Origin of the sequence: Colwellia sp. BRX8-9, assembly GCF_014077245.1 — a bacterium.
In the GTDB taxonomy this organism is placed as follows: domain Bacteria; phylum Pseudomonadota; class Gammaproteobacteria; order Enterobacterales; family Alteromonadaceae; genus Colwellia_A.
Window position 1 is genome coordinate 173,015 of record NZ_JACGVN010000007.1, and the last position, 57,671, is coordinate 230,685.

The window sequence follows — 57,671 nt, forward strand, 5'->3', positions numbered from 1 at the left end:
CGTTTTTAAGACTGAATGCTGTACTTTAGCTTCTGGTGTTAAGACATGACGTTGACTGAATGCTGACTTAAAACTCAGTGCAGAATAAACAAGAAGAAACAAAGCACCGCCATAACGGGCATACGTTTCAATAAAAGGATACTCATTTACAATAGCGCCAAACCCTGCAACACCCAATGAAATTAAAATAGCGTCAGAAATAGCACAAATAGTACAAATTAATAAAACATGTTGTTTTTTAATTCCCTGCTTCAAAACAAAAGCATTCTGAGAACCTATTGCAAGGATAAGAGAGAGGCTAAGAAAAAATCCTGCGAAAAAAGTTGTCATATAAATTATCTTTTCTAGTTGAATAAAAATCAAATACTACGATTAACCCTTTATACAGGGGGCAATAAAATAGCTTTTGTTAGCAGCTAAGTAAACTTTAAAGTTTACGAATGCCGCTGTGCGGCTATTAGGCACATAGCGTGTTGAGATACTTGCTTTAACCCGAAGGCTTTGTTCTTGTATAGATTAAATATTTTTTCAGATAGCACTCATTGTAAAATCATTTTCATGATGTGAGTTTATTTTCATGTAAAACTTGCTGAATATACGGCCACTTTTTCTTAGTGTATTCATCCCTATCGTCTTTATAAGTAATGGCTAATTCTTGTTTTAAATTTGCGTATCCGTTAGCGATAACTGAGTTTGAACGTAATAAATTTCTGAACCTTAAACGTTCATTCCAGAGTGGGCTTTCAAACGGCACCAAATGTAAGTGATGTGTGCGAAATTCATCTGAAGGTTTGCAAAACCAATGCATAACTTCAGGCTTATAAGGCCAATATTTATAACCGTTTTGGACAAGCGCTAAAATAGCAGGTTGAGCGAGTTCCAAAGACTTAACGCCAAACATTATATCTATTATCGGTTTCGCAATCATGCCCGGAACAGCAGTACTACCTACATGTTCAACAGAACCATAAAGCCAATCACCTGCAACAGCTATTAGGCGTTTTTTTTCTGCTGCAAATTTATCATCCCAAGATGAATTATACGCTTCAAGAACGATTGCGGCTTGACTGATATTTTGTAGTTCCTTTGTCATTAAACCTCACCAAGTGCGAAATCACAGTCGATTATTATATTAAGTGCAGTGAAAAAATTGGGGTTAAATTTTATCAATTATGCGATTGGTTATCTTCCATTACAAACCATTTTCTACCATGGTTTTAATTTTAATAGCCTTAACGAAATGATCTAATCTGTGAGTCTGTATCCACCATGTTGCAACTTCCATAAGTAGTTCAGGTGTTTCATTTTTATTAGCAAAAAAGGCATAAAATGATAGTCCAACGTTGTCACCATTACTCGCTATTTTTTTATTACAAACGTCGATAATTTTTAATCGTAACTCTGCTTTCATTGTTTACTCATCGCCTTTAAATTTACCATTAACCCACAGATCTATAAGGTATATTAACGGCTTTATCTTTTATAAACATCAATCTATGCAAATACCTGATGAGTCAGTTAACGTTTCTATTTTAGATTCAATTAACAGAAACTATGCAAAGCACTTAACATTAATTTGAGTGATTTTAGTGACTTGACCACGGCATTGTTAAGTCTTTATCTCTTGAAGATGGTTATATAAATGCATGACATGTGCTATTTCATACTCCGCTTTCGATAGCTCACCGTAGGCAAAATGCGGCGCAAGAATCCCCTGATAACGGCTAAAGTTGAGCAGAGATTGTTTTAAACGAATGAGTGCGTGTGTTGAGTCTAGATGTTTAATAATAATTGGAGCACTTGGAATAGGCTCTCCTAAGTCATGTGTCATCTTACCCTTAGATGCAAAAATCGAGAATGCGAGTTGACCAACCGTACTCTTAAATAAATTCGATTTATGTTCTGGAAATTCAGACATTGAAAACTCTACACTTTGTGCGCAATGGGTAAATATTTGATATGGGTTCCATTCGCCTTGGTGGATAAGACTTTCATCAGATAAATCATCTAGCTTTTTTAAAGCCATCTCTACGGTAAGGCTATTTTTATTGCCCTCTTTAATCAGGGTAAATGCGCCTGCACCTACTCCTAAAATAACTCCGCCACCTACCAGTGAAGCTTTAACAAACTGTCTACGTTTCATTTCAAATCCTTAAAAACTATTCTCCCAATAGGAGGCTAAGTTTAGTGAACTAAAGGTTATTGACCGTCCTAGACAAAAAAGCACAGCTAAAATTTTCCCGACTTGAATGACTTATGTTGGCACTGTTATAAGAGTTATTATTTAAATCGACCTTAAAGTAAAAACATTAAGTATCGTTCGACTTTCTCTCTTGTTCCATTTTAGCCATTCTAATATTTAATTCTATAAGAGACTTTTGAATATCCATTAATACAGGATTAGATTTAGAATGGTTCCTTATTTCTTCTTCACGAAAGCCGAGTCTGGAATCAAGGTAACCAATAATCAACGACAACAAAACGAAAGTGAACAATATAATAGGCACTGCAATCATTGGACTTGTAAAGACAAATTCAGTGACAAAATTATCACCTAGTGATTTAATAAAAACGAAAATTATCAGGAGAAATTGTACATATCCAATATACATTTTCGACCTATCTATGTAGACCTTCCATCGAATCAAAGTTTTTTTGTTAAGTCGTGAAATCAAGTAAACTCCTAGGGGTATGACGCCACATTAAGCGTCAGAATATCAGGTAAAGTATTAGGTAAAGTATTAGGTAAAGTATTAGGACGAAGTAAACGATATTTCTTTGCAAGGATATGTGAATACCCCTTACTGAGAAATTATTGATACCGCATCACCCTAGCATTTTGGGCTGCCCAGCAATTATTAATAAGATCTACAGGTGAAGTCCAGCAAACATAATCCCATTTTACTGCGCTAAAGTTACCACAAAAAAGAACTCAAACAAGCAGGAAATCATTTAATTAGCACCGTGAGTAAATATAACCTCCGCTAAGCGACTAAGCGCAGTTTACTAGCGCTAGCAAAAGGCTACTTTAGCTTTAATTAGCTAGTGTGATTTTCTTGTGAGATAAAGTTTTTTTCCATAATTTCTATAATAACAGCCTCTGACAGTTCATTTAGTGCGTATTCAGCCGACGAATAAATATCACCTTCTTTGCTACCCAATGCTATTTCTATAGTATCAGGCTTCTCATCATGGATGAGTACAACGATCTTCTTGTTCTGGGCTATGCAATCAATGGTAATCGCATCAGCTTTCATGCCTTGGTTACGTAGGTTTTTATCCATTATGCCCATCAATGTATCAACATTATCAAATTGGTTGTAGAACGAGTCATTCGCCTTAGCGACAATCTCTGATACCTTTTTTAGTGTACTTTTCATTTTATTAACCTCAATAAAGATAATATAAATACCCTACCCAAGGATAAGTAATTATTAGCTATATTTATAAGAAATGGCGCGAATCAAATGTGAACGCTCATTGTAAACGTGTTGAATACCGATTAACCCTCTAATTTAATAAGATATTTATGCCTATTAAAATCAAAGTGACACCACCCAAGAATTCAGCCTTACTTTCTAACCAAGTACCCGTTTTAGCGCCAATTAACACACCCAACCAACTGAAGAAAAAAGTCATGCTACCAATAATAAAGCAAGCGACGAATGGATTTACAGCTAAAATGGTAAAAGTAAAGCCAGCTGCCATGGCATCAATACTGGTAGCGATGGCAAGTATTAGCATAACGCGATGAGTTACTTTTACAATATCATCTTCTATGCCTTCAGAAAAAGATTCATAAATCATTTTAACACCTATGAGCAAAAGCAATAAAAAGGCTAGCCATGTAGCATAAGACTCCATCCAACCTAGTATTCCTCGTCCTCCAAGATACCCCAATAAAGGCATCACCCCTTGAAATAGCCCAAAATATACTGCTGACATTAATGCCAAAGGTGTAACCTTGCTATTGTGTTTTGCCCCTAAGCCAATTGATACTGCAAAAGCGTCCATACTCAATGCCACAGCTAAAATTAATACTTCATTCATTAAGCAATTCAACCGTTAAATAAAAAAACATAAAAAAACCAACACCAAATTAAAAGTAAATTACAGATAAAGGAATATTGACTAGAATAAAAGATACACTGTTTTGTTGGTTGTTATAGAGTTCAAGGTCCGAGCCTTAAAACGATAGTTGTAAAAAAGCCACCTAATCGACTAATTAGACCAATGAAACCTGCTAGGTATCTTACTAAGCACTCATTTCACCATCTAGCGTAGAGAGAATAAATGCTAAGGTTATTATAGATCTGATGGCTGCCCTAAGTCACATTTTTTACACTTTAATAGGTGGCCTAACAACGAATCGCGTCCCTTTTCTGTTATTACCCAAGGGCGACTTATAAAAGGAGGGTTATGTCTGACATGCTGAAAGTGACCACATTTTAATTCAGCGACCCAATCATCTTCTTCATCTTTATGATAACCGACAATAGATTGATTCATTAATACCTATCACAATTTGTTTAGAGGTGAAAAATAATCGTTAAATAACAGAGTAAAAAACAACGACCAAGGACTCATCCAAGTTTTAAAAATAATATCAAATAAATTTTATTTGCTTAGTATATCTAAAGCTAAAATTCCCCACATAAATAATACCGCTAAAAAATTTATATTAAATACACTGCCTCTCAGGCGAATGTTTGTTGAAACTATCTGAACAATACTATGCACCACACGTCCGATAACAAACATCCAAGCAGCCCATAAATATGCGCTTTGATATAAATCGGGCCGCGCAATTAAAATGATACAGATAACATAAAATAATACCGGCCATTCAAATTGATTTGAGAGATTAGCGCTAGTGCTTTTCTCTAAGTTAAAAAAGGGATGACAATCATCTGGATTTTCAACAGTACCCCAAATATTTGGAGCACGTATTATTGTTAGTAATACATACAGTATGACTACCCATAAAACATAAGATAATAATGGTGCAAATAAAGCGTATTCATTGATAACTTTCATATTTTAAAATTCACCTAGCGCCTTCTAAAAGACTAATAATGCTTAGCTAAAATATCGAGGAATAAAAAAGCCAATGGTTTGTTATATATAAAAAATAAAATTTTACGTTATTTGTTTGCGGCTACCGGCTTAGAAAAGAAAACAAAAGGGATCGCTAATGTACCAACAAGCAGTGCTGCTAGCACCCATAATGTTTTATTAGCATTACGGTATTTAGCTACATAAAAACACAAAACCATACTGATTAAACTTATAATAAATAAGATCACCATTATTATTTACTCCAATCTATAAATAAAGACACTAAAATTAAACAGACGATTATAGAGACAAATAATGTTCCATTAAAAAGCAAGTTATTGATGGTAAAATAGTCGATGAAGAAGTAAATAGCTAACGGTTATTTTTATACTTGGTATTTTATTATATTTTAATTGTTTAGATAAGCCACTAACACAATGGATAGCACATAAAAGGATATTCCTAACAGACAGATTAAATTGATTTTTTTAGACTTTATCTTCTTAAAAGAAGCAAAATCATGAAATTCTATTTTAAACTGACCCAAGGTCAGTATTTTTAGAATCAAGCCGCCAGTCGTATAAAAAATAAATCCAAATATAGTCTCAATTAATAACCAAACAAATATATCTATAACGAAACTCATACAACTTACTCCTAAAACAAATATTCTATTAGTTACTGATTTTTCATGGTATGTCTGGCAAAAAACAAAAAAACAACGTTTATCTGTCAATAATGTAGCTTACTTATTGATGACATATTCTTTAACATCAAATGATTCAACTAACGAAAACATCTTACTATTTAAGCCTAAGTCACAAAAATCATCTAATGCTATTTGGTCTTGCCATTTTTCAAATATGTTAACTTGGTTAGATTCAATGGGAACATGCTCTTTTTAGCATAACTTGTTAGGCCGTCACCTGACAAAAATATACTTTTGTTCGAAATTAATAAGCGTTTAAACATGTCTAGTAATTATCAAAACACACCAAGAGTAACAAATGAATACCAAAAATTTCATCAATATATTTTTAATTGGCATTTTTTCTAGTATTGCCTTTATTGTAATCCAACCTTTATTTGGAATGCTTACGTTAACATCAAGACACGCATCAGCATATATAAACGTAGGTAATTATAATGAAACTACCGCCATTGCATTATCATGGCTTGTACATAGTAGCGTATCCGTGTTCTATACGTTTATTGCTAGCATTATTTATAACTTTAACGCTTCATATTTAGTAAGTGTTGCGCAAGTAATAATTTTAGGATGGCTAACAACACTTACAGCAACCCCTGCCAATGAATGGGTTGTAAAACTGATAACTACAGGACAATTTACATCAATTACGTCTTTATCTGAGTTGAACACTGAAATTGGCCCTAAATTGTGGCTTCATATTTTATTTTTTGCATTCGTATTAACCGGACTGGGACTTACTAGATTAATCAGTTCACCCAAAATATCCGTTTAAACAATTTATAAGCTCACTGCATATGAAGCTTGAATTAATTTTTCAGCTTCTTTAATAGTCAAATTTGATGATTTACAAATGACATAACCATTAACTTGAGAGATGATATATTTAGGGGGAAGGTCTCTGGGAATATGTTCAAACTCTCTTTCTACAAGCTCAATTGCGGTAAAACCAGCGATACCACATAACTGCGTAGCTCTACGATTAAAGATTTTATGAGCAGCCTTATGGTCACTCCATGGGGCAAAATTTGTTTTTGCTACAATAGAATAAAGCCCTTTCTGAAGCTTATTGTCAGAAAATCCACCACCTAAGGCATTTGGCCCATTATTTAAATTATGATTGGACACAGTACAACCACTTAACAAAAAGACTAATACAACACACTTTGAAATTTCCAATATCATTCCTTTAATATATAACGCCCTATAACAAGCAAAAATTAATTAGCTAAAATGCTCAGCGACCTCAGAAAAGCGAGCTATGTTGCATTTATACCAATGCTAGAATAATTAATAACCCAACCTTCACTCAAAAAAACATTACAATTAAACTGCTTTTAAGGGTAACTTAAATAAGGTGTACAAATTATTTTTTAGATCCACAGGCAATAAAGGCGATATAATATTAAGTATGGAACCGCTTAAGTGATCCGATAAAATAGAGTCGAAGATTATTTTTAGTCTTAAAAATTTGAGCACGTTTAGCGTTTTTATACTGCCATGTTTTATCATTACTTTGCGTGAAAGCGCTTTCCATAGTTATTAAGTCACCTGAGTGAGCTAAAAAATAGTTAATCCCCCATTTGAAAGACTTATTATATGCCCCTCTAAATCACACCACCGGCTTTCAAAATAATAGCCGTTACTGCGAGCAAAAACGCCCCTGAATAAACCATTTTCCCAGAATATGCGGCTTTGTCCCAATTCATAGCACAATAAACTAATGAAAGAGGAAAGCACAAAAATACAGACCAACCAAATAAGTGCTGTTTATTTCCCAGAGCTACAATAGCAGCAAAAATCGAACCTATAACCAATAGCATTAACCCTATGGACCCAGTTAATAACGCCATTACTATAATGTTTTGAACCATACTTAACTCATACCTGTATTTACGATAAAAATGGAGAAATAATACCACGTTAAGAGCTAAATCTGTTAGGCACAAACAACAGCCAACTGTTATTTAGTGGTGCATTAATGCCTTGTAATGTAACTATGCTAGATTGGTAAAAAATAACTAATAGCTAATAGCTAACTCTATTGCCTTCTTGGTAATTACCGATTAGGAGGAGGCATCCACAAAGCTAATCCTGTGTATACAATAACAATGATCCCTCCAGTCAATAGTGCGGTGAGTAAAAAAGCGATTCTAACTTTATAGGGATTAATCCCCTGATATGCAGCTATTCCACCAGCAACTCCTGCTAGTATGTTTTTTTCTGATTTAGGAAGCTTACCAAAATCCATTTTTATACTCCTAGTTATATAACGCCAAGCTAAGTGGCGATAAATTGTTGGCCAAAATAAGCGGGGCACGAGAACGGCCAACTGTTTGTTATCTGTGTTTAATAGCTTATGTTGTTACAAGCCGAAAAATATCCAGTGACTTTTAAACCTTTCCTTAAGGTTTGAATCCGTTTGTATTACCGAAGAAATTTGAGAACACTCAAATATTAATTCAGATTGCCCTTTAATAGCTGCAATTATATTAGGGTAAATCACCAGTACATTTTCTATTACAACCGAATTTAATAATTTAATATTAACAATTGAAGCATCCTGCTTGACCTCTTTGAAGGGACCATCCCTTTCGATTATTTGTATGGGTATTTCAAATTTAGCCAACGCCTAACCTTCCTTTACAACATAACGCCCCATTAAGAGCCAACTGTTATTAATCCTGCTTGAATGCCTTATATGGACCATTTTTGATCGACTTTATCTGCTTTCTTTCGGCCTCAGTTAATACATTATACCAGCGAGGATAGGACCAACCATAACCCCATCTAAATGACGTAGGAAAATATGGGCTTCCTCCCACTCGCACACCTGCTAACATTAGCTTGGCAATTTGTGGCTCGCCAGTTTTTGAAACACACTGATGAAGTTCTTTATCTGCAACCAACCTCTCTTCATAAGTTCCACCTTGCCAATAAGCATAATCGTGAGCAGTGCAGCAAGATAACCATAGCTCTTTATGATCAAATGTACCGTCAGGGAAAGAACTGCACCCATCTGATGTGAAAGGTTTAATATTTTCAGCTTTAACTGTCACTGAAAAAAGTAGGAGGATGAAAACAAAAACTATACGCATACACTTTCCATGATTAACACAAACGCCTAATTAACAGGCAAAAAATTGGTTGGCTAAAATAGCGATGATGGAACAAATAGCCAAGTGTTTTTTGTCCGACTTGAGTGGCTTAGGTATTTAGAACACCCAACCTGCAACTATTGATAAATCTTTTACATCATGGCTAAAAGAACCACTTACATCATTGACAGCATAGCTTTCATTTACAGATAATAGTGAGTACTCAATGCCAAGATATAAATCTTCTGAAAACTTATATTCTGCGCCTAATGAATAATATAAATCATTTCCACTTCCATCACTAACTGGTGGAGGGCTAAAATTTGTAAGTTTTTTTGGCGTATAGTTTTTATATGACCAGTGAGCAAGTCCAACCCGAGCATTAACAGTAAAGTTAGTGACTAACTCTACTTCACCTTTTATTCCAAACCTAATAGATTCAATTTCGACAGGTATAATTGCTTCTGCGGTATAGTCATGCTCAGAACCTAAACAGCAATCTCCGCCAGAAGGTGTACCTGTGATCGAAGTAGGATAATAAACTGTAAATTCATTAACCACACTTCCATGATCATGTTTAGCAAGTTCAATTGAAACATTATCGAAAAATTTAACACCGAATCTAAACCCAAATGAACTATCATTCAAAGTTGCAGAATAGCTCTCATTTGAAAATTTTGGATTTAAGAACGATTTAATTTCATGTTGGGATTTACCGATAAGTATTTCTGATACGAAAACTGTTTCCCCTAAAGCAAATAACGGGAATAAAGTTAAAATCATCCCAATAATATTTTTTTTCATTTACATCCTTTAAAATAAATACAAACTCTGAACTAGAGAAATATTTAACGCCCTACTAACAGGCAAAAATTGTTTGCTAAAATGTTGAGGAACGAACAACAGCCAGCTGTTATTTGAACGTCTTATTATGCTACTGGTTCTGAAACCTCTACAGTTTGATTTTTAAGCTTATGATAACTAAATGTTCCTCTTACCCCACCAATGAGGATCACAATAAATAAAATCGCTAAGAAAGGTACTGACGGGTTAGTTATAAACATATTAACTTGTTCGATAATATAAAAAATTAAACCAAACGTTGCTGCGAATCGGCTTAGTTTCCAAATACCAAATGCAATAAGTATAAAAATAAATGAATCGACAAATGCCCAAGCATCAATTCCTAAAATGGGATCGTTATACATACCATATAAGGCAAATGCGGCTGTAACTGTAGCAACAAATAATGCTACGAACATAGAACCTTTGGTAGCAGCTTTGGCAGACTCTATTGTTGATACATCAGGCCAGTAGAAATTGTCTTTTTTAGTATCACTCATGCTTAAATACTCCTTGCAGCATAACGCCTCGATAACAGGCAAAAAATTGGTTGGCTAAAATGTTGAACACAGTGAAAATAGTCAACTGTATTTTTTCGTTTGAACCGCTTGTTATGTTTTGACTAAACAGATGTTTCGTACGCTTTCGATAACCATTCGATAACTTCACTGTCAACGTCAGAGATATTATTTAGTTGTATTCTATGGGTACACATAGTGCCAAATGGTCCTGATGCTTCTAACCGCCCTTGCACCTCGACGTCTTTAAGTTTTAAACCCAAGTCTATTCTTGTTTTAGTTGCCGGCTTAATTAAAGCAAACTGTTTTTTTCTGATGAAACTTACACTTCCTTTTTTCGGTGTAACTACAACATCTTCACCAAAGTTTTTGATTACTAAGAAAAGCATTTCATAAATAGGCTTAAGCGATTCTTTACCACTATATTGATTTAAAACTAAATCTTCAGGGGGATTAGTTCTTTCTTTAGATAAAGTGACAATTGTATTTGCAAACCCATGTGTTACACCATGCTCTGTTTTTAAAAATTTCACAGCCATTAAATGCTTTTCAAAATTCTCTTTGTCCAAGATTTGAAACCATTCTTCTAATTTTTTACCTGTTTTTTCAGGCATATTTTCAATCATTTTTTGCAGCGATTTATCCATATACTCCACCTTTTTATTCAAAAATAACGCCCCATTAAGAGACAAATAATAGTTAGTTAAAATAAGCAACGAAGCAGCAAATAGCCAGCTGTTATTTATCCTGCTAGAATAGCTTGTTAGCGCTATACCTTATAATTCCATCCGCATTTATTTTTAGCTTCCTTGGCATTCTTTGCGCCACTAACCATAAAATCCAATTGTATGGATGTCAATACAGGTGTTTTATCAACATTTACTTCTGTTGCTGACCATCTCCAGCTTTTGAGAGACGCAGCAGCATGGTAATCAAATACACCTTTAGGATAAGATTCCTTTACTTTGTAGCCACTGGTTTTACCATCTTTGTTTATACCGACAATAAGATCAACACAACCAGATAAACCTTTCCTTGCTGCTTCTATTGGGTATTTAGGGTCTAGCCTCTTTTCAACTATCCAATACTCTTTAACTAATTCTCTTTGTTCTTTTAAAGATAAATCCTTATATTCAATTAGGGATTCATCGACAACTTGAACAGTATCATTAGACGCACATGCACCTAAAAATAAACTTATTATTGTAATTGAAACGGCATTTCTCATTGCTAACTCCTTATAGCTCTATCGCCCTAACTACAGGCAAAAAATTGTTTGTTAAAATACTGAAGAACGAAAACAGCAAACTGCTTTTTGTCGTTTAAAAGTCTTGTTAGTTTTTGTTACCACATTTTATTTGTTTTTCACCAAAGTGATAAACATTATTTACCGCTACGTATACACTTGAGACAACTGCTGATGTCGGCATAGTTATTATAGATAAAAACTCATCATTCCATTCATAAAAGCTAGTGTCGCCCTTCATTAGATTAACAACTTTAAGAGTCTTTTTATCTGTAGACAAACCACATTGATATTTTTGAGAATGATCCACTTCAGGAACAACAACACATCCTGTGAAGATCAGTGTACAGATAATAATTATTACTTTGTTTAACATCAAATTATCCTTTTTGACAAATGGAGATAATACACGCTCTACGAAAACTAACGCTTTGCTAAGCGGCTAAAAAATGGCTAGCTATAATAGCGAGTAACGAGCACAGCCCACTGTTTTATCGGTCTTGAGTTGCTCGTTAGCTGTATGCTAGTTCATTAAAAAGGTATAATAAATGGTTCTCTTACAAATTGAACCAAAAAGTAAATAACAATACCAATTGCTGGAAATAATCTTCTTATTAATAAAGAAGTTTGGGGAACCACATTTGAGAACATATGTACGATCCCTGAAAGTACAGAAAATAGCAAAGTAAGACAAAGTAGAATTATAACTAAGAAACTTTGCTCAACATTGAAGATTAGAACCGAAAAAAATAGAATAAGAAAAAACCATCCCAATAATTCAAGAGTTGATGTAAGTTTAAAAAATTTGATAATAGGCTCCTTACCTAAAAGCTTCATAGTACAGCTGGTGCCCCATTAAGAGGCAAATAATAGTTGGCTACAATGTTGAACGAAGCGGAACCTAGCCAACTGTTAAAATTCCTGCTTGAATGGCTGTTGTTAGAGATCATTTTTCAACGACATTGCGACTTTTCGAATACCATGAGCTGGTGTCCACTGTTTAAACTCAACAAAGCCATATTTCTTGTATAAATTAATTGCTGGATTATTGGCAACGGCAGTTTCTACAATTGCTTCTGTAAATTCAAATAAGTCGAGAATATAACTAATCAATTGACCTGCGATCCCTTTTTTAAAATACTTTGGATCAACGGTTAAACTATCTATTTCTAATTGATTACCCTTTACAACAACCTCTATGACTCCTGCGATGCATCCATTTTCATAAAAACCATAAAACAGTGTTTCTGAATTCTTTATATCTTTAATGCTTCGCGATAGTGGTGGAAAATTAGAAGCATTAATAAGCTGAGCTTCAACTTTATAAGAGTTTTGAAAAACTTTAAAAATTTTATTACCAACGTCTTCATTAGAATTATCAAGTTTGTTTATCATAGTATGCCTAGGCTCAAAATCTGCATTGCTCTCTAACGCCACGTTAAGCGGCAAATAATAGTGGGCTAAAATAAGCGACGAAGCAGCAAAAGCCAACTGTTTTTTTCCTTTTGAGTGACTTGTTAACTTCCGTATTCATGACTGTAGTAACATCGTATGAAAAATTATACCGTCTGTATTTTGTTGAGCCGAATCAAGGCGGAAACCGAAACGCTCATAAACAGGAATAGCCATAGTTGAAGACTTTACCCAGTAATTCCCATTACCTCCTTGAGCTATACAGATTTCATTTGCTGCTGACCACAATTGTTTAGCGATATTTAACTTTCTAGAGGTAGGGTCAACAAAAAGCTGACTTAACTTTTCTTTTTTGAAAATTGCTATTATTCCGACAATTTTGTATTCCTTGACAAAACATAACATCAAATATTTTTTATTTTGGATGCGTTCTTTTATAGCTTTCAATTCAAGGCTTTCTTTAAAGTGTACAATACCTTCTTTATTAAAGTCAGAGTTGGTTTGTGGTTCTGCGGCTCTCAGAATTAGAGATCGAATTCCTACGGCATCATTGATTGTAGCTTTTCGTATACTCATTCTATCCCTAGGAAGTTAACGCAACGTTAGCTGAAAAAAATTGTTGCCTAAAATTGTAACGGAGTGAAACAGCCAACTGTCTTTTGTCCGTTTGTACGCCTTATAGCTATAAGTTTGTATCAAGCTTGAGTAACTCACCTGATAATACATTAAAAGTATAATAGAACGTATCATTATCAGTCGCCGTATAAAGTAAAACCACATCATTACTAATCACCTGATAACCATCGATATTATCGATGACAGATTTTAACTTAGTACCGTCATATTCAGAAACCAATAACTCTTTATTGTCATCTTGGTTTAGAAATCCATCTTTATTCGTATCTTGTCTTACGACAGAATAGATGTTTTTACTTAAGATGTTTCGGTATTCTGTTTCCCTTGATTGGGTGGGTGAAAAATCTACGATTAGTGCGTTATTCTCGAATAACAAATTATTCTTTTCACCAGCTTTAGTAAACATCAAATTAACTGCATTACTGCTTAAACTCAAAGACGATGAAACAATCATCATGTCAGCATTTGCACTATAAGATTGTTCTTCCACTATCTGGTCCGAGGTTATTTCTAGAATATGCACATCTTTAATTTGACCTACATATCTTTTTTCTAATTTAGGTTTTTGATCTTTTTGTAGTGCATCATTATGATCAATAACTTGTACTTTTGGTTCGGAATAATCCTTTCTTAAAAGATCACTAATTATGTTTTTACCAATTACAATAATTACAATTATCGCTGCGATAAATAGCAATATCTTATTGGATTTCTCAATAAAATTCATGATGCGAGTTCCCAAGTGTGATTGCTTATAGTTAACGCCACGTTAAGCGGCAAAAAATTGTTGGTTAAAATAAGCGACGCAGGAGCAATAAACCAACTGTTTTTTGTCCGTTTAAATGACTTTTTAGATACCCAATACACCAACTATCCAGTCATAGTAGTTAGATATCCTAACTTGATAAGCTGTAGTGCCATACAAACCACCTTTAAAAGTAGATATATCACCATTCCCCAATTGCCAACTTGATAAACCTACGAGAAATGGAGCGCCTTGTTGAAATATAATAGAAGCCCCTCCGCTATCTCCAGAGCCATGTATACCTTCAAGTGGTAATGCATTTGCAGGTTCGTTGAATTTAAATGCGATCCAATTACCTTCTGAATTTTCAACAATATTTTGAAACTGGTTCATTACACGAAGTGATTTCGTATCAATATCTTCACCGGTTAATCCACTTCCAGTTGCGCCCTTACCATAAACTGTAATTGTTTTACCTTTTTCACTTTTACCCTTGTATATATTGACTGGTTTAACACCGCTAACTTTTGAAGTTAATTTGATTAACGCAATATCACTTCTAGATTTGAACAAACTCATTAAAGGCGCTAAATCACCTTTAAGTAAATTTTTATTAGGTTCAGAGTACTCTGGGTGTATATGAACGCTTTCAATTTCATAAGCTTTTGAACCAACAATTAAATCTTTACCAACATAATCATAAAAAATAGTGTGTGCTACGGTCACAACCCATTGTGTATCTATTAATACACCATGTCCTTCATGAGGCATATCTATTAGGTATTCAGGCATTTTATCAATGACATAATTTTCAGGAGGAACATCATGTCTCTTCACTACAGCATTGCTGGATGTAGAAAAGAAAATAATGGATAAGATAAATAAAACTTTCATATTACGTCCATGTTCATTGATGGGTAGTATAACGCCTAATTAACAGGCAAATGATAGTTGGCTAAAATGTTCAGGAACGAAAACAGCCAACTGTTTTTTTTCCTTTTGAATGACTTGTTATAGGGCAATTAAACGCATGAAATTTAGCGACTTAGCACCTCAATAACATCGTCACTTAATATATGCTCCTTACCTTTGAAAACATCTAATATTCCAGGTGCAGACTTACTATTACCAATTACACTAACATAGCAACGATAAATATATTTACCGTTAGAAAAAGAATAGTGATGATTACCACCACTACCTTCAAAAACCATTTTTCCATTTTCTAAAATTAAATCAGGTTTATCTCTAGTTTTTTTATCGATACTCCATGACGAATAGCGATAATTGTAATCCCCAAGATCATCAATTCGAATATGAAATTTAGATGTTTTCCACTCTAATATTGGTTTTTTATAAACTCTGAGGCTTAGATGCAAAGTTTGTTTTTGTTTTTCAATCAAACTTGCTTTGATCTCTTTTTCTTTTGAAGATTGATATGTTATCGCTCTTATTTTATTTTTGGAATCTAGCCAAAGTTTACCGCTAGAAAACATTACGCCTCTCCAGCCCATCATGCTCCAATCTTTGTCTAGATCAGAGTTAGCTATTAGCTCGATAAATTTTTTATCAAACACTTCATCAAAGCGATTTACTAACTCTGCTTCATTTTTAATGGCAGGTATTGGAAATTCACGCCCTAATGGATAAGAAATAAAAGTTGCAATAGCTTTCTTATCCTGTTGCTTGAAAGCACTTTTAATCAAGGAAATATCCTCGTGGTATTTTTTATCAACAGCAAACGAAGTTGATGTAAATAGAATGGACAACACCAAGATTAAATTATTTATAAACTTCATGGATACTCAACACTCCGATTTGTCCTATAACGCCACGTTAAGTGACAAATAATAGCTGGCTAAAATTAGTGAGGAACGAAAGCAAGCCAACTACTTTACGTCCGTTTAAGCAACTTGTTAGCTGCTGATTGCATCCAACTCTTGAACTGCTCTTTTTAATTTACTAAGGGCTACAGATTCATTTTTATTATATGGTGATTTATAAGTAGCAACCGCTTTAGAAAAAGCTATATCTGCTTTTTGCATTAAACCTGATTTTTCATATAAAAAACCTAAACGAATATAAGAAAATGAAAGACTAGATGGACCAGTTTTTTGTAATAATTTATCCGATTGATCGGATTCTTGAAGCCTCACAATAGATTCCATTGCATAGATTGCAACTTCAGTTGACTCATGAAGATATACTTTATGAGCAATTTCTGCTTCATTATTTAAGAAATCAGCTGAAATATCATTAGCAAAGCTAATATTCGAAGTAATTACAGCAAGTGCAACTAGACTAGATTTAAATATATTTTTCATAATAATTTCCCTATAGATAATAAAATACTGCTTAAGACCAAAAGCAGCTAACGCCCCATTAAAACTCCTGCTTGAATGGCTCCTTATGCCTACAAATTCGGTGTCAGAGATAAAGAGTAATTACCAAAACGTATTTCAGCAGTTTCCCTATGTTTAGTTTTAACACTTGGTGAAGATATTAGTACTTCATTTCCATCAGATAAGTCATACACCTTTGTACTAATTAGCACGGTTCCGTCGTTCTCTTTAGTTGAAGTGAATGTAATCTTTAAAACATCAGAAATTTTCATTTCACTTTCTGTGTTTTCCTCATTCAGTATTTCAATGCTTGCTAACTTTACGTTATTTTCCAATAATTCAAGATCAACCATAATCGATTGGGCTGCAGCAGGAACCATCACCACACCTGATAAAATGAGACCTACAACACCAAATAAGGTAGCTAATCTGGATTTTAAAGAATAGACAGATTTGTTTGACCATTTTTGAATGTTTTTAATGTCCATTTCAAATACTGAGGCAAGTGATTTTACAGATTCTAATGAAGCTACCCCTGTCTTTTCTATTCTCTGAATCGTCCTTAGACTTAACCCTGACACTTCAGCTAACTGAGTTTGGCTCCAAGCTCTATTATTTCTTTGGGTTTTAATTACATTTATATTTACTTGCATTTCCATTGTTTAAATCGTCTTAATTAAAGTTGCCAATAATATGGAGAGAATTTACCTTTTTGTATACGTTAAGAGTGTGACATTCATATGCCAAGCTTATGACATGTAGGCGTAACGCCCCATTAAGAGGCTTTTAATTGTTGGTTAAAATGTGAAGCGAAGCGGAACCTAGCCAACGGTTAAAAGTCCTGCTTGAATGGCTTATTATGTGTCGTACAACGAAACTATATACATATGAATTTAGCTTCGAGATCAAAGCCTTGTGTATAATTTGTATCAACGTCACTAAATTCCCAAGAGCCAATTTTCGTACTAGATTTACTTTTGACAAACTTTTCAACTTCTCCAGTCTGACTATTTTTCGTAGAAATTAATTGAAAAGTTTTTCCACCTTCAACTTCACATCTAGACTTCATGACACCTATCAACATAGAGTGGGCTTTCTCTTTTGTTTCTCCACCCACTACTGTATAGAAAGAACCATCATCGTAAGGAATCGCTCTATCGGATAAGGATATATTCGTACAACCTAAAATTAATGATATGGGAAGTAAACTCAAGTATTTCATATTATTCCTAAAGACACATAACGCCCCATTATGAGGCAAAATAGTTGGTTAAAATAAGCGACGAAGGAGCAAAAAACAACTGTTTTTTGTCCTGCTTGAATGCCTTGTATGTTTACTTTTTAGACTGTCGCTCGCTTAGGTTTTCTTTAATTGCAAAGAATACATTTAAAAGCATACTAAGAACAGTCAAACAAAATACAGCAAACATAGGAAAAAACAATATACCAAAACCTGTGCTGTAACTTGTGTAACAGAATATACCGCTAACAAATGCAACGACAATTTCCCAGCCACAATTATCAAAAGCTGAACTAGCGATCGTTTTTAGTGGTTGAGCATAATGCTTAATCTTCAAATGTGGTGAACTCTCTAGTAAACATAACGCCCCATTAAGGGTCGAAAATGATAATACACTTTAATATACATTAAGTAACATAAGAAGATATTATTCACATTATATAACTTAAAAACAATAAGATAGGGCAATACAAAAAGTTTTGTTTTTGTGACATTTGAAGCTATTAACATGGTCACATGTTGAAAACAAAATAACTTTTTGTCACAAAAATATAATTATTTGTTAGTGTAAATTGAGCTGTCCCCTTTGTGAATAATGCTATTTCAAAATTCAAATCAGCTACATGTTTGCCAATGATTTACGATAACCTACAAATATTATTTACTGTCTTAGATTTACAAGTATCAACAGGGGACGTTTCTAGATATTATAATTAAAGCTGTTATCTTTTTACCACTTCTTAGCTCTTTCTTGGCTATTTGAGTGACTTCTCCTTCACCTTCAAAGAACCACAAAAACCCCCTGATTACCCCCTCTAGAATCAGTTTAGTTGGAACAGGGATTTCACAAAATTGGAACAGCATTGTAGATTCCGCGATGCCTGAACTTCATGTCTGTCAATAGTTCAGTTGACCTCGAAAAACGCTCTCATTTTCAAAATATTACTTCTTGTTTTCCCAACTTGTCATTAAGATATATTTGGGTATATAAAATTTTTAAAACAAAACTAAAAATTCATACAACGGACTACTCTAAGGTCATTAGCCATAAACCTGACCTAATTCATCGGTCAAAGCAATCCAATTTTATGTTCACTAAGATACGAATATAGTCCTTTTGGTCTGAATAAACCTATAATTAGGGTCTTCAGATCATGTGCCTATTTCATACGAATATTGATACGATATCATTTTGATAGTCAACAAAGCCACCACCATAGAAGTCATACAACATTGAACTGATAACGCTAGTGGTAGTTAGTTCCATTTTAGAAAATACTCATGCCACTTGATTAGTTCACTACTAGCGCACTATATTTATCACTGTTCGTCTCCAAAGCCACCAAGGAATTATTAATGAAAGTTTATGCAGAAAAACTCGTTTAAACTCTAGTAGATAAGATTTGTGATGTTTGCGAACAGAGCGTTATGATTGAAATAAATGAACATAAATATGAAGAATGCGGTGAATTAAAAGCAAGTTTTGGCAATGGATCAAAAGAGGATGGCAAGGCCTATCAGCTCGACTTGTGTGAGAGTTGCTTTAAAACAGCGCTGTATGCACTGAGAGATCAACGCAGAACAGAATTCATGTTTGATGATGTAAAAGATTTGTCAGATGAAAAATTCGGATTAGTTTCAGATAGTCTAATGATAGAGCGAGAAGAAGTTATTGAAAAAGAAAAAGGATCGGCAAAAAGCATTCTGTCAGATGTTAAGATTAACGAAAATGTTAGTGATGATGAATCTTTACAAGATAGTATTGATGAAGATGTGAGCACTAAGTAAATTTCATTAGTTAACATGCATTAGTTCAAACCTGAATTGACACTTTCTGTAAATAGGTTTTGATCAAGCCTGACAGTCGTAAAGCCACCACAGGACCCTGTAACAAAATCTGTGTAACTGCCTATCATTAGTACCCATATAGGGTTTAGGATAGGCAGACTATGAATAAGAAAGAACTCGAAGTATTTGCTAAACAAGCAGCTAAAGGAATTAAGTCAGAGCAAGACTTAACCGACTTTCGTAGAATATTAACAAAGATAACCGTTGAAGCCGCTTTAAATGCTGAGCTTGAAGAGCATCTTGGTTATGCACTTCATGAGCAATCCACCACGAACAATAGCCGAAATAGCTACTCCTCTAAATCTATTCGCACTGAAGATGGTCAAGTTGACCTTGAAACACCACGCGATAGAGAAGGAAGCTTTGAACCTAAATTAGTCAAAAAGAACCAAACGCGGTTTACCTCAATGGACGACAAAATCTTGTACCTGTATGCCAAAGGCATAACAACGAGAGAAATCGTTGATACGTTCAAGGAAATGTATGATGCAGATATCTCACCCACATTGATATCTCGTGTCACCAATGCTGTTATTGAGCAAGTCATTGAATGGCAAGCTAGGCCTTTAGATTCAGTCTACCCTATTGTTTACCTTGACTGTTTAGTCGTAAAAATTAGACAAGACAAACACGTTATTCAAATACCCTCAAGACATTCGAAAAGCTATCTACACAACGAATGCGATAGAATCACTTAACAGTGTTATCCGAAAGGCGATTAAAAAACGTAAGCTATTTCCGTCTGATGATTCAGCGAGGAAAGTCGTTTATCTTGCGATAGATGCAGCATCCAAGAAATGGACGATGCCGATAAGAAACAGGAAAACGGCCTTGAATCGATTTATGATTGAATTCGAAGACCGCTTAAAGGACTTTATTTAAAACTGGCAGTTACACAAAATCTGTTACAGGGTCCACCACAGCGATCATTCATCATCAAACAGTTAATGCTAACTTTGATACTAACAATGTCATTAACTTAAGGATTTAACACATACGTTTATAATTCATTGGGTACTTATTTGTCTTTTTTCTACGGTCTTGTCTAAAAAATTTACGATTGGGTCGAATAATACGTAAATTCTTTGATATTTTACTTATCAGTAGTTCGTATAACTTAAACTTAGCTAACTTCATTGTGAACCGAACAATATTATCTTTCAGTTGACTTATCGCAAAGGTGAAATTGATTTTATATTCATAGAGCCTATTTTTTTTTGGCTTCTTTATTTTTCGTTTTGCATCATGGATTGCAGAAGCAGCAAGGTTTTTAGTCAATAACTTAGCGTGTAAGTCTTGTAAAACACCTTCAACAGAAACACTAAAATAATTCTCAATATTGAGGCGACTTTTCAATACTTTGTAATCTTCTTCAACCCCCCAACGTTGGAAATATAAATCAGCGAAAAGAGCAGTAGGATAAGCTTGTATATCTGTTAATGATGAAACCAAAATTTCTGGCTCACCTGATGGCAGGTCAACTCGCACTAATCTTAACTGTAGTGACTCTGTCGATATTTTATCTTTTCGGCATCATTGAAGAGACTTCTCAAGACAAGGGAAATCAACTATATCAATATATTTCCCACTTTCTAAGAAGGCTTTAACAACATTAGAGCCTTTAACAATGCGCATGCAGAAATCAACATTTTTTAGCCTATGGTATTTATAAAACCAAACGGCAGGGTAACCTCTGTCATAAACGACTAAGTCGCCTGCTTGGGTTTTAGTTAAGTGCCTCAGTGCCATTTCACGCTCTCCAATTGAATGGCTTTCTACCTGTAAATCTAAGGTGATATTATTCTTAACATCATAAAGTTGAGAAAGATGGACAATTACATCAGCTTTGCCACCCAATTACATCAGAACTGCCAGTCATTATCATCTGATACTGTCACCTAATAACATTTACTGCGACCACTGAATAACATTAGGTTTGCCACTAATAACTTAAGTTAACTTTCCACTTAGCTGACCTTAGCTTTTGTTTCACTAACGACAAGTTCTCCGACACAGCGGTCATTAGCGAAAAACAGGTTGGAGGTAAATTAATTGTACTAACCCAAGATCTGAGCTAGTACCATTAATTTACTGTAAAATTGCTATACAAGCACTCATCATATTTTTATTATTAATCATAAAGCAATAACCATTATCACGGTTGGTATTGGCTATACAGCTATTTTGTAGGTCTTTATTGTTAATCATAAAGCAGTAGCCATCATCATGCTTAACTTGTCCTATACAGCTATTTTGCAGGTCTTTATTGTTAATCATAAAGCAGTAGCCATCATCACGGTTGGTATTGGCTATACAGCTGTTTTGCAGGTCTTTATTGTTAATCATAAAGCAGTAGCCATCATCATGATTGGTATTGGCTATACAATCATTTTTCATGTCTTCATTGGTAATTGCAAAACAATCACCAGCCCCACTAGTATTGACGTTTTGACGATCAGGTGGCACATACTCGTGTTTGTAATAATAATCTGTTTTGACTTGTTCAGTCTCTTTTTCAGAGTCTTCTTTGAACTTAGTCACATCAATTGAATTAGCTGGTTTTTTGGCAGTTGGTTTGTTCTTAAACATACTGTCAAAGTCATATTCCTTGCTATTAGTTTTCTGTTTTATCTTCGTTTTAGTGGCGTTGTTTTTGTCAGTAGCTGTTGCGGTATTTTCTTCCGTAGCAACTACTGTAAAACAAACAACTATTAGAACGATAGTTATTAAACTAAAACGCATTATATTTTCTCAATACTCATTAAAGCGAAACTAGGCTTAATACTCTGTAGATTGCTTGACATTTTAAAAACAAATACTGCGCTTTCGCTACCCTGTACAATGGAACCAAAGTCAATGGTTCCGTCAGTTTTCCACTTGTTATCAGGCGTAACCGTTACGTAAAACTCTCTTTCTTTTACTCTAGTATCAAAAGTAGAGAAGTCTAAGCCAAATAAAGCTTTTTTCATTGTTTGAACATAGTTTAATTCCAACTTAACTTTAACTTTAATTCTATAACTACCATGTTTTAAAGGTACTGTACTATTAATGTTTGGCATCACATTATATTGCATCTCTGCATTACCAGAAGATGCAATCATAGTTAATAATAAACTTGCATCTATTTCGTCTCGGTTAGCCTCAGAGCCATCCTTAGTGACTAAACTTCCTTTTAGGGAAAATACGTCATTCAAGCCAAAATATTTAATCAGTGCCATTTCAATTTTAACTTTATCATCACTCGTTTGAGCTAATGAAAATGCTTTTCTGATGTATTCATCATTTCCTGCTGCTGAAAATGCATTGATGTAACCATCAAGCGTATTTTGACTAATATAATTTTGTTCTTGTTCTTTGGCATTTATGTTGTATTTATAGCTACTTAATACACACCTAAGTGAATTATCTGAACGGATCTTACTAGCTTCACTTATCGTGGGATGGGCAGTTACAACACAATCTCCTTTTGATACAGCAAATAAACCGCCTCTTGAGCAATTTTCATCTCTAGTAAAATATGGAGTAACATATCCAGGGTTATTAGCAACGTAAGTAAAGTTATTAAAATCTTTTCCTAAACTAAGATAGTCGCTTTTACTCGGCAGTCGCCACCCTTTAATACCAAGATGATTTAACTCTTTACAGTATTGTTTAGCGCGAGAGAATTTATAATTAAATTTTGAGTTGACTGATTGGTCTTGCCAAATACGCCCTGCAATAAATTTAGCTCCTTCAATGTTCTTACTACCGACTATTTCACCATCTGCATTGTCTTTTGCTAATTCAATAGCAGCAAGACGTTTTTGCTCTGCAATGTATTGCAAATTTTTGATTTGTTTTCTGGCTTTAGCTACGTATTTAGAATTAGGGTATTTATTAATGAACGCATTTAACTTTCTAATAGAGTGTTTGGCTTTGTTAAATTCATCTCTCTCAACAACTAGCGCAGGGTCTTGTATTTCTTTAATGCCTTGAATAATAAATTCACCATTTTTTATTACAAACTCAACAGTTGGAGAAAATGATTTTGCCGTAATGAGCTTTTTAAATTTGGGCGCGTATTTTACTGACAGGGGAATATTTACGCTTTGTTTGAAGTTGCCATATTGTGAACCAACCACAATATTGAATTGGCTTAAATCGGCATTGTATTGAACGCTGGAGAGCTTAGGTGCGCCATATAAAACATGAAAGGCTTCTTTTAGTGATAATAACTTGTTTTTTTCTTTTTGTTTGAGAAGCTTTGTTTTTTTCTCTGCTAACAGTCTAGTTTCTTTATCTTTCGCAGCACCCCATTCACTGAAAAATTTCTTTTTTAATTTGTTATTATATACTTCTATATCTGCTTGTAATTTAGTGACTCTTTTTTCATAACTCTTTTGAGTTTCAAACTCTCCTTTTTTTTGTCTTTCATAAATTTTAATTTTTGAGTCAATTGATTTAGGGTATCTCACATGAACTTGGTTAGAGCTATTTTCTTTGAGGTTTAAAATCCCTTGGGCAGTTTCAGCTATAGAACTATTAAATGCATCTCCTCGTTGATGAACACAGCGAACACCATATTCATTCGACTGTCTGCTTTTATCTATTTCAAAAGAAGTTTGCTTTTTAAAGTATGAATGAGAAGTGTATAAATATGCAGCAGGATACAGCTCACGATCACCATAACGCTGACGATATGTTGTTGACTCTGAACTCCAAGCACTTCCACTAGATTTATTTTTACTGTATAAATTCCATTTCCATGATAAAAGCTCATTTCTTGTGGGTAAACGCCAATTGGGTAGTCCTGCAATCACAGCATTTTCACAGTTAGCAACTGCATCGTTCCACTGTCTGTTACCTATTCCTCTTTCCCAAAGATAATCCTTATGGATAACAATTTGTTTTTTACCATATCGCTCATAATTATATCTTTTATGAGTAGGGGGAATTCTTGCGCCTTTTTTCCATTCCATAGTGCTATTTATTGATGAAAAAAATGCTTGCGCTTGGTTTATTTTTACTTGCTTCGCTTTATTCGTTGCTATTTCTTTCTGTTTTGCACGCTCTGCTGGTGTCATGCCACAGCTAGTGAGTAAAAACATGAAACAAGTAAAAATTATTATTTGGGCCGTACGGGTGGTGAGAGTCATCAATATCCCTATGATTTTTAGTATTATAAAATTTTGATTTGATTTATTGTAAAGGAAATAATTAGTTACAACTAGTGTGTTTTTTGTTCTTGTTGCTGATTATTTTCGTTTTATGTTTCGGGTAGTGATTATATTGAGATACTAGTTAATCAAACTAGCAAGTTTTAATCGTGTACAAAATGATTTAAATAATTCTACGGCCTGCTCAATTGAAGAATTAAGCCGATGATCGCCATCAATCAAATGTAGTGAACATGTGCTTGTTGAACATATTTAATTGAATACTCTATTGGGGTAATATCAAATTATTAGGTTAAGCCTTGAGTATATAATTCAGCGAAAATCAATTTCATAATGTCTGCAATAGGCCTCTAAAGTGACAATTGTTCTTATTTGCTGTAATAGTCGCTTTCTCCGACAATGTCATTGAAACCTTGATTTATCAAATTATATACTTACTTATTATAAACATATTTAAGCTGTCCATATGATTGTACATATCAAAATTACACAGTAAGTTATGACTTATCAGGAATACGTATTTCAACGTATAGCTTGTTTGTAATGTTATTATATGTCGCATACCAAACAAAACCGTATTCGTATAGGATAAAATTTCGATGGTACTTAAAGCTATTATTCACAACCAATCTACCGACTAATTCATGATGAAGCTTAATCACATCCTTACCACCGCTTAAATCAACAAGCCATATTTCATACAATAGTTGTAGCTCTTTTGCGAATACCGTGCCTCTATTTTTTTGGGTGAGCGTCGATTCAAATACTATTTTTTTATCTTCAAAAATAAAGGCGCTCTTGCCTCTCACAAATTTTTCTACATCTTGATTCTTTTCTTCCCAGATTTTTTCATTATAATCATAGTCTCTGATCCAAGGTCTATTTTTTTCATGGTTAAACATATACTTCAATCGGTAATAAAAGTCATAGCCTGATGTAAAAACCCTCTGTTTTATTGTTGAAACAGCCCAATACTGGCTCCCCATAGACTCTTCAATAAATAACTTTGTCGCAGCTACCCCATTTAACCGTGAATTTGTTAAAGCTTCTAAAGCATTGCTGTCGCCTGTTTTCGCAGCTTTAAGTAGGTGAAACTTATATTTCTTATTGTCGATTGTTTGTTCATAATATAATGCCATATTTGCATTTTCAATCGAACCATATCTATCATCGCCATAGGCCTTTTTCCAATACTTTCCAGCAAGCTCTTTATCTTCATTTATATAGATACCATTAAAAGCATATATACCAAGTAGAGTATAACAATCAGGGTAATGGCCTTTTATAACCGTTTCATAAGCCTGTTTATATTGACCCTGATCGTCATATAACATACCTAGGTAACACCTATTAATTTCATTTCCTGCTTTTATTGAGCGCAGGGTATACTTTATCGCATTATCAAGATCATTTTTTAGACGGTAGAGTGACCCTATAGTCATTGTTAAGTAGATATCTCTTGCTTCCGGTTCATCGATTAGTATATTTTCAATACCGCTTTCATAAGCAGCTAAAAGATATTTTAGCGCTAACGATGTGTTGGATTCTGTCTTCGACAGATAAAAGCCGATATAAAACTTTTTACAGGCATCACCTAGGCCATCACATATAGTAAACTTGGTTTCAGGAACATATTGTATAAACTCCTGATCTAGACTTACCACTTTAATACTCTGATTGTTCTTATCATCGGCAATTGATGAGTTGAAATATGAAATTAAGATGAATAAGCATGGGATAATAGTGAGAATTTTAACTGTTTTAAGAATGGTCATAGTCCGTCATTTTTAGATTTAAATTATCCTTATGAATAAGTATGCTGAGTTGTGGTTAATGAGTCAAATGATACGGTTACTAAGGACTACATTAGGCTCAAAAATAACTGAAATTATTACTTGCCAGAATAGTCACTTTTCCGACAAAGCGGTCATAAATTGTTATTCAAAATGATTCTGACTTAAATTTAGATCATGTTAAATGGTGAGTGTATTGCGTTATTTTTTAATTTATCTCTACCGTCATAATACTTCACCATTTCAATAGAACTGTGTCCGGTAGCGTTACAGATAGATATTAAATCCGCCCCATTATCTAAGGCTAACTCTATGAACGTTTTGCGGAGTGAATGAGGTGTTATATTTTTTTCAGGTGCAACTCTTGCCGCTAGTTTTCTTACAACATTATAAATAGCCCTTGTGGAAAGAGGTTTTTCAATCACTTTCATTCGGTTATTTTTTATTGGTTGAAAAATAAAAGGGCAAGTATTTCCGTAGAGTGTTAAAAATTCTTTTAGCAATAAACAAAGTTCATGAGGGATGGGTAGTGATTTTAAAATACCGCCTTTTTGATTGATGCTAACCTTTTGGTTAGATAGTTCAAGATCTTTCCATTGTAAATTTGCACACTCAGCAACCCGTAAAGCCAAATGAAATAAAAATACTAGTATTAGATAATTTCTAAATTCAGCCTTTGAATTCCTTCTCCTTTCTTTTGCTGCTTTTAATAATCCAAAAACTTCATCACTACTTAAGCTGGCAGTACTGCTAAGGTTTTCGGTTTGTAAATTTTGAAATTGGTTCAAAGGGTTTTGGTCGTAACGATACACATTTATCAAGTAATCAAAAAAGACACGTAGAGCTATTGTTTTACGGTTTATAGTACGAGAATTTTTGACTCTTTGGAGTATTTCAAAATTATCAATTTTTTTTCTGCTTTCAATATACACTCGAATAGCACTAATCAATTGAGAAAAATGCATGTTGCTAAGTTCATCAAGTGTTGTGAGATCAAGCGTATTAAAAAACTGTGTTAAATCTCCTTTATACGCTCTTCTTGTATGATGAGAGCTTTTTAATGATACAAAGTCCTCTATAACCTCAGAGAGATGTTTGTTAGCGGTAAAATATATTTTCTTAACAAGTTCTGACATTAAAAAAAATGAAAAAAGTAAAATGTATTTTCATTATAGAAGCAATTTTAAAGAGTTAACCTTAGTTTAGTTATTCTTTTTATAACATGAACTTAAAGTCATAATAAGCTATCGATAAAATATATTATCGATAGTTTAAATGGGTGGGTTTTTGATGTTGTCGATAGAGGAAAAATAAAAGCTTATTAATTTTCACCAGAGCTAAATGCAAAACAATAAAAAACCGTCGATAATATATTTTATCGACGGTTTTATTCTTTTACTTTTGTTTTTTAACTTCATTACTTCCAAGCATTTTTAGAATAGTATTTGCAGACTTTATTGTTTTATCTTGCTCAGCTATTGTTTTATCTAGCTCAGCTATTGCTTTATCTAGCTCAGCAATGGCGACATCCATTATTGCATCATGTTTTTTTATATATTCTGTTAGTGCGTTTTTAAATTCTTGAGTCGTATCACGACCATATCCCTCAAAGAGCTTCTTTAGCTTGGTCTCTTCAAGGTGTGACAATCTATCTACAATAGCTTGGAAAATATGAAATAAACGTATCGCAAAGCGTTGTTTTTCTTTCCAGTCCTTATGAGTGAATGAACCTTTAGTTAAAGAGAGCATTGAATACATGTCACTTTGAAGCTTTGGAGGAAGGGTGCTTTCGACTTTAGCTACATATTTAGTACCTATTTTTTCACTTCTAAATAATGCTTTGTAATCGTCGATTAAAGAATAGTGCTCAGGAGGTTTATTAGCGAAGGCTGACAGAGTTACGTTAGATAAAAGTAAAACTAAAATGAGTAATGCTACTTTCTTAAATTCCATCTTTACCTCCCTACACTTTTAAATAACTCGAAATATTATTGTTTAGTTCTGATAATTCAGATTATCAGAAGTAAACTAGATATTAAACAGTAAAGGATTAAACCTTAAGCAATTTATTAAATTATAGTTTATTTCTTAATGGCGGCTTTAGGCTCAAAAACGTCCTTTGACTAATCATCAAAAGCAAACTGGAATTCGCCTCTCAATAAAAACTCTATAATCGTTTTGATGTATTTCTCATCCAACTCACTATGAACAGTAAATGTTTTTGATTTGTCACCGGATAAGAATTTGGATATTTTTTTAATGAAATTTTTATTTGATTCGATATTTCCATGTTTTAAATATGCCTTTAATACTTCAGCTAATGCTAGCGCATCATCCTCCATAAAAATTTTTGACCAATACCAGTCTCTAGGCTCATAATCTTGTTTATCTAGTGGTAACTGTTCGCGAAGCCTGTCTATCCTTTCGCTAAAGACAGTTCCTGTTGGTTGCCAGCCAAAATTCTCTCCTAACTCAAGAATTAACAGCCATTTTTTGTACGGGATTTCAAGGACATCATAGCTTTTAATAGTGTGATTATATCCTCTTGCACATTCGACAGTGAACAAATTAAGTCCTTTTTTAAACACGGTTATAAATTATGCTGAATCGGTGCTGGTAAATCAATTGAAGTGATTTCGAAACGGCAACTCAAGGCTCAAAGTGACTATCATTTTCTTTTACATACTGTCATTAATATTTTTCAAAAACACTTGAAATAGACCCATTACCTGTTCAATTGATGAATTAAGCCGATGGTCACCATCAATTAAATGTAATGAACATTGTGCTTGTTGAGCATATTTAATTGAATGTGCTACTGGAATAATATCATCAGACCACCCATGAACGATTTCTAGCTGCTTTAAATCTATTGTGTAGGTTTGCTGCTCATAGTCGGTCATAAATAGAGCAGGAGCTAACAGAAAGGTGCCTAATGGTTTATTAGTTTGTGCTACAACAAGAGAAACATACCCACCCATACTTGAGCCAACTAAAATATAAGATTTAGTTTCATTATTTAGGTAATTATTTAGCTTTATTACACGTTCATCAGGGCTGGTTATGCCAGTATAATCTATGCTATCAACATCAAAGCCTAATTCTTTGGCTACGTTAGCAAGTTTGGTTATTTTACTGCCCCAAGGGCCACTTTCCTTACCATGTGAAAAGATTACTTTCATCTCTCATTCCTTTTGTTTTTAATAAAAAAACACATCGAATCAATTAATTGATGGTAACATGAAAATATTATTATTTGCTCAATATATGACGGTTAACTATAAGGAAAAAAATGAATAACAGCATGAAAGATAATGCAAATACCATAGATAAATTTTCACGAAAAGCATCTCATGGTAAATATAGGGTGTTGGGGTATGACCAATATGATTACAGTGATTATTTTATTGATGAATTTGATGACCTTGAGCAAGCAGTGGAATTATTAAAGAAAAGAGCTTCTAAAGCTAACGGAACCCCAACATCATTTTCAGATGAATATTTTATTTATACTGATAAAGAAGAGGCTTTGTATAAAGGAACGTTTGATGGTGGTATTAAAAAGTTAACTTAATATTTATTTAGCCTTAACAAAATAAATAATTTTGAATCATATAACAGCCAAAGCCAGCGAGAACACGGTAATAAACAACTCAAAATTCAAAGCGTCCATGCCTATTATGAATATTGTCTAAATATCGGTATGCTCAGATAGTTCAAGCGCATCATCAACCTCAACGCCAAGGTATCGTACTGTACTTTCTAGCTTGGTATGACCCAATAAAATTTGTACTGCTCTCAAATTCTTAGTGCGTTTGTAAATAAGTGATGCTTTCGTTCTTCTCATCGAATGTGTTCCATACGCAGTTGGATCGAGTCCAATACTTGTAACCCAGCGTTTTACTATTCTGGAATATTGTCGAGTAGATAGATGCTCACTATTTTTTACTCGACTTGGAAAAAGATAATCACTCGTTCTTAAGTAATTAGATTTGATCCAAGACGTAATGGCAACTCTAGTTTTGGGTGTAATTTCAAACTGAACTGGCTTGCCTGTTTTTTGCTGGACAAGTATTGCTCTAGATTGAACCGTTGTCCCATGAGCTATATCTCTAACTTTCAATTTAACAAAATCGCATGCTCTGAGTTTGCAGTCTAGAGCTAGGTTAAACATAGTTAGCTCTCTGAGATTGTTGCTAATATCTAACCTAGTTCTAATTGACCATATTTCCTCAAGCTTCAATGGTAACTTTTGCCCTATAAGCTTACCTTTGTTCCAAGTAGGTTTAGGTGTGTACGGAATGATTTGATACATGATAGTTATCCTTCTATAAAGGGACTATAAGTATAGCTATTAATGGTCGGTTTTCCGACAAAGCGGTCATTAATATCAATAGGATTTATGGCTATTTATTGAATCTTTAATACATAGATCGAGCTTTGTATTGATGGACAACTAAGCCACCATAGAACTAAACCGCTCGCGCGGTAATGGCGTTTTTTGCAAGCCCTGTATCAACTTCTAACTTTTGTATTCTTTTCTACTCTTAGTATTGAGGTATTCCGCCTCAATTTGCTAGGAGTATTTACTATGAAGATTTCAGTACATTTCCCCCCAGTCCTTCGTCAGAGCATTAACGAAGATATGAGTCTGCGTAAGTTTGCCGTAAAAACCCAAATATCTTACATCCGAGCCATTAATCGTTTATGTGAGTATTTACAACATTCACCTGAGAATGCTACGCGTGAAGAGTTGCGTGAATTTCAATTGTTTTTGGTGAATGATGGAGTTTCAGGAACAACCATTAATGGCATCATTTCTGGCTTGAAATTCTTGTATCAAATCACGTTAGACAACTCACAAATTGTCTCTAAGTTACACACTATACCCGTGGCACGTAACTTACCTATCGTATTAAACCTTGAAGAGATGAAACGCTTTCTTGCGGCTGCTGTTCATCCCAAATATCATGCGGCATTCTCTGTAGCCTATGGCGCTGGGCTTCGGGTTAGTGAGGTGGTATCACTCAAAGTCAGTGATGTAGACAAAGAACGTATGGTACTTCGTGTTGAGCAAGGCAAAGGAAGCAAAGATAGATATGCAAAGCTATCTCCCGCCTTGCATGAGCATTTACGACATTGGTGGGTATTTGCCAATAGGTATGGACAAATGCATCGTGAAGGTTGGCTGTTTCCAGGGCTTGATCCCATTAATCATATGTCCGCTCGTCAATTAAGCCGAATATGTGTAGAAACAGCTAAACTGGCAGGTATAACAAAGAAAGTTTCGATGCATACTTTACGTCATAGCTTTGCTACGCACTTACTCGAAGCTCATGTTGATATTCGCGTCATTCAAGTGTTACTTGGGCACTCTCGATTAAGCACTACCGCTTTGTACGCGCAAGTCGCTACTAACTTATTACGTGAAGTTATCAGTCCACTCGATGCCTTAGAAAACAAGGATAAGACAAAAGATAAGGACAAGTCGTGAGTATTCACCATGACTCGTCCTCAATTAGAAATAGCCGATATATTTCGTCATCATGGACAGCAATGGCGTGACACTCATCAAGGGCATGTAAGTTTAAGTCAATTGAAAGTCATGTCAGCGATTGAAAACTGTCGAACGCAAGTGCTCGGTGGACATATATTACGTTGCCAAGCATGTGAGCACACTCACATATCTTACAATTCCTGCCGTAATCGTCATTGCCCAAAGTGCCAAGCAAGCTCGGCAAAAAGGTGGCTTGAAGCTCGACAAGCGCAACTGTTGCCCGTGGACTATTATCACTTGGTGTTCACTTTGCCTAAAGAGGTTGCCAACTTAGCGTATTACAACAAGTCGGTGATGTATGGTTTATTGTTGAAAGTAGCCGCAGAGACATTACTGACGATTGGCGGGGATGTAAAACGTCTTGGGGCCAAACTTGGTGTGACATTTGTACTACATACGTGGGGCTCTGCGATGACTCATCACCCACATGTGCATGGTATTGTTCCTGGTGGTGGGTTATCTGCTGATGGTGAGCACTGGGTATCATGTAAATCAGGGTTCTTTCTCCCTGTTCGCGTGCTATCGAGATTGTTTAGACGTTTGTATCTTGAAAAACTATATCTAGCATATCAAAGTAACTCACTGATGTTTTTCGGCCGTGATAAACCACTTGAGGATGAGAAATTGTTTGCTAAATGGCTTAACCCATTACGTAAAAAAGAGTGGGTTGTTTATGCTAAGCGTCCTTTTGCTGGGCCAAAAGCTGTGTTCGCCTACTTGTCGCGCTATACCCATCGAGTAGCCATATCGAATAGCCGCTTAGTTAAGTGTGATTGCAATGGTGTGACGTTTCGTTGTAAAAACTACCGCGCCAAAACGGCTAGCCGTTATCGAACCATGACGTTAGATAACGATGAGTTTATTCGCAGGTTTTTGCTACACACACTACCTTCAGGTTTTCATCGCATTCGTCACTATGGTTTGATCGCCAATACGGGCTGTAAACAGAATTTGGTGAAGGTTCGTCAATTGCTCAACGTGATTGAAGTCATTCCTGAAACTAAGGACTTAGTTGAAGAAAAGCCTATTAAGCAAGAGCCAATCTTTGTCTGCCCAGAATGTGGCGGGCCGATGATGATCAACGAAATATTAATCAGTCAGTTGAAACCTCGGGCACCACCGATGAAACTTGTGAATTAATAGTCGTGACAAGGCATTAAAAATTATCGAATACTTGATAAGGGGTAGCTTTGCCTAAAGAAAAGAAATCGACAAAATAAACTATACTCAAACTAAGAAAAGCCACATAAAAGTGATTTATGCTCAATAAAATAGCTTATCAACCTTCAATGACTTCAGTGTTTTCTCATATAACAACCAACCACAATATAACAATCCCCATAGTAAGTATCTAGTTCACGCGGTTTCCACAATGGAGCTTTGTTCGACATCAGCCGGATAGCATCGAGGGTGCTTCTAGGTTTGTTTTTGGTGGCTGATGACAAACAAACCTAAACATACCGCCGTTCACATTCTGAGTTTATAAGTAAGTCTTTCACAATATATTTTCTAATGAATATTAGAGTTATATTACTGGGAAGTCCCAGATAGCTGACACCAGCATATGTTCTATGGCAAAGGCCCTGAGCGACTTAATCACTAAACCTCTTTTCCCTCTGCTTCATTCGCTGCTTTATTCTCTCCTTTGTACTGTTATTTTGATCAACTTTCTCATTTCTACTTAATCGTTTGGAATGATAAGTTTTTTCTTTAATATTTGTTTCAATAGGGGGGCCTTCAGGTTCATTTTTAGTCTGTTGATGAAGCCATGCAGGCGCTTTAATTGCTATTATAATTACCGACAATATCCCCATAATTACTGCTCCTATAATTGCAAATAAACTAATATCAAAGAGCACGTCACCAATACCAACAACACTCCCGCCCCCTTTAATCATTACAACAATACCTCCGAAAATTCCACCAATAAGAAGGCCACGCTGTATTGAGTTCAACGCATTTTTTTTGATTGTTGTTTCAAATACCTTATATTTCTGTGACACTGATAATTCATAATATTCCATTCTTTCTTTGCGGGCCTGATTTTCATCAAGCTTTTTTTGATCTGATTTTTCTTCAGCCAATTTCATTTCAAAACTAAAGTGATCTATAATCCTTACTATTAGGTTAAATAACCTCAATATGTTTTTTCTCAAATCCAAAACATTCACAATAGTAGACATTAGAGTCACTTTTTTATATTTATTATCTAGATGTGTTCTTCTCATATCGTTAATCCTCCATTACTAAATAACCAACAAGTAAATTATCTTCCTTGAATTTTACCTTTCTAGGATAGTGTTTACTCTGTAGAAAATATGAAACGATCTCTTTTGTATTACTTTGATTCAAAAAGTCTCAACGAATCAATATCTCCAAATACATAATTCCACACTGAATAATAATTAAAGGCCACATATTCTATCTTTGAAATAATATCCTTCTGATGAACGGTCCCAAGATATCTACTATCCTTACTTAAGTTTCTATTATCTCCCAAAGCAAAATATCTATCTTTCGGAACAACATAAGGTTTAGAATTTGTAATCAATTTTTTCAAATATTCTTTTGATAATCCCTTTGCATAGACTATGTCATATGTATAATCTTGATTATCAGTCTCTTTAAAGGCTATGAATTCATATTTCTCTTGTCGTTTAAATCTTTTACCATCAACTAATTCATTATTGGTTTTCTCCAATTTTGTCACCTTATTATTAACATAAAGTCTATTGTCAATAAATTGGATTGTATCACCACCAATAGCTACGATTCTTTTCGCCATGTTGATTTCCCTTTTATCAAACGTGATGATGTCTCCACGCTCAGGAGAACCCAACTTAAAATAAACGTCAGTAAACGGAATTTTTACGTTATAAGCCAGTTTGTTTACAAGCACAATATCTCCTTCCATCAAATTAGGATTCATTGATGATGTTGGTATGTGATAGTAGCTACCAAAAAATGTTCTTACAACCAATATAGTAATTAGAAACCAACATAGTTTCTTGTTTTCTAAGTAACCGTGCTTGAATTTTCGAACGGTTGGGTTGGTTACAAATATTGCTTTTAGATCCTCTATTTTCAATGCAATTGTTGACATATAAGTTCCTTTATATTATTTTTTTGAAAAATAGACGTTATTCGCTAAATAAATCCATTTGTTCTTCTGTTTTATTTTTATAAACTGAGGCATCAATTAGCTCTTTATATTGTCTTATTACTTATATAGTTTTAATAATTCATTTCCATCAACATGATCTACAACGTATGTCTCAATAACGCTATCAAGAAGATGGTTAATAGGCTTATTTAGAATCCCAACAATGTCAAATAAGAGACTTGAAGTCTGCAAAATATTTACTATTCTAATTACATCTTTATTCGTATTACTTTCTAATCCAGCATAATAATCGTTATATTTTTCGTTATTATTGAAGAATGACAAAACCACAATTAAAGTTGTTATCCCGAAGGAAATACGAAGTTTGTTGTGGATGCCGCTAGTATCTAAAGATAAAGAAATTAGATTTATAATGTTAAAAATAATCATAATAGTTGAAATAAGTAATACAAAGATTGGAACTACAATGCTTTTTGCATAGGTTTCCAAGACTTTTTTATCACTAACTTTGCCATTATAAACTTGAAATAAGTATGCTCCATTGTATGATTCTCTATTTTTAATATATTTTTTCAAAACCTTTTTAGGATCATAGGTAAAGTATTTGTAAGAATCTCCACCTTTATGATCCATTAGAATATATCCATTTTTTGTAGGCATATTCCAAAAAGTCTTTTGTAAAAACAACTTGAACGCTGGCAACTTATAGAATTCATACTCATTTAAATTTCTAGGTACATTCCCATATTTGTTAACGTATTCATTTGCTCTAATTCCAATAAGACTACTCATATGTTGATTAAGACTTGTTTGTAACTCATTAGCTAAAGAACTTTTATAGTATTTGTAAAAAGCTCTTTTGTTTGAGTGATCATATCCATATGGGACGGTAACACCATATCTTTTAAAGGTATGAGATACTATTTTTTTCCCATATTTTGTCTTAAGAAATTTAGAGTAAGTTAATTGACTCTTATTAAATCCGAAAAAGTTTTTATCTACATATGTTACTAATTTTGTTAGTTCATTACGCACTAAGCTTTGGCTAGCACTGATATCGCAAATCGAAAATTTGTTTCCAATCGAGCTATTATCTATTTCGTAAAACCGAGAAAGACTATTCCCTTTGATAGTAACAACTCCAAATTTTGCACTTTTATCTTTAGAGGTGCGCTCCAATTTGTTGTAAAAGATCTTAGATCTATCTGTTCGCACAAGCCTAGGCTCTTTATTGCTCTTGAGGCAAACACCTTTAGAAGCTGCGACTACTTTTTTATTGTATCTCTCAAAAGTTGGCTTCCAATTAAGATTCTTGTTGTCTAAAGTACCCGATACTTCCGCGCTTCCAGCATTCATCAATGATTTCACTTCACCTCCCCACCGAGAAACAAGCTTTCTTTCAAAAGCAGAAGAAAACTCATCCAAGGAGTCTAGGCTATTAGAGAAACTAGGGTAGTAGCCCTGAAACTCATATTTCCTTTTTAGCTTGCCAATTAAAGCTCTATATCGCTTATAAGACAGTCGAATATCCATTGTTGCGTAGTCGTATTTATCATTTGCGATTCTTTTGTGTTTATTTTTTGTATAAGCAGATGGTTTGTTTGACTGTTGAGTAACTGACTTATATTTAGACCATATACTTATAATTTTTTTTGATATAGCTTTTTTCTCAAAACGGGCTAATCCATCATCTGCATTATCGATTTTTGCGAGAATGTTATTATTGAATAGATTTCTTGAGTTATCATTTAATTCATCAATGTGTTTTTTATTAGCTACATTTACAATAGGTAGTGTGGCAAGAAAAATCTTTTCATTGGCAGATGAAGTACCATCGTCTTTTGAGATGCCTTCTATAGAATCTTTATCGTAGAAAACATTTTCCTTGAAAGTGGTAAGAAGAATTGATTTCTTTTTGAAATCATCTGGAAATTGGGATATTGCATAGTCTACTGCAAATTTTTGAGCATAAAAGAACACTACAAATGATAATACATATACAAAAGATTTATAAAAAACCTTATGTATTTTTGTTTTCCCTAGTTCAAACTTCGAGATGATTAATACAGAAAATCCTAGAGACGCAATTAATCTACCTGTTATTTCAAGGCTTCCGACTGTTAAAGGATCAGACACAGTCCCTATTGCATCAAGAAGTCTTGATCTAAAAGCCACCTCTAGAAGAATATATAAAACTGTATAGATAATTAGAAGCGCTTTCATTGCTTGAATCCTACATTAATTTTTCCTGACTCAATAGGAACATATGAAATGAGAAAACCTCCAATAGTTTTAACTTTTGAAACCGCTTGAAATGAAATAACTTCCTCACAAAACACAACTGTTCTCACTAGCTTAATTCCCTGTTTTATTTGAAATAATTAAAAATAAACTGCTAGTATCTACGACTAAAACATATCTACTAATTGCAAAAAAAGTCCATTTTTAAATGTATGATCAAAACTTTTTAATATTTATTATGAGATTACCTAACTTTATTATTCACTTCACTCGGAGGCTTCACTGAAAGTCATTAAATGTTTCAAATAAAGCCAGTACTTTTCTTAAGAAGTACTAAGCGAGTTATACTAACAGATTGTTTTTTATGCCTTACATTTTTTTTACACTTAGCAATGCCACCTTTATTTTTGAGACATTAGTTTTAACCATAGAAAACCCCGTAATACTGTAAGGAGATTATTATGGAGGAAGGTTTTCTACATGTGCCCACATGGTATAAACGTCTTCTGTGTTAGGGAGTCGCCAGTGATCATATTCAACACCCGCGCTAAACTGGCTTGAAACATAGTCGAAAGATTGGCCGTTATTTATGCCGAAATCCATCTAATCAATACCTGTTAATGAATCTATGTAACTGTTGTTGTTTGTATCTACAATAAGGCTTGCTCTTGTTGTTAATGCGAATAGTATAAAGCAGAAAGTAATTAATATTTTTTATCATTGTAGTTCCTATTTTGATCGAATGTTTTGTTAGGTACTAACCCTAGTGAGCTATGTAACCGTGATTAACACCATAAAGAAGAGTAGGGACAGGTTTAGTCCCTTAGTTAAATCTTTAGTAATAACAATGACAGATTTTGGATTAGCAACTTAAGTTAAACAAGCTATGCATTGCGTTTTTACGTGAGTGAGGCTCTACTTGGTTTTGAATAGCGAGTGCTTCTTTTAAGCAACTTGGTCCGACTATTTGAATAGCTGAACCAAAGCAGAGTAACCCTTTAAGAAAATTTACCGAAATTGTACAACTAAATGTTAATTCGGCTATTTTTTCCTTTTTATCTAGCCATCTAAATTGCCAATCAGTTGCGCCATCGATTAACCCCGCCGAAAATAAATCTGCGGCATCTTTTTTTAAAATAAGATGAACTTTATTATTGATAGAGCTAGATATAAGGTAATCTTCGCGGCCACTATGTAATATTTCCGTTGCTTGCTGTTGAGATATTTGAGGAAAGAATTTCACGCTATTAAGTACTTTAATATTTTTCATTTTAGATATTTTATAACGCCTTTCACCTTCAATGCCTTGACCAACTTTTGTCCCTACTATTAAGTAGTTTCCACAGTCATTAATAACACCAATAGGATTTATTTCTTTAACCAACACTTCACCGTCAGCATGTTTTTCATATCCAAATAACAGACGAGATTGTTGCTTTAGTGCTTCTTTTATCACGTTAACTTTATCTTTAGTGTCTTGATTTGGAATGAATGAGAGGTAACCATGCTTTTCTATGAAGCGGCCATCTACCTCGATGTCAGTTAGACTAGAAGGAAAATTTGTTTTGTATGACGATATATTATTAATGATAGAAAGATCGTGATTTGAAGCAACTAAAGTTCGCTGGCGAGGAAGATTGCCTATGATTGTGCCGTGTTTTGATTCAGCAGGAACGTAGTACTTAGAATGGTTGTTGATAGAAGACTTATGGATACGACTTGAAGCCATTAAGCATTCTAAATCACGCCTTACAGTTCGTAAACTGGTGCGGTGTAATGAATTATCTAAGAAATTAAAGATTTGATTAGTGCTATAAGATTTATTAAATATTTTATTTTTTTCTAAAGAAGGATAGATTGAAGGTAGAATAAATTGTTGGATGTAATACATACGTTCAGATTTGTTTGACATAATTAGCCCCTAAAGTTAAGAAAAAACAAAGAGATAAAAAATTCGCAGTAAACCCTCAAAATATTAATTCTGATGTTCACCTTTATCATCTTGTTTTTAAATCTGGCTTCCTAGCCACTTCAGATATACTTCGTTCATTGAAGTTAATAAATTCCTTTATTGCAATTTCCCTAATTGCTACCTGTCTTTTACTTTAGTTTCACATCATGTGACTTTAGCTAATATTCCTTCTTAGCCCTCTCTATTACTATAGAGGTATAGTGTTTGCTTAAGTCATCCAACTTAAACAAACACACCGATAATACGCTGATTTCACTGAAAAATCAAGTTTGAATTTATCAAAGAAGCTTCCAAGAGATTTATGGTCATCACAATACCCTATTGTTTAAGCGGTTTTATATTCGAGATCTTTTAAAGCCTTAGGAATACCTTAAAACATCACCATTTCACCTATTTCCGCTGAATAAATCCGATTAATGAAATCTCGATACTTTTTTATACTCAACAAGTTTTTTAAAATCATTGTTAAATATAGTTTTGTGCTTTATCAGGTCATTGGCTAAACGTTCTAAAGTATCGAGATTATCACTTAATAAAGTTGACACTTTTTCATGAGCATCGTTCAACCATAACTTCACCTCTTCTTGGATCTCTAATTGTGTTGGAGAGAACTGTTGATAGTCAATAATCTGTGAGTTTAGTGATAAACCACACTTCACAATTGCTTTTTTTACATAGCTTGTTGCCTTGGATATATCATTGGCAGTCCCAAAAGTTAATCTATCATCACATTGCCAAAATAAAAGTTCAGCCGCTCTACCCGCTAAATAAACTTGCAGTTCCTTTTTCATTAACAATCGATTATTTGCATGCGTTTGTTGATAATTATTACTTAATACAAAACCTTCAACTTTCCCTCTGTTGTTAGTGTCTATGGCAAAAACATGCTCAGGCGAAAATAGCATAGCGATAGCTAAAGCGTGACCAGCTTCATGATAGGCAATAGATATTTCATCATCTTTGTGCCTAATATCATTCAGGTTTATATTTCCAGCTAAAAAGTTGATTAATGCTTCTGATAACGCTTGTTCAGTAGAAGTATTAAAACTAGCGATATGGTTGAACGCATTATTTAATACTGTTTCAACAGACAAAACGGGCAAACCTGAGAGCTGCTGGGTAATTTCGTTCTTAAAGCTATTGCTTAATCCTTGTAAATTATTAGCTGACAACTTGTCTTCTATATAGGAGCACAGCTCAATTTCGTTAGGGTAGCTTAACTCTATAAGTTGTTCTAATCGCCCTGATCGAGTAATAGCGGGATCGATAACTGTGTGATTATTAGTCGCACCTATAACAACAACTTGAGCTGGCGACTGATCAAAACCATCAAGACGGGTTAATAACGAATTAACCATTAAGTTATGAGCGAGTCTACCTGGCTCTCGCGTTGCAGTAATAGTTTCTATTTCATCTATAAACATGATACTAGGCGCATATTTTTGCGCAATATCAAAAAGTAATTTGATGTTTTTATCAGCATCGCCTATCGTAAGTTCAGATGCATTAACCTGTATAAATACACCTTGATAACGATTAGCAACAGCCCGGGCTAGATGAGTTTTTCCGGTACCTGGACTACCTGATAATAAAATGCCTTTGGGTAGCTTAATGTTTTGTTCATTTGGTTTTAGCTGATTCATTTTATCAACCATATCGGTCAAAAGATCAATAGACTCATTTTGCCCGATAATATCATTAAAAGTCGACGTCGAATTCTCAATAAAATTCAAAAATGGAAGAGCCATATCATCACGCTTGATCAGAACATTAAGGTCATCAAAGACAATGTTAATATTAATTTGGTTTTGCGCACATTGCGTGTTAATTGAAAAGTTAGCTTTCCAACTTCTGCCGTAGTTTTGATTTACAAAATCGATATAACATGAGTCATTCGACGAAAATGTAAAATTAACCTTGACCGCTTTATTTTCAAGTTCACCTGTAACCTCATCTAATTCTTTTGCAATAATTGCCATTAATTTAGATGCTTGTCCTAATATTGCTCTAGGACTTAATGAAGCGGCCATAGTAGCGATGGCTTTTGATAAATCATTCCCAAGACAATATTCTGTACTACTCGTTAATTCCTCGGCAACCTCATCTATAAGTTGAATGAGTTGATTAGGCGCTAACATTTTGCAGTGGGCGGCATATCCTAAGGCTATTCGGCTAATAAACTCAGGGGGTAAAGCTCCAGCCAACACAGATTGAAAATCAACTGCTATATCGTTATTGAAATCAAAAAAATTTTGTCCTAAATTAGATGTAAAAACAAAGATGCATTGACTAAAATCGACCATTCTCAGTGATGAATTATCTTTAGCCTCATGATCTGACAGTAATGTTAATAATGAAGTTATCGTGTGCGGATGCGCCTTCTCTATTTCATCAAACAATATAACGCGCTTGGGTTGAAATTCTGTTGGCATTGTTAGTGTGCCGAGGTTTGCAATATTATACTGAAAGCCGGAGCCAAATAGTTGCATTGCAGAGCCTTTGTGCTGGTACTGCTCCATATTGATTACCTGAAAATCATAACTATCTGCCATTTCTTTATTAACCGCCTTAACAAAGGATTTAACTAACGATGTTTTGCCCACCCCAGAAGCTCCATAAATAAAAACAGGACCACGTTGAACAGTAGGAATTCCCTCTAATCGACCTCTTAAAGTATCAATAAGCGCTTGTTTCGCATTATCGATACCAACGATAGTTTTATCTAACGTTTTCTTAACCGACTTGAGAATGAATTTCTTTTCTTTTTGCAAGCCTAACCGTTGATTTAAAAGATAGAACTCCTTAAATATAGGGAAATCATCATTACACGCCATTATTTTAATTGCTTCTATTACTCGCAAACAGTCAAAGGAATATTTTCCATCATTACACTGAACAGAGTCCAAAATGAACTTGACCAAGTCATTACTGAATGATTTATAAGATATTTTTTTAAGATCAGATTGAAACCAGCTTTTCCCTTCATCTTCACCACTTGAATACAACCTAGGATCAATGCTATCACTCACATTTTGCAGGAATAAGTTAACTTTTTTAGGAAACATCAGATCATGCTTTACCTTCAAAGCTGATGAAAATATATCTCTATTGTGACGTGATGTTGATATAGCCGATAATACAGCAAGTTCATCTAAAGACTTGTTCTTGTACATGCTTTTAGAAATAAGCTGTAAGCGTTCAATAAATGATGTAAATGAAGATGAGGGGTTACCCAATACATCTTTTAGAGTGAACGATGCCTTTTCAATTAATTGTATTTTTTCTTCTGTATTATTTAATAATTCATACTCAAAATCTATATCGGTACCATCGCTATCAAATTGAATATCTTTTCTAGTTTCGACTAACAGTTCCAATTGATCCACTGTTCGACAGGGTTGATTGAGTGAAGAACCGATAAGTGAACATGGTTGTTGATATATGCTTTTTTGGTATCCTTCGTATACCTTTACGATAAATGAGGTATCTTCGATACTTTCATATGGCTCATATTGATTAAGTAAAAATTCACGATAGAAATGACAGAATTCATTAGCGATATTTTCATTGGCAAAATCATCATTTCCATCAGGGAACTTTAATGATAAAAAGTCTTTTGCTGAAATATGTAACAATCGCTCCAAAGCCTTACGTTCAAAGTGGGTTTGTTCAGAGTCACAAAATTCATCTATTTGAAGAACAAACGCTTCAGTATGCTTTGCGATGAACTCTACTTTAATTCCTAATTCAATTTTCGCACTTTCGGCAAGATGCAATGCTTGTAACAGCAACATTGGGGCTAATGCCTCTTCATCCAATAGTAATTTTTGCAGCGGAAAGTTATTTCCATTTTCGAAAGTAAATTGTTTTTTTAAATAATTATTAGGAATAATGTTGGAATACTTTGAAAACATAATCAGTAACCTTTTATGGAAAATAGCCACTGAATGATAAAAGAAGAGACGGACAGTTATCGTCCTAAGATTTGCTTAAATAATGGTAACTAAAGTGGAGTTTTGTATTGCTCAGAAGTTAAGGTTAAAATTCTATGGGGTAAGAACAAACAAAGTATTAAAATATGATTATTATTAAGGTCACCTATCGTATTTTAGTGATAGTGAGAAAAGTGCAACTTTTGCACTTTGCTATGTTTCCTTTCTGGCAATAGCGAGCGTCCAGAGACCAAACGCCTACGACTGCAATGAGCTTAAACCAGCCCCACAAAAAACCATCGTATTTCAGTTTAAATCACCTTAAATATGCTCTTTGTTTCACAGAAGCTCAATGACCGCAATAGGCTCTGAATTGCCGTTAACAAATCTAAATTCTACGGCAGGAGTTCCGACAAACCGGACATTAAGCTAATTAGTAATTTATGTGTTCAAACAAAATAATGGCAATAACAAACCGTCGATAATAGTTATTATCGACGGTTTCATAAGTATCTAAATTTTTCTTGTGGTTTGTATTTACTAGTTAGTAAATACAATTTTTAGATCGAGATGGAATATAAACTTGTATAATATTTTTTATTATATTGTAATGCCTATTACAACAGTTTTTCTTTAAAAAATAATAGACTCGACGTTTATTATCAATTCTAACGGATGAGCCAATGTTTAACAAAAATAAAAAATATTTATCATTATTTATAATACTATTTCTCATGAGTTGTTCTGAGCAAAAGGAGGGCACTAATGAAAAGGCTAAAATTGTAAGTACAAAATGTAAAATTGAAAATTGGAAGGAAAGTGAATTTAAACCTCCAACTAAAGAAGTTATAAATTTTCTAAATAAGGAAACTAATAATTTATTTTTTAGGTCTTCTACAACGTATGATAGTTTTGTAAAAGAATTTTCATTATCAAGATACTTGCCTGGAGATAAGGAAAATCATTGGGGTGATAGAGATGATCGTGCGTTTGCAAATGGAAAGTGGAATGGTGCTTACGTTTATCTGTCAGGTAATACTTATAAAGGCTACAATGGCTTTAATGGCATAAATGGCCCTGTTTTTCTTGGCGATGGTATAGGACAAATTGAAGCGTACTACTCTAGTGGCAGTGGATTTCCAACAGGTATAAAAATATATCAAAACCTTGATAAAAAGTATTATGCAAACGATATATTAAACGCAATTAGAATTAAAATTGGAAATAAAAACATAAAGCATTGTTTCTATGAGGGTATCATGGGAGTTGCTGGAGAGCTTTGTAATGGAAGTGGTCAGAAGTTATTATACAAACATAATGAAAGATATTTTAAATTAGGTATAACTGTATATGCTGTACTCGATAAAAATATTGGAGATAACAGTATTGAAAATACCGTCATATTATATAAGGTGGAGGAATTTAACGAGAAAGTGAATAACTACAAAAAGTGTCTATCTGTCGAAAAAGATGGAAAATCCCTCAAATTATAAAATAGTTAATGTACTTATTTGTAATAATGATCTAATTACAGGGTTAGTATTTTTAAATAATAACCCTATTATAATAATTCATTTATTTGTTTAAAGAAATGATCAAACATCTAGTCATTTTGCAAAATAATAAAAATACAGATAAAGCCATAATTTTCCTTATTTACACTTAACAGAATTATATTTTATTTTTAGCTTATCCATTTTCTTCTTAGCTAATTTTACTGCTTCAGAAGAGCTATCAGCAGATACATGAACCATTTTACTAGGACTTCCTCCAACATACGCCCAACACTCATAAGACATTGAAGCTTTTGGAGCGCCACTTGCAATTAACATTACGAAAACGATTGCACTCATAATTGATTTTTTCATTTTAAATCCTTTTTATTTTTGATGTTTAAGTTGATTTAAGTCCAATAATTCAGACTAGCAGAACTAAAAAAGGTTTAAAACCTAAAAGGTTATTTTTTAGCCCATTTATTAGGAGAGACCTTTAAGCTTTTAGAGCAACAAAAACTAATATCATCAGACTATATCAGGCTCTAAATTAAGATTAAGTGATGACAGATCAACGGCAGGTCTATGAGCTTAAACCTGCCTAACAAGTGAACAGTAAATTTCGGTTAATATTCACCTATATATGATAATGGTTTCACCAAATCTTAATGTCCGCAATAGGCCTCTAAAGTGACAATTGTTCTTATTTGCTGTAATAGTCGCTTTCTCCGACAATGTCATTAAAACCTTGATTTATCAAATTATATACTTACTTATTATAAACATATTTAAGCTGTCCATATGATTGTACATATCAAAATTACACAGCAAGTTATGACTTATCAGGAATACGTATTTCAACGTATAGCTTGTTTGTAATGTTATTATATGTCGCATACCAAACAAAACCGTATTCGTATAGGATAAAATTTCGATGGTACTTAAAGCTATTATTCACAACCAATCTACCGACTAATTCATGATGAAGCTTAATCACATCCTTACCACCGCTTAAATCAACAAGCCATATTTCATACAATAGTTGTAGCTCTTTTGCGAATACCGTGCCTCTATTTTTTTGGGTGAGCGTCGATTCAAATACTATTTTTTTATCTTCAAAAATAAAGGCGCTCTTGCCTCTCACAAATTTTTCTACATCTTGATTCTTTTCTTCCCAGATTTTTTCATTATAATCATAGTCTCTGATCCAAGGTCTATTTTTTTCATGGTTAAACATATACTTCAATCGGTAATAAAAGTCATAGCCTGATGTAAAAACCCTCTGTTTTATTGTTGAAACAGCCCAATACTGGCTCCCCATAGACTCTTCAATAAATAACTTTGTCGCAGCTACCCCATTTAACCGTGAATTTGTTAAAGCTTCTAAAGCATTGCTGTCGCCTGTTTTCGCAGCTTTAAGTAGGTGAAACTTATATTTCTTATTGTCGATTGTTTGTTCATAATATAATGCCATATTTGCATTTTCAATCGAACCATATCTATCATCGCCATAGGCCTTTTTCCAATACTTTCCAGCAAGCTCTTTATCTTCATTTATATAGATACCATTAAAAGCATATATACCAAGTAGAGTATAACAATCAGGGTAATGGCCTTTTATAACCGTTTCATAAGCCTGTTTATATTGACCCTGATCGTCATATAACATACCTAGGTAACACCTATTAATTTCATTTCCTGCTTTTATTGAGCGCAGGGTATACTTTATCGCATTATCAAGATCATTTTTTAGACGGTAGAGTGACCCTATAGTCATTGTTAAGTAGATATCTCTTGCTTCCGGTTCATCGATTAGTATATTTTCAATACCGCTTTCATAAGCAGCTAAAAGATATTTTAGCGCTAACGATGTGTTGGATTCTGTCTTCGACAGATAAAAGCCGATATAAAACTTTTTACAGGCATCACCTAGGCCATCACATATAGTAAACTTGGTTTCAGGAACATATTGTATAAACTCCTGATCTAGACTTACCACTTTAATACTCTGATTGTTCTTATCATCGGCAATTGATGAGTTGAAATATGAAATTAAGATGAATAAGCATGGGATAATAGTGAGAATTTTAACTGTTTTAAGAATGGTCATAGTCCGTCATTTTTAGATTTAAATTATCCTTATGAATAAGTATGCTGAGTTGTGGTTAATGAGTCAAATGATACGGTTACTAAGGAATATATTAGGCTCAAAAATAACTGAAATTATTACTTGCCAGAATAGTCACTTTTCCGACAAAGCGGTCATTCGCTTTCTCTAAATTCAAGTCGAAGCTTAAGGCACTTTTGTCATAATTGATAGCTAGGTGAGTCAAGAAGTATAATGACTTTTCAATACAAATTTAGGAAGTAAGCCTGATATTCATGGGTAATATCTAATTTTTATTAATAATAGGGTTAAAGTCATATCGATATTAACCCTATTATTTCAAATATAATTTTGGTGCTACCACTCTAATTTTAAAAGTAGTCTATGGCATTACTAAACACGATTTTGTCACCACATTTAACATCCAATTAGTGAATTAAATGTGGCTTTCCTCGGTAGTTTACCGTTTGTTAATTAACGACTATTTGTATGGCATTAGAGCAGTTATCGCCTGTGTTTGATTCACCTGCTATAACCTCAACACACACACCAAAGTAATACTCACCAGATGTACCGATTGAATAACCATTAGTCGTTTTAACTTCATCAGGCAACAACAGAAAGGTAAATTCACCAATAACTATTTCAGTATCTGTGGCCGTAATAACATTATCTTCAGAGTTATAGAATGTTAAGTTAGCTTGAGGCGTGGAATCATCTCCTATGTTTCTGAACACACCCGTAAAGTTTATTGATTCGCCTGTACTATACTCTGTTTTTTCAACATTAATTTCAGCAACTAAGTTAGGTTCACTTACGGTGTAAGGCCAAATAGGTTCAGTGACTAAGCCGCTATTAGAGAAATATTCATGAGACTCTACCTTCGATACATCCCAATTGGATATATCGCCATTAAAGCTATCTGCGTTATAAAACATGTAGCTCATATCAGTCACAGCGCTGACGGCCCAATTGGATATATCGCCATTAAAGCTATCTGCGTTATAAAACATACTGTTCATATCAGTCACAGCGCTCACGTCCCAGCTTGATAAATCGCCATCAAAGGTTGAAGCGCCAGCAAACATACTCTCCATATCAGTCACAGCGCTGACGGCCCAATTGGATATATCGCCATTAAAGCTATCTGAGCCATAAAACATGAAGCTCATATCAGTCACACCGCTGACATCCCAGCTTGATAAATCGCCGTTGAAGCTTCGTGAACCATAAAACATGCCCTCCATATTAGTTACAGCACTGACATCCCAATTGGATAAATCGCCGTTGAAGCTTCGTGAACCATAAAACATGCCCTCCATATTAGTTACAGCACTGACATCCCAATTGGATATATCGTCATTAAAGCTACTTATGCCATAAAACATGTCTCTCATATCAGTTACAGCGCTGACATCCCAACTGGATAAGTCGCCATTAAAACTTTCAGCTTGATAAAACATGTGGCTCATATCAGTCACAGCGCTGACGTCCCAATTGGATATATCGCCATTAAAGCTATCTGAGCCAAAAAACATGAAGCTCATATCAGTCACAGCACTGACATCCCAATTGGATAAATCGCCATTGAAGCTTCGTGAACCAGAAAACATACTGCTCATATTAGTCACAGCGCTGACGTCCCAATTGGATATATCGTCATTAAAGCTACTTATGCCATAAAACATGCCCTCCATATTAGTCACAGAGCTAACATCCCAATTGGATAAATCACTATTAGAGAGAGCTAGACCATCGAACATGTATCTCATATCAGTCACAGAGCTAACATCCCAATTTGATAGATCGCCATTGAAGTTTTGTGTAACATAGAACAGGCCGCCCATATTAGTCACAGAGCTAACATCCCAATTTGATAAATCACTATTGAAGCTTTCTGCATAGTAAAACATTCTCCCCATATTAGTCACCGCACTAACATCCCAATTGGATAAATCACTATTGAAGTTTTGTGCACCATAGAACAGGCCGAACATATTTGTCACAGAGCTAACATCCCAATTGGATAAGTCGCCATTAAAAGCGTCAGCTTTGTAAAACATAAAGCTCATATCTGTCACAGCAGTTAAATCGGGAGCATCTACGGCATTAATTTTCAAGTTAACGCAATTAGCAAATGCCCCTCTCATTGATTGCCATTGAATGTTCCCCCACTGTTCAATGCTAAAAATCAAATCTTTAGAGCTAGAAATAATCAATTCGATAACGGGGAAAGTACCCGCTATTTTTACCGTGTATTCTCCTGCGCTTGTATATTCATGTGTAGCATAACCATTTTCGGTGGTTATGGGGCTGCCATCTCCCCAATCAACAGTGTAGTCATACTCATAGTCATAATTTACTGGAATGGTTATTTGTTGGTTATCTTCAACTCGCCAAATCGTGATGAAAGACGTGGTATCATATTGAGGTGGCTCATTACTTGAGTAATTTAGGCTAGCTACCCAATTGACGGTCGCCAAATAATCTAAGGTAGTTTGTGACAAGTCTGTACTTTGTAGATTAACGGTATTTAATGCTTGGTTAGCATCTAAATTGATTTCAACTATTGGATTGTCGTGCAAATCAAGGCTGACAAGACCCGTCATATAACTTAGTTCGCTAACATTTACTATATTGCGGTTACTACAATCAAGTAAAGTTAAATCAGCTAGTGCTGAGCTAGCTTGAGCGGTAACATGCTCTTGTACACAAGCAGCAAATGCTGCGTCGATAAAGGTAACACCCAATACTATATTGTTGTTAGGAACAGTAGTAACTGTTCTATGTGCTTTTATAAAATCTGACGGGTCTATTACGCCAAGATTTTGCATGCTAATCATACCAGCAATAATTGAAGCGCTATCGTTTGCTGTTTGAAAATAGCCACTAGCATAGCCATCTTGAGTATTCCATAAATCGCTAATAGTACCTGGCGATTTATTTCTTAATTCAAAATGAAGATGTGAAGGGGATAATGTCATTCCCTCTACTGAATTATTACCTTTCGCAATTCGACCAATCATTTGGCCTTTAGTTATAGCTTGAGGAAGGCTAAAGCTATCAGTGTTTGAGGATATTGCACCATCGACTTCTGATAATGCAGTAACATGCGTGTAAACTGAGTAAATTTCACTGCTATCTTGTAAGGTATGTTTGATAGCAATAGTCCACGCTCCTTTCTGCGGCGTACTATAACTAGAACGAATACCAAAGAGTTCACCATTCGCCACTGCGTATACTGGCTCACCAGCATCACTGTCACTCGAACCTTTATTCCAATCTTCACCTGGATGTAACCCAGTAAAATAGCTGTAATAACTCCCAACATCTTGCGCATTACGCCAGCTTGATGATACGTAATCTGCCGAACATTCTGTGTTATCTCCATTACACGAGCGACTATGATTATCTTCAATTCCTATTTGTGTCTCATAGGCGCTATTCGATTCTATTGAGAGTTGCTCTGAAAATTCAATAACAGCACCGTTATCATCTATACCTTTATGACCTAAAGGGTAATCAAAGGTATAAGCAACCGCTACATCTGGTTGCGTAATGTTAATAGTTAGGTTATTAGCACCTGTGATGATATCTCCACCTTCGGCACCAGGTTTATTTTTTACATAAAATTTTAATTGCGTTAGTTCTGTTTCAGGTATGTCGCAGGTAATTGTCGCTGCTGTTCCTGCGCTGTTTAAGGTTACTGATGTACACGTATCTGAATGTTCAAGAGCCATGGCTAAAGTATTTGGTAGGTTAGTACCACTTACTGCAAAGAGTACATCTGAAGTGCCTGATATGACAGTTCTTGGATTAAGGTCGATAAACTTGGGGATTAAAGTAGGTGGTACCACTGGAATATCTGTGATTTCTATCGAATGCGTTCCGTTTGCCATTACTAAGTCTTCTATTTCATAGACGGTTAGTGTTGAATCACCTTCTGTATCGCTTTGACACATCATGGTATAGCTTGTTGATGACACTAAAACTTTCTCGTCACAAAGTGCACCTTGTATTTCAGCACTCATGGTTTCTGGGAAATTTATACCTGTAATAGTAAATGGGGTTGGAGTGTCAACATATGCAGCTAAAGGTATTATAGAGACAACTTCTGGCGTACCATTTTCAGGTACCTCCCAAGAAAAACCATAGCCAGGGAGTGCAAGTAAATAATCAATAGTTGCTTGCGTTAATGGATTGTCGTCAATTCTAAGATGTTCTAACGGGGCGGTTTGTGGGATAGCAATTGTGGTTAAGTTATTACTATTTATTAATAGATTCGTTAACTCGGTATTATTACTAAGATCTATCTCGTTTAAACTATTATTTGAAAGAAGTAACACTTGTAGCAAAACGTTATTATTGATATTTATGTTTTGGAATTCATTGAACATAAGATCTAATTCAACTAATACTGTGTTATTGGTTAGGTCTATCTCTTTAAGCTGGTTACTTGACGCAGAAAGTGAAATGATATTTTTGTTTTTACTTATATCAAGTGTTTGTAGCTTATTATTGCCTACATTTAAAAAGGTTAAATTAACGTTTGATTGAAGGTCTACACTTTCAAGCTGATTAAATGACAAATTAAGCTCTTCTAATTGAGTATTAGTAGTAACATTAATTTCAGTCAAACTATTTTCAGTTAAATTTAATTTCTCAAGGTTTGTTAAGGTACTCAAATCTATTTTAGTTAATGAATTTCTTGATAAATCTAACGAATTTAGTCCCGTTAAAAATTCTAGGCCTTGAGCATTGATTATTTGTTGATCATTGCAACTTAACACTTGTAGGTCAGCTAAATTATTAATGCCTGTTGTATCTACATGACTTTGTACACATTTCGCTAAAGTTAAATCAGAGAAACTTACACCTTTTACGACCTTTAAAGCATTTTCATCTAGGTCTGTAGAATCGCTTGGCTCTACAACGGCAATTGTTATATTGCGTTTGCTGAGTATGCGGCCACCTTCACTGCTACTGCTACGAACTTCACACATTAAGCTACTAACGCCTGTTTGTAACATTTCTAATTCAAAAGACGTAACGATGTTGTCACGGCTTGCTAGCTGATGAATATATTCATATTGAGATAATTTAGAATAATTACTATTTTCTGAAGAACATAAAACACGGATACCTGAGGCATCTTTGTCTAAAACATTATTGAAATAAGGAACATATATATTAGCCTTTAAATCAATTTGATAAAGTTGATTAACAAACATTCTACTAGGTGCATCGACGACTAATACAGATTCCCAATCGGTTTCACTACTGTTACTGCCATTTAAAATTAATAACTGATATAACTTGTCGTCAAAATCATCTATCAATTGAGATTTGTTATAGTCAGTAAATATCCAGCCATTTTCGAGTGAAAGTCTTGATGAAATCTCTTCTAAATACAATATTTCATCTGCAATAGTAAGACTACTAAGCGGATAATTAGCTTTTTGCATTAAGTCTAAGTTACCGCCATAAAGTACATAGGTATTTAATGCATCGTAAGAAATATTAGCGTTGTTACGCAACTCACTAACATTATCAAGGCGAAATGTAGCATTAATAGCATAAAGGCCGTTTATTGCTTGCTTAGCTACTCCTGTAACTGCGTTTATACAAGCTTTTGATTTGCTTTGAAATGAATAGCCGTCTTTTGCTGGCAACCAACACCCCGCAGTATTTAATACATTACCCAGTGTGTCACTAATACCATTTCTAATGTCATTAGAAACCGTTTCATCTTTATTTTTTGGGATTAATGCTAAGTCAATGAGTTGCTTTGATGATGCTGCGAGCTTTAGTATATCTTTACCTTTGGCTATATTTTTAAGGTTTTTAAAGTTAGCATCAGGTAAATTTGAAATTAATTCGTCATATTCTATGAAAATATTTGCAATTAGGGTTATGCTTTTCCCTGCTTTCAAAGTAACAACTATATTGTCTAAAAATGTGTAATAAATCTTTTTATCATTATCATCAATATCGTATGTCGCTATAAGTTTTTTTAATGTCGCTATATAAGCTATCAGAGCATCGGTACATTTTAAGTTGAAAAGTCCACCGTCTTCTTTTGCACTTTGATAACAGCTTTCTGTTTTCAAAATAAATGAAAGTGTTTTGGTGGTTAGCTGTCGGTATTGTTCAATCTGCTTTTTATCAGAATCAGTTAAATCAGCACTTTCCATAATAAATGGCATTATGTCTTCAACAAATTCATTCAATATAACGGTGTTTTGCAAAATTAACTTTGCTGCTATACCCCTACCACTTTCGCTTAATTTATCGAAACTTGCAGCATTCGAGATGGTATCATTAATTCTATTACCTATAATAACCAAAGAAATGTTTGCGTCTTTTACTTTTTTAACATCAGACACTATTTCATCTTGTAGGATTTGTATTAGTTGTATTTCTTTTGAATATTGAGGCGCGATATAAGCATCAAATAAGTAACTCATTTTGTAAGCATTGCAGTTTGGTGCTGGATTATATTGTTTTAATTTGCTCTCTAACCCTGTGGAATAGTACTCACAGACTTGATTTATGAATAAAGGATTATTTTCGAGCGTATCTCGTACGTGTGATACCGCATCAGCTAATGTTACGATACGTAAATCTAAGTCTTGATTTGCATCAAGCCAACTTACGAGTTCTGTTTCAAATTCATCTTTTGTATTTAAGGAGAATGAAGTATCTGTCATTCGTTCTATTGTGTTAGGTGTGATAGTAATGCCATTACTTGGATTATTATCTTCATCTAATGATTGTAACAATCTCGCAATTGAAACTGCTCTAGTATAGTTATCAAAACTTTCATCACCCTCATTTAACTCAAACGGGCTAACTAATTCGTTACATTGTGTTTGACCTAGCGAGGGTCCATTTTCACCGACACTAAAGATAACAGTATCGCCTGAATAACATTGAAAAGAGCCGTTTACATTAGTGGTGCCATACACTCCATTATTATTGGTATAATATAAACCAGATGTTGGGGAGTCTAAGAATACCCCACTGACTAATACCTTTTCTCGTTCACATAGGTCGCCCACACCATTAGAATTTGTGTCCGACTGTTCTGGATTGGCCGTAAATGGACAATTATCGGTATTGTCACCCAAGCCATCTAAATCACTGTCGGCATATTCGAGGATATTACTCGGGAATAAATCATCAACATCAGGGACACCATCACCATCGGAATCTATTTCTTCTGCTGCTGATGGTAAATCTATAACTTGAACGACAACATCATCACTTGATGTGCCATTTTCATTATCTGTAACTGATAATCTAAATGTTAAAGTTAAATCACCTATATCAGTTTTTGGGCTTGTAAATGTGAAGTTATTAGTTGTATTTCCTTGAAATGGGACATATACATCACCGCTTACTTGAGTCCAAACATATTCACTAATACTACCATCGATGTCATTAACCGCTGAAGATAAAGTGATTTCAGTTTGTTCATCAACAGTGTGGTCTTCACCTGCATTGACTGTTGGTAGCTGATTTACACGCTGTGTAAATATGTTAACACTGTCACTTGAAGTTGCTCCATCATCATCGGTAACGGTTAACTTAAATGCTAGTGTTTCATCTGCATTGATATCAGGGGCTGTATAGCTTGCTGTTGCCGCTTTATCATTTGCCAACGTAACAGAAGTTCCTGACGTTTGTTCCCAGCTATAACTAGAGACAGAGCCATCTGAATCAGTACCAGAGCCTGAAAGTGTCACTTCAGTATTTTCATCTACAGATTGATCGATACCAGCATTTGCTGATGGAGCTAAATTTGTAGCTGGAGGTATTGTTCCGCCTCCAGAATCTGAGCTTCCACCTCCGCCACAAGCAGAAAGTATGGATAGGACGAGAAGCAAGCTTGATAGCTTGCACAGCTTTGATGAATACATTGATTAAATCCCTTTATTATTATGATTACTAAGGTATAAGCTCTATTAATATAAGTCAATTAAATAACATAGGGTTAAAAATTCCCGACCTAAAATTTATTTCAACTAAAGCTTTGAACACGATTTCTAGTCCAAGTAAACAGTCTAAATATTATTTTAGTTAGATATTACTACTAGACCCGCAAGCCGTAAATTTCATCAAGAAAGTATATATATTTCTGTCCTAAACGCTTCTGTCTAGCGGGCTTTGAAGTCATCTGGTGAACGACCTTTATGATGGCGTAGTTATCTATCTGGAAAAATTGTCATACATCTTTTTAACAGTAAAATGCTCAAAACCTATCGCTGTTAATGACCGCTTTAGGCTCCAAGCGGCCTTTCGTCTAATCAATATAATGACTGCTTTATAGAATATTTGTCATTTATTATGTGGCAACGCGTATGTAATTGAGTGGCCATAGTCGATGCAATTGGGTGGCAAAGTCACACGTTATTTTCCAAAAGACGCACGGCAGGCATATCAGCATGTGAACGAGCTTTACCAAAATGCTTAAGTAGTTTGTCAGTTTTAGGTAATTGTGTGACTGAGCCATCAACAGCTAACAGTCTATGGCCTTGCCATTTATCAATGGTTGCAGCTTGATAGAACGTTTGAACTAAATCATCGTTTAATTCAATAAAAGCCTGGTGAGATAGTTTCATTCTTGCTTTACAAAAGGCAGCGGTACTCATTGATTTTGTCGATAAATAACTATCATCGATAACATTAAAAAACCGACAAAGTTCAGCTTGAATTGAACCGTTAAAAGCATTCAACATAAAACTTATTAAACGAGGAAAAGTAAGCGTTCGGTTTCGAGTGAAATCGGTAGGATTTTTAAGATATTTTTGTAAAAATTCAGTTGAATGAATCTTGCTGGTTAGTTTTTGTACTACTTGAATTAAATGGTGAACAGTTCATAGGGACAGTCTCTAAGTTTTTAATTCTTCGTTAGGTTAGCAACTAGATAACTTATTGTAAATCGGAAATTTATCCTTAAGTTAATGACGATCGCCATCATGTTATTACGCACTTGGTGGGTAAAATACTTTATCAATATTAATTTACGTTGCTTCAACGTGTTTTTCACTGAGATATTTCCCCTAATACTATTTTATTTTAGTCCTTTTCGGCAATTGTGGGTAAACCGAACCAGGCTAGCCCTTATCTCCATTCCCGATAATTTAACTTTGCCAATCTGTCACCACTATTTCAGCAATAAGGCGGTGCACGAGGCAAATACAAATGAAGCAATACGTCTGTCACTATCATGCCTGCACCACAACATGGGCAGACAAAGGTAGGTGCTTGCTCATGTGCTTTTGTTTCACCCGATATCTCTTTCTCTAATGGCACTATAGGGACGTTAACTTTTAACAATTTCCGTGCCCTATCCAAGTGCTTCTTACGACCTGTATTGGCAGTCAAACCGTAATGACGAATACGGTGAAAACCACTTGGTAAGACATGCAGTAAAAAACGTAGGATAAACTCATCATGCGTCAGCGCCATAGTTCGATGTCTATTTTGCTCTTTAACACGATAGTTCTTCCACTTGAAACTCACCGTTTGCTTATCCATAGCAACCAGCCGAGAATTCGCGATGGCAACCCGATGTGTATATCGGGATAGATAAGCCAATACTGCTTGTGGCCCTGCAAAGGGTCGTTTGGCATAAACGTACCAGGGGCAAATAGCCCCGAATAAAGTCCGGATCTATGGCTGCAATCTTAACCCTCTTGAAATCATGAAATGAAGGCTTGGTAAATGGGGGGGCGACCATCTATGTGTGAAAACTATTTCAAAGTTGCTTTATTGGATAATATCAAAGGAAAAAAGCTCCGTAGATTAAATTATGTAGAACTTTTTAGGTAAAATTAACTGTTAACTCACGTAGTATCGCATGACAATTTTACTCTGGGAGTTTTCACACAGCCTGAGCTAAGAGCAGACGGTCAGTACAGAACTAGGAATCTAGAACATCCCGTACAACTCGTGATAAATCTTTTGCCCCGTAAGGCTTACTTAAGTTTCCTCTAGCGTCTGCTAAGACACCTTGATTCGAACGTTCTTCACCGTAACCTGATGAAATAATAACTTTTACCTCATGATTTATTTTAAGCATCTCTTCGAATACTTTCTTTCCCGACATCTGAGGCATATTTAGATCTAAAATAACTGCAGAGATTAAGTCCATCTGTTGTGCATAAATTTTTAACGCTTCTATACCACCATTTGCTATTAGTACGCTATAGCCAATGCTTGTCAGCATTTCCTCAGCTATATCTGTAATCATTTCATCATCATCAACGACCAATATGGTTTCTATACCACGCTTTAGGGCAACTGGTTTTTTACTCTCTGTTGGGATTTCAATATGAGCTTTCAACAGGTAGATATGAAAGGTGGCTCCTTTACCTTGCGCACTTTCTATTTCGATAAAGCCATGATGATGTTTTGTGATGATATTATACACCATTGCAAGGCCAAGTCCCTGCCCTTTGTTACTGTCTTTATCCTTAGTCGTAAACATTGGCTCGAAGGCTTTCTTCATAACTTCAGCAGACATTCCACTTCCTGAATCTTTAAAGGACAGGTGTACATAATCACCTTCTATCAATTTAATGCTATCACCGCT

Annotated in this window: 56 protein-coding genes and 1 pseudogene (2 of these 57 running past the window's edge); 7 read left to right on the forward strand and 50 right to left on the reverse strand. The window is 34.5% G+C overall.

The features are described 5' to 3' along the window. The 10 genes from H4J70_RS08140 to H4J70_RS08185 form a co-directional block, all read right to left on the reverse strand. Nucleotides 1-330 carry the 5' portion of a LysE/ArgO family amino acid transporter gene (locus H4J70_RS08140; RefSeq protein ID WP_182250886.1) on the reverse strand. It extends 270 nt beyond the left edge of the window, so 330 of the gene's 600 nt are visible here — the first part of the coding sequence; its start codon is at nt 328-330; the stop codon falls past the left edge of the window. A 226-nt stretch (nt 331-556) separates the two neighbouring features. Further along, entirely contained in the window at nt 557-1,093 is a 537-nt protein-coding gene (locus tag H4J70_RS08145; RefSeq protein WP_182250887.1) for a GrpB family protein, read from the reverse strand. Between the two features lie 99 nt (nt 1,094-1,192). After that, nucleotides 1,193-1,411: a DUF6500 family protein gene (locus H4J70_RS08150; RefSeq protein ID WP_070376751.1), complete on the reverse strand. Its 219-nt coding sequence runs from the start codon at nt 1,409-1,411 to the stop codon at nt 1,193-1,195. Between the two features lie 198 nt (nt 1,412-1,609). Further along, on the reverse strand, nt 1,610-2,143 hold the full coding sequence (locus tag H4J70_RS08155) for a DUF1569 domain-containing protein (protein ID WP_182250888.1): 534 nt from the start codon (nt 2,141-2,143) through the stop codon (nt 1,610-1,612). A 166-nt stretch (nt 2,144-2,309) separates the two neighbouring features. Then, a complete protein-coding gene (locus H4J70_RS20655; protein ID WP_259364962.1) occupies nt 2,310-2,507 on the reverse strand; it encodes a hypothetical protein in 198 nt (65 codons plus the stop codon). Between the two features lie 531 nt (nt 2,508-3,038). Next, nucleotides 3,039-3,380 (reverse strand): hypothetical protein, encoded by a 342-nt coding sequence (locus H4J70_RS08165; RefSeq protein WP_182250889.1) that lies wholly within the window; start codon nt 3,378-3,380, stop codon nt 3,039-3,041. Between the two features lie 130 nt (nt 3,381-3,510). Beyond that, nucleotides 3,511-4,050, reverse strand: a complete 540-nt coding sequence (locus H4J70_RS08170; RefSeq protein ID WP_070376747.1) for a manganese efflux pump MntP family protein — start codon at nt 4,048-4,050, stop codon at nt 3,511-3,513. A gap of 255 nt (nt 4,051-4,305) precedes the next feature. Further along, a complete protein-coding gene (locus H4J70_RS08175; protein WP_182218411.1) occupies nt 4,306-4,509 on the reverse strand; it encodes a DUF3565 domain-containing protein in 204 nt (67 codons plus the stop codon). Between the two features lie 108 nt (nt 4,510-4,617). Further along, entirely contained in the window at nt 4,618-5,037 is a 420-nt protein-coding gene (locus H4J70_RS08180) for an MAPEG family protein (RefSeq protein WP_182218410.1), read from the reverse strand. A gap of 107 nt (nt 5,038-5,144) precedes the next feature. Then, a complete protein-coding gene (locus H4J70_RS08185) occupies nt 5,145-5,309 on the reverse strand; it encodes a hypothetical protein (protein ID WP_182250890.1) in 165 nt (54 codons plus the stop codon). 756 nt (nt 5,310-6,065) lie between these two features. Here H4J70_RS08185 and H4J70_RS08190 point away from each other — a divergent pair. Next, on the forward strand, nt 6,066-6,542 hold the full coding sequence (locus tag H4J70_RS08190; protein ID WP_182250891.1) for a hypothetical protein: 477 nt from the start codon (nt 6,066-6,068) through the stop codon (nt 6,540-6,542). A gap of 5 nt (nt 6,543-6,547) precedes the next feature. On the opposite strand, the gene H4J70_RS08195 is transcribed toward H4J70_RS08190, so the two are convergent. The 18 genes from H4J70_RS08195 to H4J70_RS08280 form a co-directional block, all read right to left on the reverse strand. After that, entirely contained in the window at nt 6,548-6,946 is a 399-nt protein-coding gene (locus H4J70_RS08195; RefSeq protein ID WP_182250892.1) for a hypothetical protein, read from the reverse strand. A 428-nt stretch (nt 6,947-7,374) separates the two neighbouring features. Next, on the reverse strand, nt 7,375-7,641 hold the full coding sequence (locus tag H4J70_RS08200; RefSeq protein ID WP_182250893.1) for a hypothetical protein: 267 nt from the start codon (nt 7,639-7,641) through the stop codon (nt 7,375-7,377). 185 nt (nt 7,642-7,826) lie between these two features. Next, nucleotides 7,827-8,018: a PspC domain-containing protein gene (locus H4J70_RS08205; RefSeq protein WP_070376741.1), complete on the reverse strand. Its 192-nt coding sequence runs from the start codon at nt 8,016-8,018 to the stop codon at nt 7,827-7,829. Nucleotides 8,019-8,132: 114 nt separating this feature from the next. Then, entirely contained in the window at nt 8,133-8,396 is a 264-nt protein-coding gene (locus H4J70_RS08210; protein ID WP_182250894.1) for a hypothetical protein, read from the reverse strand. Between the two features lie 49 nt (nt 8,397-8,445). Continuing rightward, on the reverse strand, nt 8,446-8,865 hold the full coding sequence (locus H4J70_RS08215) for a hypothetical protein (protein ID WP_182218397.1): 420 nt from the start codon (nt 8,863-8,865) through the stop codon (nt 8,446-8,448). Nucleotides 8,866-8,982: 117 nt separating this feature from the next. Next, entirely contained in the window at nt 8,983-9,669 is a 687-nt protein-coding gene (locus tag H4J70_RS08220) for an outer membrane beta-barrel protein (protein ID WP_182250895.1), read from the reverse strand. 125 nt (nt 9,670-9,794) lie between these two features. Continuing rightward, complete coding sequence (locus H4J70_RS08225) at nt 9,795-10,208, reverse strand: hypothetical protein (RefSeq protein WP_182218394.1); 414 nt, start codon at nt 10,206-10,208, stop codon at nt 9,795-9,797. 122 nt (nt 10,209-10,330) lie between these two features. After that, nucleotides 10,331-10,873: a DUF4287 domain-containing protein gene (locus H4J70_RS08230; RefSeq protein WP_182250896.1), complete on the reverse strand. Its 543-nt coding sequence runs from the start codon at nt 10,871-10,873 to the stop codon at nt 10,331-10,333. A 122-nt stretch (nt 10,874-10,995) separates the two neighbouring features. Next, nucleotides 10,996-11,454, reverse strand: a complete 459-nt coding sequence (locus H4J70_RS08235; protein ID WP_182250897.1) for an energy transducer TonB — start codon at nt 11,452-11,454, stop codon at nt 10,996-10,998. A 106-nt stretch (nt 11,455-11,560) separates the two neighbouring features. Then, complete coding sequence (locus H4J70_RS08240; RefSeq protein ID WP_182222635.1) at nt 11,561-11,848, reverse strand: hypothetical protein; 288 nt, start codon at nt 11,846-11,848, stop codon at nt 11,561-11,563. Nucleotides 11,849-12,411: 563 nt separating this feature from the next. Further along, nucleotides 12,412-12,867 (reverse strand): GNAT family N-acetyltransferase, encoded by a 456-nt coding sequence (locus tag H4J70_RS08245; RefSeq protein WP_182250933.1) that lies wholly within the window; start codon nt 12,865-12,867, stop codon nt 12,412-12,414. A 135-nt stretch (nt 12,868-13,002) separates the two neighbouring features. Next, nucleotides 13,003-13,461 (reverse strand): GNAT family N-acetyltransferase, encoded by a 459-nt coding sequence (locus tag H4J70_RS08250; RefSeq protein ID WP_182250898.1) that lies wholly within the window; start codon nt 13,459-13,461, stop codon nt 13,003-13,005. A 106-nt stretch (nt 13,462-13,567) separates the two neighbouring features. Then, the gene (locus H4J70_RS08255) at nt 13,568-14,248 is read right to left on the reverse strand and encodes a hypothetical protein (RefSeq protein WP_182218418.1); all 681 of its coding nucleotides are present in this window, start codon (nt 14,246-14,248) and stop codon (nt 13,568-13,570) included. A gap of 123 nt (nt 14,249-14,371) precedes the next feature. After that, on the reverse strand, nt 14,372-15,160 hold the full coding sequence (locus tag H4J70_RS08260) for a trypsin-like serine protease (protein ID WP_182250899.1): 789 nt from the start codon (nt 15,158-15,160) through the stop codon (nt 14,372-14,374). 143 nt (nt 15,161-15,303) lie between these two features. Continuing rightward, a complete protein-coding gene (locus tag H4J70_RS08265; RefSeq protein ID WP_182250900.1) occupies nt 15,304-16,065 on the reverse strand; it encodes a hypothetical protein in 762 nt (253 codons plus the stop codon). Nucleotides 16,066-16,182: 117 nt separating this feature from the next. Then, nucleotides 16,183-16,590, reverse strand: coding sequence for a hypothetical protein (locus H4J70_RS08270; protein WP_182250901.1), 408 nt, complete (start codon nt 16,588-16,590; stop codon nt 16,183-16,185). 89 nt (nt 16,591-16,679) lie between these two features. Beyond that, the gene (locus H4J70_RS08275) at nt 16,680-17,267 is read right to left on the reverse strand and encodes a helix-turn-helix transcriptional regulator (protein ID WP_220465336.1); all 588 of its coding nucleotides are present in this window, start codon (nt 17,265-17,267) and stop codon (nt 16,680-16,682) included. Between the two features lie 218 nt (nt 17,268-17,485). Then, complete coding sequence (locus H4J70_RS08280) at nt 17,486-17,830, reverse strand: hypothetical protein (RefSeq protein WP_182218646.1); 345 nt, start codon at nt 17,828-17,830, stop codon at nt 17,486-17,488. 1,446 nt (nt 17,831-19,276) lie between these two features. Between H4J70_RS08280 and H4J70_RS08285 the strand changes: the two genes are divergently transcribed. Both H4J70_RS08285 and H4J70_RS08290 read left to right on the forward strand, forming a co-directional pair. Further along, entirely contained in the window at nt 19,277-19,636 is a 360-nt protein-coding gene (locus tag H4J70_RS08285; protein ID WP_182250902.1) for a hypothetical protein, read from the forward strand. A gap of 161 nt (nt 19,637-19,797) precedes the next feature. Next, nucleotides 19,798-20,578: pseudogene (locus H4J70_RS08290) on the forward strand (transposase). A gap of 105 nt (nt 20,579-20,683) precedes the next feature. Here the strand turns inward: H4J70_RS08290 and H4J70_RS20660 are convergent. From H4J70_RS20660 to H4J70_RS08330, 9 genes are all read right to left on the reverse strand, one after another. Further along, on the reverse strand, nt 20,684-21,184 hold the full coding sequence (locus H4J70_RS20660) for a hypothetical protein (RefSeq protein ID WP_259368022.1): 501 nt from the start codon (nt 21,182-21,184) through the stop codon (nt 20,684-20,686). Between the two features lie 45 nt (nt 21,185-21,229). Continuing rightward, nucleotides 21,230-21,553, reverse strand: a complete 324-nt coding sequence (locus tag H4J70_RS20665) for a hypothetical protein (RefSeq protein ID WP_259368023.1) — start codon at nt 21,551-21,553, stop codon at nt 21,230-21,232. Between the two features lie 231 nt (nt 21,554-21,784). Continuing rightward, complete coding sequence (locus H4J70_RS08300; RefSeq protein WP_182250903.1) at nt 21,785-22,438, reverse strand: hypothetical protein; 654 nt, start codon at nt 22,436-22,438, stop codon at nt 21,785-21,787. Further along, nucleotides 22,438-24,831: a hypothetical protein gene (locus H4J70_RS08305; protein WP_182250904.1), complete on the reverse strand. Its 2,394-nt coding sequence runs from the start codon at nt 24,829-24,831 to the stop codon at nt 22,438-22,440. The genes H4J70_RS08300 and H4J70_RS08305 overlap by 1 nt, the downstream gene beginning before the upstream one ends. Before the next feature lie 518 nt (nt 24,832-25,349). Next, on the reverse strand, nt 25,350-26,627 hold the full coding sequence (locus H4J70_RS08310) for a lipopolysaccharide assembly protein LapB (RefSeq protein WP_182250905.1): 1,278 nt from the start codon (nt 26,625-26,627) through the stop codon (nt 25,350-25,352). A 188-nt stretch (nt 26,628-26,815) separates the two neighbouring features. Next, nucleotides 26,816-27,781 carry a site-specific integrase gene (locus H4J70_RS08315; protein ID WP_182250906.1) on the reverse strand — a complete coding sequence of 322 codons (966 nt, stop codon included), beginning with the start codon at nt 27,779-27,781 and terminating at the stop codon, nt 26,816-26,818. Between the two features lie 259 nt (nt 27,782-28,040). Continuing rightward, the gene (locus H4J70_RS08320) at nt 28,041-28,598 is read right to left on the reverse strand and encodes a hypothetical protein (RefSeq protein ID WP_182250907.1); all 558 of its coding nucleotides are present in this window, start codon (nt 28,596-28,598) and stop codon (nt 28,041-28,043) included. A 170-nt stretch (nt 28,599-28,768) separates the two neighbouring features. After that, nucleotides 28,769-29,212 carry a hypothetical protein gene (locus tag H4J70_RS08325; RefSeq protein ID WP_182250908.1) on the reverse strand — a complete coding sequence of 148 codons (444 nt, stop codon included), beginning with the start codon at nt 29,210-29,212 and terminating at the stop codon, nt 28,769-28,771. Nucleotides 29,213-29,323: 111 nt separating this feature from the next. Then, on the reverse strand, nt 29,324-29,827 hold the full coding sequence (locus tag H4J70_RS08330; RefSeq protein WP_182250909.1) for a YqiA/YcfP family alpha/beta fold hydrolase: 504 nt from the start codon (nt 29,825-29,827) through the stop codon (nt 29,324-29,326). A 110-nt stretch (nt 29,828-29,937) separates the two neighbouring features. Between H4J70_RS08330 and H4J70_RS08335 the strand changes: the two genes are divergently transcribed. After that, nucleotides 29,938-30,219: a hypothetical protein gene (locus tag H4J70_RS08335; RefSeq protein WP_182250910.1), complete on the forward strand. Its 282-nt coding sequence runs from the start codon at nt 29,938-29,940 to the stop codon at nt 30,217-30,219. 117 nt (nt 30,220-30,336) lie between these two features. On the opposite strand, the gene H4J70_RS08340 is transcribed toward H4J70_RS08335, so the two are convergent. Further along, entirely contained in the window at nt 30,337-30,960 is a 624-nt protein-coding gene (locus H4J70_RS08340) for a tyrosine-type recombinase/integrase (RefSeq protein ID WP_182250911.1), read from the reverse strand. A gap of 276 nt (nt 30,961-31,236) precedes the next feature. On the opposite strand from H4J70_RS08340, the gene H4J70_RS08345 reads away from it, so the two are divergent. Together H4J70_RS08345 and H4J70_RS08350 are read left to right on the forward strand one after the other, a co-directional pair. Continuing rightward, on the forward strand, nt 31,237-32,139 hold the full coding sequence (locus H4J70_RS08345; RefSeq protein WP_182250912.1) for a tyrosine-type recombinase/integrase: 903 nt from the start codon (nt 31,237-31,239) through the stop codon (nt 32,137-32,139). Between the two features lie 9 nt (nt 32,140-32,148). Then, nucleotides 32,149-33,342, forward strand: coding sequence for an IS91 family transposase (locus H4J70_RS08350; protein ID WP_182250913.1), 1,194 nt, complete (start codon nt 32,149-32,151; stop codon nt 33,340-33,342). Between the two features lie 452 nt (nt 33,343-33,794). On the opposite strand, the gene H4J70_RS08355 is transcribed toward H4J70_RS08350, so the two are convergent. From H4J70_RS08355 to H4J70_RS08380, 6 genes are all read right to left on the reverse strand, one after another. Further along, nucleotides 33,795-34,430 carry a hypothetical protein gene (locus H4J70_RS08355; protein WP_182250914.1) on the reverse strand — a complete coding sequence of 212 codons (636 nt, stop codon included), beginning with the start codon at nt 34,428-34,430 and terminating at the stop codon, nt 33,795-33,797. A 110-nt stretch (nt 34,431-34,540) separates the two neighbouring features. Continuing rightward, complete coding sequence (lepB, locus tag H4J70_RS08360; protein ID WP_182250915.1) at nt 34,541-35,305, reverse strand: signal peptidase I; 765 nt, start codon at nt 35,303-35,305, stop codon at nt 34,541-34,543. Nucleotides 35,306-35,422: 117 nt separating this feature from the next. Then, nucleotides 35,423-37,549 carry a hypothetical protein gene (locus H4J70_RS08365; protein ID WP_182250916.1) on the reverse strand — a complete coding sequence of 709 codons (2,127 nt, stop codon included), beginning with the start codon at nt 37,547-37,549 and terminating at the stop codon, nt 35,423-35,425. Between the two features lie 477 nt (nt 37,550-38,026). Next, nucleotides 38,027-38,170 carry a hypothetical protein gene (locus H4J70_RS08370; protein ID WP_182250917.1) on the reverse strand — a complete coding sequence of 48 codons (144 nt, stop codon included), beginning with the start codon at nt 38,168-38,170 and terminating at the stop codon, nt 38,027-38,029. A gap of 259 nt (nt 38,171-38,429) precedes the next feature. Further along, nucleotides 38,430-39,479 (reverse strand): WYL domain-containing protein, encoded by a 1,050-nt coding sequence (locus H4J70_RS08375; protein WP_182250918.1) that lies wholly within the window; start codon nt 39,477-39,479, stop codon nt 38,430-38,432. Between the two features lie 473 nt (nt 39,480-39,952). Beyond that, nucleotides 39,953-43,453, reverse strand: coding sequence for an AAA family ATPase (locus H4J70_RS08380; protein WP_182250919.1), 3,501 nt, complete (start codon nt 43,451-43,453; stop codon nt 39,953-39,955). Nucleotides 43,454-44,154: 701 nt separating this feature from the next. Between H4J70_RS08380 and H4J70_RS08385 the strand changes: the two genes are divergently transcribed. Further along, nucleotides 44,155-44,964: a hypothetical protein gene (locus tag H4J70_RS08385; RefSeq protein WP_182250920.1), complete on the forward strand. Its 810-nt coding sequence runs from the start codon at nt 44,155-44,157 to the stop codon at nt 44,962-44,964. A 159-nt stretch (nt 44,965-45,123) separates the two neighbouring features. Here H4J70_RS08385 and H4J70_RS08390 read toward each other — a convergent pair whose 3' ends face one another. From H4J70_RS08390 to H4J70_RS08415, 6 genes are all read right to left on the reverse strand, one after another. Further along, complete coding sequence (locus tag H4J70_RS08390) at nt 45,124-45,339, reverse strand: hypothetical protein (protein WP_182250921.1); 216 nt, start codon at nt 45,337-45,339, stop codon at nt 45,124-45,126. 457 nt (nt 45,340-45,796) lie between these two features. After that, a complete protein-coding gene (locus tag H4J70_RS08395) occupies nt 45,797-47,074 on the reverse strand; it encodes a lipopolysaccharide assembly protein LapB (RefSeq protein WP_182250905.1) in 1,278 nt (425 codons plus the stop codon). A 467-nt stretch (nt 47,075-47,541) separates the two neighbouring features. After that, on the reverse strand, nt 47,542-54,993 hold the full coding sequence (locus H4J70_RS08400) for a BspA family leucine-rich repeat surface protein (RefSeq protein WP_182250922.1): 7,452 nt from the start codon (nt 54,991-54,993) through the stop codon (nt 47,542-47,544). Between the two features lie 483 nt (nt 54,994-55,476). Next, entirely contained in the window at nt 55,477-55,812 is a 336-nt protein-coding gene (locus H4J70_RS08405; protein ID WP_259368024.1) for a hypothetical protein, read from the reverse strand. 433 nt (nt 55,813-56,245) lie between these two features. Continuing rightward, entirely contained in the window at nt 56,246-56,749 is a 504-nt protein-coding gene (locus H4J70_RS21015; RefSeq protein ID WP_182250934.1) for a transposase, read from the reverse strand. Nucleotides 56,750-56,999: 250 nt separating this feature from the next. After that, nucleotides 57,000-57,671: the 3' end of a hybrid sensor histidine kinase/response regulator gene (locus tag H4J70_RS08415; RefSeq protein WP_182250923.1), read on the reverse strand. It continues 1,509 nt past the right edge of the window; only the last 672 of its 2,181 coding nucleotides appear in the window; its start codon lies off the right edge, out of view; its stop codon occupies nt 57,000-57,002.

Bases quoted from the DNA above. Each gene is read 5' to 3' on its own strand.
- H4J70_RS08145 (WP_182250887.1), bottom strand. From the start codon at position 1,093: ATGACAAAGGAACTACAAAATATCAGTCAAGCCGCAATCGTTCTTGAA.
- H4J70_RS08150 (WP_070376751.1), bottom strand. From the start codon at position 1,411: ATGAAAGCAGAGTTACGATTAAAAATTATCGACGTTTGTAATAAAAAA.
- H4J70_RS08155 (WP_182250888.1), bottom strand. From the start codon at position 2,143: ATGAAACGTAGACAGTTTGTTAAAGCTTCACTGGTAGGTGGCGGAGTT.
- H4J70_RS08165 (WP_182250889.1), bottom strand. From the start codon at position 3,380: ATGAAAAGTACACTAAAAAAGGTATCAGAGATTGTCGCTAAGGCGAAT.
- H4J70_RS08170 (WP_070376747.1), bottom strand. From the start codon at position 4,050: ATGAATGAAGTATTAATTTTAGCTGTGGCATTGAGTATGGACGCTTTT.
- H4J70_RS08175 (WP_182218411.1), bottom strand. From the start codon at position 4,509: ATGAATCAATCTATTGTCGGTTATCATAAAGATGAAGAAGATGATTGG.
- H4J70_RS08180 (WP_182218410.1), bottom strand. From the start codon at position 5,037: ATGAAAGTTATCAATGAATACGCTTTATTTGCACCATTATTATCTTAT.
- H4J70_RS08185 (WP_182250890.1), bottom strand. From the start codon at position 5,309: ATGGTGATCTTATTTATTATAAGTTTAATCAGTATGGTTTTGTGTTTT.
- H4J70_RS08190 (WP_182250891.1), top strand. From the start codon at position 6,066: ATGAATACCAAAAATTTCATCAATATATTTTTAATTGGCATTTTTTCT.
- H4J70_RS08200 (WP_182250893.1), bottom strand. From the start codon at position 7,641: ATGGTTCAAAACATTATAGTAATGGCGTTATTAACTGGGTCCATAGGG.
- H4J70_RS08205 (WP_070376741.1), bottom strand. From the start codon at position 8,018: ATGGATTTTGGTAAGCTTCCTAAATCAGAAAAAAACATACTAGCAGGA.
- H4J70_RS08215 (WP_182218397.1), bottom strand. From the start codon at position 8,865: ATGCGTATAGTTTTTGTTTTCATCCTCCTACTTTTTTCAGTGACAGTT.
- H4J70_RS08220 (WP_182250895.1), bottom strand. From the start codon at position 9,669: ATGAAAAAAAATATTATTGGGATGATTTTAACTTTATTCCCGTTATTT.
- H4J70_RS08225 (WP_182218394.1), bottom strand. From the start codon at position 10,208: ATGAGTGATACTAAAAAAGACAATTTCTACTGGCCTGATGTATCAACA.
- H4J70_RS08230 (WP_182250896.1), bottom strand. From the start codon at position 10,873: ATGGATAAATCGCTGCAAAAAATGATTGAAAATATGCCTGAAAAAACA.
- H4J70_RS08235 (WP_182250897.1), bottom strand. From the start codon at position 11,454: ATGAGAAATGCCGTTTCAATTACAATAATAAGTTTATTTTTAGGTGCA.
- H4J70_RS08240 (WP_182222635.1), bottom strand. From the start codon at position 11,848: ATGTTAAACAAAGTAATAATTATTATCTGTACACTGATCTTCACAGGA.
- H4J70_RS08245 (WP_182250933.1), bottom strand. From the start codon at position 12,867: ATGATAAACAAACTTGATAATTCTAATGAAGACGTTGGTAATAAAATT.
- H4J70_RS08250 (WP_182250898.1), bottom strand. From the start codon at position 13,461: ATGAGTATACGAAAAGCTACAATCAATGATGCCGTAGGAATTCGATCT.
- H4J70_RS08255 (WP_182218418.1), bottom strand. From the start codon at position 14,248: ATGAATTTTATTGAGAAATCCAATAAGATATTGCTATTTATCGCAGCG.
- H4J70_RS08260 (WP_182250899.1), bottom strand. From the start codon at position 15,160: ATGAAAGTTTTATTTATCTTATCCATTATTTTCTTTTCTACATCCAGC.
- H4J70_RS08265 (WP_182250900.1), bottom strand. From the start codon at position 16,065: ATGAAGTTTATAAATAATTTAATCTTGGTGTTGTCCATTCTATTTACA.
- H4J70_RS08270 (WP_182250901.1), bottom strand. From the start codon at position 16,590: ATGAAAAATATATTTAAATCTAGTCTAGTTGCACTTGCTGTAATTACT.
- H4J70_RS08275 (WP_220465336.1), bottom strand. From the start codon at position 17,267: ATGGAAATGCAAGTAAATATAAATGTAATTAAAACCCAAAGAAATAAT.
- H4J70_RS08280 (WP_182218646.1), bottom strand. From the start codon at position 17,830: ATGAAATACTTGAGTTTACTTCCCATATCATTAATTTTAGGTTGTACG.
- H4J70_RS08285 (WP_182250902.1), top strand. From the start codon at position 19,277: ATGATTGAAATAAATGAACATAAATATGAAGAATGCGGTGAATTAAAA.
- H4J70_RS08300 (WP_182250903.1), bottom strand. From the start codon at position 22,438: ATGCGTTTTAGTTTAATAACTATCGTTCTAATAGTTGTTTGTTTTACA.
- H4J70_RS08305 (WP_182250904.1), bottom strand. From the start codon at position 24,831: ATGACTCTCACCACCCGTACGGCCCAAATAATAATTTTTACTTGTTTC.
- H4J70_RS08310 (WP_182250905.1), bottom strand. From the start codon at position 26,627: ATGACCATTCTTAAAACAGTTAAAATTCTCACTATTATCCCATGCTTA.
- H4J70_RS08315 (WP_182250906.1), bottom strand. From the start codon at position 27,781: ATGTCAGAACTTGTTAAGAAAATATATTTTACCGCTAACAAACATCTC.
- H4J70_RS08320 (WP_182250907.1), bottom strand. From the start codon at position 28,598: ATGGAATTTAAGAAAGTAGCATTACTCATTTTAGTTTTACTTTTATCT.
- H4J70_RS08330 (WP_182250909.1), bottom strand. From the start codon at position 29,827: ATGAAAGTAATCTTTTCACATGGTAAGGAAAGTGGCCCTTGGGGCAGT.
- H4J70_RS08335 (WP_182250910.1), top strand. From the start codon at position 29,938: ATGAATAACAGCATGAAAGATAATGCAAATACCATAGATAAATTTTCA.
- H4J70_RS08340 (WP_182250911.1), bottom strand. From the start codon at position 30,960: ATGTATCAAATCATTCCGTACACACCTAAACCTACTTGGAACAAAGGT.
- H4J70_RS08345 (WP_182250912.1), top strand. From the start codon at position 31,237: ATGAAGATTTCAGTACATTTCCCCCCAGTCCTTCGTCAGAGCATTAAC.
- H4J70_RS08350 (WP_182250913.1), top strand. From the start codon at position 32,149: ATGACTCGTCCTCAATTAGAAATAGCCGATATATTTCGTCATCATGGA.
- H4J70_RS08355 (WP_182250914.1), bottom strand. From the start codon at position 34,430: ATGAGAAGAACACATCTAGATAATAAATATAAAAAAGTGACTCTAATG.
- lepB (WP_182250915.1), bottom strand. From the start codon at position 35,305: ATGTCAACAATTGCATTGAAAATAGAGGATCTAAAAGCAATATTTGTA.
- H4J70_RS08365 (WP_182250916.1), bottom strand. From the start codon at position 37,549: ATGAAAGCGCTTCTAATTATCTATACAGTTTTATATATTCTTCTAGAG.
- H4J70_RS08370 (WP_182250917.1), bottom strand. From the start codon at position 38,170: ATGGATTTCGGCATAAATAACGGCCAATCTTTCGACTATGTTTCAAGC.
- H4J70_RS08375 (WP_182250918.1), bottom strand. From the start codon at position 39,479: ATGTCAAACAAATCTGAACGTATGTATTACATCCAACAATTTATTCTA.
- H4J70_RS08380 (WP_182250919.1), bottom strand. From the start codon at position 43,453: ATGTTTTCAAAGTATTCCAACATTATTCCTAATAATTATTTAAAAAAA.
- H4J70_RS08385 (WP_182250920.1), top strand. From the start codon at position 44,155: ATGTTTAACAAAAATAAAAAATATTTATCATTATTTATAATACTATTT.
- H4J70_RS08390 (WP_182250921.1), bottom strand. From the start codon at position 45,339: ATGAAAAAATCAATTATGAGTGCAATCGTTTTCGTAATGTTAATTGCA.
- H4J70_RS08395 (WP_182250905.1), bottom strand. From the start codon at position 47,074: ATGACCATTCTTAAAACAGTTAAAATTCTCACTATTATCCCATGCTTA.
- H4J70_RS08400 (WP_182250922.1), bottom strand. From the start codon at position 54,993: ATGTATTCATCAAAGCTGTGCAAGCTATCAAGCTTGCTTCTCGTCCTA.
- H4J70_RS08405 (WP_259368024.1), bottom strand. From the start codon at position 55,812: ATGTTGAATGCTTTTAACGGTTCAATTCAAGCTGAACTTTGTCGGTTT.